The sequence below is a fragment of the Desulforhabdus sp. TSK genome, assembly GCF_022836495.1.
GTDB lineage: Bacteria > Desulfobacterota > Syntrophobacteria > Syntrophobacterales > Syntrophobacteraceae > Desulforhabdus.
Genome location: NZ_BQXM01000038.1, coordinates 1 through 48,777 on the forward strand (window position 1 = coordinate 1; position 48,777 = coordinate 48,777).

Sequence of the window (48,777 nt, forward strand, 5' to 3'; positions counted from 1 at the left end):
CCCCACCCCCGGCCATGTGGTGCCAAGGCCCCTTACTGTTCCGGAAATCCAGTCCATTATCACCCGTTTCGAGGAAGGCGCTGCGAGGGCGGTCAAAGCCGGTTTCGACATGATAGGCCTCCACTGCGCCCACATGTATCTTTGCGGCCAGTTTCTCTCGCCCTGGGCCAACAAACGCACCGATGAATACGGCGGAAGCCTTGAAAACAGGATGCGGTTTGTTCTGGAAATCGTACGACGCATCAAGGACAGGGTCGGCACCAAGGTCCCGATCGTTTGCAGGATGAACGGGCGGGAGCCGGAAGAAGGCAACACGCAGGAAGAGCTTATGCAGTTTGCGAACGCATTGCAGCAAGCGGGGGTCGATGCCCTGCACGTATCGGTGGGGTTTGCAAGCGTGTTGTGGGACAAAGACTTTATTCCCGCCGAGGCCTTCACGGGAATGCCGGAAGGTTGCATCGTGGATCTGGCAGCGACGATAAAGAAGGCGGTAACCATCCCTGTCATCACAGTAAACAAGATCAGGCACGTCGAGTTTGCCGAAAATGTGCTTCAGGAAGGCAAAGCGGACATGATCGCCCTTGGGCGAACGCTTCTCGCAGACCCCGACTGGCCGCTCAAGGCCCGGCGGAACTGCCCCGAGGATATCCGTCCCTGCATCTCGTGTTGCCGAGGGTGTGTCGGCAATATCGAAAGAGGCCGTCCGATAGAGTGTCTTGTCAATCCACAACTTGGGCGGGACGAGGAGTTTTCCGTACCGCCCGCTCATCCCGCATGCCAAAAGAAGGTTCTCGTTATAGGCGCCGGCCCGGCCGGGCTCGAAGCAGCCCGCAGCGCCGCAGCGAGTGGGCACTCCGTGAGCGTTTGGGAATGGGACGAGACCGTCGGCGGCAAGCTCCGGCTGGCCGCAAAGCCTCCCGGGAAAGCCGAGCTCAGCGAACTGACGGAGTATCTGGAACGGGCGGCCAGAAAGGAAGGCGTTGAAATCGTCCTTGGCAGGAAAGCCGATTTGGATGCGATCAAGCAGTTCAATCCCGATGTGGTGATCCTGGCGACAGGAAGCCGTCCGGCCCTGCCTTCTCAACTAACATGCAGCGAGGATGCCCGATTCATCCAGGCGGCGGAAGTGGTTGGCGGCTGCAATTCCATCGGTCAAACGGTGGCCATTGTCGGCGGCGGAATGGTCGGACTTGAAACCGCAAAAATCCTTGCTGAAAGCGGGCATTCCGTGACGGTCCTCGAGATGCTCGAAGAGATCGGGGCGGATATACCGGCCATAACACGCGTCCCCCTGTTGCTCGGTCTGAGAGAGAAAGGGGTGCGGCTATTGGGCGGCACTACGGTAAAGGAACTCTGCCGGCAACAGGTCAGGTGGACGGGAGCTGAGGGCTCTAGCGGATTTTTGACTGTGGACACTATTGTTTTGGCCACGGGGGAGCGACCGGATGAGACGTTCAAAAGAGAACTCGACAGAGTTTTTTCCCGTGTATATTCCGTGGGCGACTGCAAGAAACCGGGCGACCTGCTTTCCGCCTTTTCGGATGCCTATTCGGTGGGACTCTGCATTTGACCGGGGAGGCGGTTGTCTATGAAAGCCGATCCTGACTATCAATGGGTTGAGGACAAGATTCGGCTCAACGAGGTTTCTTTCTCGGAACACATTGTGCGGGAGTTGCTCGGGCGCAGGGTGAGCCTGCCCGGAATCATTTCCGTGCTGACATCGGGGGCGGTAATCGAAGTTCACACCAATCCGCGCAGAAAGCCCTTCCACGTTGCCGTGGGCCATGAGTGCGGGAAACCGCTGCACGTTGTATTCTCGGGCTCCGGGGAATCCCGCCTTGCCGTTTTGATCGCCTACGAACCCACTTTGCCCCAGTGGATGGATCCGCGGACACGGTCGAAAGAAAGGGATGGTCAAATGCAACGTAACGAGGGCAGGTGTTTTTTTTGTGGAGGGGTAGTAGAGCCGATTGTTGTGGGAAATTTCGATTACCGGCTCGACGGCCAGCTGCACGTGCTTAAAGACGTCCCGGCAGGCTTGTGCCTGCAATGCGGTGAAAAGTATATAAGCGTCGAGACGGCCCGCAAGATCGACGAACTGATCGCGACGCAGCAGCCGGATGAACAGGAGACGGTTTCGGTACTGAGATTTCCTTTGAGTTGACTGAAGCCGGTCCGCCGGAACACTCTCATGTCATGCTCGCGAAAAGGGGGTGCATGAAGGGGCTCGATCTTTGTGAAGGATACTACCGCGCTTGCGGCGAGACAATGATAAGAGCCGCCTTTCCGGAACTCGACAATAGAATTGCCGTTGGGTTGGTTGGTGAGGGCTCCGATTGTTTCGGTTTCGACGACGAAGTCTCCCGCGATCATGACTGGGGCCCCGGCTTCTGCCTGTGGCTGGAGTCGGATGACTATCGCACCTTCGGCCCCGCGCTCCAGTCCGAATATGAAAAGTTGCCGGAATCTTTCGAAGGCTATCGGAGAATACCCTCACGTTGGGGAAAGTCCAGGGTGGGAGTGTTTGAAATAGGTGATTTTTATCGACGCTTTATAGGGACCACCGCTGCTCCCGACGATCCGGTCAAGTGGTTTTATCTGCCCGAACCGAATCTCGCCGCCTGTACAAACGGCAAGGTATTTGACGATCCGTTGGGAAGGTTTTCAGCCGTCAGGGAGGAGATATTGTCGTTTTTCCCCGAGGACGTGCGGCTCGCGAAAATCGCGTCCCGTTGCGTCGCCGCCGCTCAGGCCGGTCAGTACAACTACCCGAGAACGGCCCATCGTAATGAGCCTTTCGCGACCCAATATGCTGTCATAAAATTCGCCTCCGAGATCATCTCGCTGGTATTCCTTCTCAATCGCCGCTTTTGTCCATTCTATAAGTGGAGCCACCGAGCTGTGCGCTCGCTCCCGATCCTCGGCGATTCCGTATTCTGTCGAATTACCGAACTTATCACAGAAACCGATGTGAGCAGGAAAACAGGGCTCATCGAACAGATAAGCTCCGATATAATCGCAGAAATCCGACAGCAGCAGCTTAGTTCCGACGGCAGTGACTTTCTTCTCGACCATGTGGGAGAGATTAAAAAGAAAATCTTCGACCCCGCAATAAAGCGGCTGGTAGGGCTATAGGATTCGCATCGATGGAAAATCTACTAATTGTCGGCGGCAGCTATTTCGCAGGGCGGGTTTTCATTGAGAAGCTGCTCGAACGCAGAGAGTTCAATATCTATGTCTATAACCGCGGCAACCTGGCGCTCAATAAGAAAGATGTCACAGAAATAGCAGGAGACCGGGAACGCCCTGAACAAATCCGCACGCGCATACCCGACCTGGACTGGACAGCGGTGATCGATTTTTGCGCCTATACTCCGGAGCATATCCGCTCCATGGTAGACAACCTTCCAGGGACGCTGAATCACTATATCTTCATCAGTACGACAACGGTTTGCACGGAGACTAACAACCTGCCGATACTGGAATCGGCCGACAAGGTCTTGGCGCCCAAACCGGAATTGGGGCCTTATGCCGACTACGGCTTCAACAAGTACCGGGCCGAGTGCGAGCTGGCGGAGCTAAGCCGCTCTAACGGCTTCCATTATACCGTTTTAAGGCCTGCCGTCATCTACGGCCGCTACAATTACGCGCCTCGGGAGTCCTATTTTTTCGACCTCATCGAAGCCAACCGCATCATCACCATCCCGGACTCGGGCCTACCGCTTTATAGCTTTCTTTGGGTAGACGACCTTGCCTCCCTTATTTTGCAGAGCATCAATAATGAACGACTAATTGGGGAGGCGTTCAACGTCTGCGGACCAGAACTGATCTCCTACGAAAGGCTGCTCGAAGCCTTGAAAATTATCTGCGGCCGCCTGCCCGCAGTGCAACGGCTCTCGGCTGGCGAGATCGACCGACGCAGGCTTCCGTTACCGTTCCCCCTGGACCGTCATTTGATCTACTCCTGCGACAAAATCCGAAAGGCAACCGGCTTCGATTTTACTCCGTTTGTCGACGGTCTCCGGGCCACCTGGCACCATTACCGCCTTCGCGCAAGATCGCGATAAAGCGGCAATCCGGATGCATCAAGACTCTAAATCCCGGCAGGAACTGTCTTTGTACGGTCTGGAAGAAGCGTTCAATTTTGCCGCGGCCCTGGGGTTTGTAAGGTTTGGAGTGGATCAAGGCGATACCCAGAGAAGTAGTGATCTCCTGGAGATGCGTGGAACGGAAGGCCGGACCGTTATCCACGTAGGGCTTTCTGGGCAGTCCTCGTTTGAGCAGAGCTTGAGTCATTAGCGGTGTGTCAAAAGACACGTTGAGGGCTTCTGGTTTCCCATAGGTTACCCCAAACCCAAAAAAGGGTTAGACGAAATCGTCTAACCCTCTGAATTTCCTGGAGCCGGCGAAGGGATTTGAACCCATGGCCTGCTGATTACGAATCAGCTGCTCTACCACTGAGCTACGCCGGCCTGAATGATGGATGGGTAATAGCATGGAGGGTGAACGGTGTCAAGCTTTGGGGCGGTATGGCGCGCAATTTCAGCTGACACACCGGGGAAAGCCATCGGCCTCAAGTGCACCGATTGCTTTCCATGCCGGCTTCGACTGCCTTAGCCTGTGGAAATATCCAGCAAAATGAACCAGCGCATCAGCCCAGAGTCTCGTGCGGCTCCTCGAAATGCGCAATCAATTGCCGAAAGGCGCATTCCCCAAGAAAGCTTCGCAGCTTTTCCGCCTGTCCGCATCGACCTGTATATTCATGCCAGAATGCTTCCAGCTCCATCAAATTGCCGTCAGAGCCTCCAAAAAGAACATTCCATTCATCCCGGAAGGCGTCCAATCCTTCCAGCATCCTGCAGCCGGTGGCATCCAGCGCCAGCATGAACATGACATCGGACAGGGAGACGGGGGCTTCGTCCATATGGAGTGAAAGGTAGACCTGGATCTCTTTCCCGGGCTTCGCCAGGTGGAACTGGTAGTGCACAGCATCAGCCGCCGGGTTGAGCTCCTTCACAATCGGATTGTACCGAATCCGCTTCGCCACCATCGTGATTTCTTGCCTCGAAATGAAACGGTCCAGAGTGGCCTTCTTTTCCATAGTCCCCTCCTTCTGAATCTTCAGCAACGTGGAATGCTTTCATTTGTACCGGCTTACAGCACAGCACAACGCCCTCATTCCAGAATGGGCGATCCGGCAGAATTGACTGCATAACGACAGACTGAGATTGCTTACCAGAGGTTTTCGAAATCGTTTGATCAAACGTCCTGCGCGGATACATACAGGACGGGAAAAAGATGAGAGTCACAACATAAGTCGACCAAGAAACTGTATCCTGAAGCCATAACAAAGCCTTTTTATAGCTAACATGATTATGGAAGAGAGTAAAGCCTCTATTTATACTTTCTTTAAATGGATTCCATATGTGCAAAGTCATGCATTTCATGGAAGAATCCAGTCATGATAACTATGATTTTCCTTCCATATATATCGAATATAGCAACCATTCCGCATCTATTTTCCCAGAGGCCTATGGAAGGTTGATTTGAGATCCGATCGTCATTCCGGCGAAAGCAGAAATCCGCTCAGATTCAAAGTATTTGGACCCAGGGCTTTCACTGGGGTGACGTAGAGTCAACGGCATTGCCAACATTCGGAATGACTCCAGGCATATCTGTCACGTGAAGGATTTGTGTGACAGAGCAGTCTCTTTATGGTAACCCATCAAACACGCTCAGGGGGTTGATTCCGGAAGGGTTCCACAGGCCCAATGACGATCCGCCCCCATTTTTGCGCTTATTGCCTCCTCGGGGGCAAACCTCAGGGAATATTTTTAGACTGCAAGCGGGTAGTTTTGGTCTCATGCGGAGTCGCGGAGAAGGCGGAGATCCTCCTGGTTTTCTCCGCGTTCTCCGCGTGAAATGAAAAGCCCAGTTCTGAACCGGAGCATACCATGAACTGGACGATGGGAGTGCAATCATGGAAGTCGAAAGCAACCTGATCCCTATTCTGCGGGATGGAATCGACGTCATCAAGATGCTGTTTTTTCAAAAACTCAAGACAAACCTTGCCGGCCGGTATGCCGAAGCGGAGCCTGCGCACATCAACCGGCTGGCTGGAGCCATCATCAACGAGCTCTTCGGAACGGTACATCAGGCGGGTCCCCACGCCGAGTTTGCCGAGAAAAATCGCTCAAGCATTCAACAGGAAATGGGCGGGATTCCCGTGCACTTCCCGGAAATGCTCATTCCCCTGACGGATGCTCTCCGAGTGCAGTTCCTCTGCGACTGCCGGGAAAACGTGGACAGCACCTCCGTGCTTTCCCGTGCCAAAGAATGGGGAATCCTTTTGACGGAGCGGGAGGTGCCCCTTCCGGCCCAGTTCATGAGCCTTGTGCGAAAACTGGGAAGCTCCATGGGGGTATTGCAGGAAATGCAGGGATATCAGCGTGACGGAAATGTTCCGCCGAGGCTTTGTTGATTTGGACTCCCGGCGGAGGGCGGGTCTGACGAGCGGTTATTTCGGAAGCACCGAAAGGCCGACGCCATTCCACCCCCGTGCACTCCGGCCTGAGATCAAAAATGCCTGAAACACCCCCCCCCAGGCACTCGAATCTATTTCAATTTCTTTTCGGCGATCTGTGCCTGAGGCGTGCCGGGATATTTTTCAGTAATCCGTTCGTAGAGAATGCGGGCCGCGGTGGCATCTCCCAGCTTTTCGAAGGCAGCCCCCTGTTTGAGGAGCGCATTGGGGACCCGGTTGCCGCCGGGATAGCGGTCGACTACCTGCTGAAAAACTTCGATGGCGTCCTGGTATTTCTGCTCCGCCAGGTAGCATTCCCCGGCCGAAAAGAGCGCATTGTCGGCCAATTCGGACTTGGGGTACTTAGCTGAAAAGCTCTGATATTCTTTTCGAGCTGCCGCGTACTGCTTCTGTTGGAAAAGCTGCGTTGCTTTGTCGTATGCCGCTTTTTCCGGGTCGGGCTGCTGCGACGGTGCCACCGGCTGGGGCTGCTGCTGCGGCGGCTGGGGAGGCGCTTCCTTCGTGGGGGCTTTGGCCACGGCCGCTGCCGGCTTCGGCGGACTGGCCGCCGGCGTCGGAGATGCAGTCTGCGCGGGTGCCGGCGGCGCAGCGGGTGCGGCCGGCGGCGTCTGCGTCGCAGGCTGAGCCGCAGTTGCGGCGGGTTTTGGTGCTGCTGCCTGCGCCGCAGGAGAAACGGGTTGAACCGGCGACGCCGGAGTCGTCACGTTGGGCACACCTGGGATGGTGACGACAGGTTGAGGGGCCTGGGGTGCTGCCGTCGTTTGTGATGCGGCCTGCTCCGCCAGGGATTGGGAGAGCCGATCGATCTTTTGAACCTTGTGATCCAGTTCCTCTATCTGTCCTGTCAGGGCGCCAATCCTCACCTGGAGCTCCTGCATGCGCGCATAGAGATCGGCATTGGAAGATGAGCTCTGCCCTTCGCTCGGAACGACTTCGGTCTTCCGCTCCAGCTTATTCACCCGTTCATTCAGCATCCCCATGTTCTGTTCCAGCATGGAAGTCTGCTGAGGCGTGACACATCCTCCCACAAGGCCGGCAGAAGCAAAGAGGACCCAGAAGCCCACAGCCCTCCATCCATTTGATACCATCATTTCCATCCCTCGCTTTATCTGTATCTGCATCTTTCCACCACGTGCAATAGAGCCCATGCACGCTCATTGTTAGAGCATTTTATAAATAGAAATCAAGAGAATGTTTGATGATTTGGATCGTCCGGCGCAGGGCGGGCGCATGGTAATCCAGATATGTTGAACCACGTTGGACGAGACGGGAATCGCTGCCATGACAGGTCGTGCCATGATGGGGTGGAGTCCCCCTGGAATCCTTTCGGCTGCGGAGAGCAATCGAGGCTTCCACAGCCGAAAGGGACATTCTACCTGCAACGGAGGATCAGTAAGTCACTACGAAATGGGCACGCCGGTTCTTGGCGAAAGACGATTCATCATTCCCACCCGCCAGCGGGCGTTCTTCCCCATAGCTGACAATGTTCAGGTTTGCCGAGCTCAAGCCAGAATTGGCCAGATATTGGAGAGCGCTGTTGGCCCGGCGTTCGCCCAGAGCGAGGTTGTATTCGTTGGTGCCACGGTTGTCGCAATGGCCTTCCACCGTCACCCGAACCTTTGGATAACGCTTGAGAAAAGCGACTTTTGTGTCCAGGATTTTTTTGGCCGGCTCACTCAGGACGTAGGAATCATAATCAAAGTAGACATCCTGGTTTTCAAACCCTTCGACTTTGGCAAGAAACTCCTGCTTTTCCGCTTCAGAATTAATGCCCATCTCCCGCCACTTGGCGTCATCCAGGCCGCCCCCACCACTTCCACTGCCATATCCGCCTTCACCCGTCCCGCCCGAGCCATAACCGTCGGCTCCCGGGCCCCCGGCGCCGAAGCCGGGTTGGACGGGGACGTTCTTCTTGGAGCACGCCGCTGCTGACGCCATGAACAACAGAACCAAAAGAATACGACCCAGTTTACCCATTTCCATTTTCATCCCTCTTCTCCAACGATTGACTCTGAGAAACTGCCACATGCCTTCAGCAATACAAATGCACCGCGTTGATGCGGGCGGGATGGTCGCTGCATCATCCTCCGCCCATGCGGGGAGACCAATCCGGCAGTTCCTGCCCCCCCCCCTTTGTCACGCGCCTGATCCCGGTTCCATTGGTCTGAAGCACCCAGATGGCCGATCCGCCCTGCCGTGTGGAGCTGAAGGCGATCATGCGTCCGTCGGGAGACCATGTGGCGGATTCATTGTCGCCCTCGCCATGTGTCAACTGGCGCGCCCCTCCCCCATCGGGACGGATGATGAAAATATTGTGCCGGCCTCCAACCATGCCGTTGTAGGCGATCCAGTCCCCCTGGGGAGACCACGCAGGGGATGTGTTGTACGTCCCGCTGAAAGTGAGGCGCCGCTTTTGACCGCTGCCCACGTCCAGAATGTAGATCTGCGGCGTGCCCGTCTCGTTGGAGACGTAGGCCAGCCGTTTTCCATCGGGGGACCAGGCGGGCGACACATTGATGGCCCAGCTTTGCACCAGCTTGCGCACGATATCCCCGGACGAAGAGATCAAATAGATGTCGGGGTTTCCACCCTCCGAAAGGGTCACCGCCAGCTGCCGGCTCTGAGGGCGCCATGCCGGGGCGATATTCAACCCCTTGTGCCCAGAAATGAGATACTGCGAACCGGTGGCGACATTCATCCCGTATATCTTGGCATTGCCGTCCTTGTAGCTGACATAGGCCAAATCCTGTCCATCCCCGCTCCAGGCCGGCGAAAGATTGATGCTTTGATTATTGGTGACCTGTATGGATTCGCCGCCGTCAAAATCGACGATGAAGATCTCTTTGGACTTTCCCATATCCTGAACATAGGCAATGCGCGTGTCGAAAACTCCGTGCTCTCCCGTCAGGAGAAAAAGGATTTCATCGGCAAAACGGTGCACCATGGGACGCCAGTTGCGCGCATCCCCCTCATAGACTTTGCCCAGGATCATCTTGGATCCCGGAACATCGAACAACCTGGCCTCCAGTCGGATGGAGGAGCCCTGTATCTGGTAACTGGCCCGCACCAGAAAGTCCGCTCCCACCCGACGCCACTCGGGAAATTTGATGTCCGCCGCAGTCAGTCCCGAAGCCTGAGGGTCCTCGAAAAAACCCCTGGGGTCAAGGGGGCGAAATACCCCGGAATTGTCCAGGTCCTGGGACAGGGTTTCGCCCATTTGCCGAGCCAGTTGCGGCTGCCCCGACAAAAATTTGAAATCGGGGATGGCAATGGGGATGCGTTCAAAGCTGGGCTGCGTGATATCGATGGTGACACGCTCCTGTGCCCGGGCGGTTCCCGCCCAGACCATCAGAACGCAACATAACAGAAGCCAAGGCATCCATTGGAATGAAAGGGATTTCCTGAACGTCATATTGGCCGGCTGTCCTTTCCATGCAAAGAGGGGTTAGGATAAAAGCTCAGGAGTGAACCGCAGGGCGATTTCTTCCTGAGGCGCCGTATACACGTCGGGGAAGGGCGGCAGAGGGTCGGCCTTACGCACGGCGCGCTTCGCCGAATCGTCATAGAGTGCATTGCCCGATCCCTTCTCGACCCTCAAGTCCAGGACCTTCCCGTCTCTTCTCACCACCACGATGAGAACCGTCTCCAGATGCTGGGATTTGAGGAATTCCGGGAGGGCCCAGTTCTGGCGCACGGCGCTCCAGATCTTCGTATAATAAGCCCTTCGAGCCATATTGACCTGGGCTCCGTCGGGACTTCCGCCAGGGGCTCCCTGGCCGCTGCCGGGGGTCGTCCCCTTGCCCGTGCTGCCTGCGGCGCCGGAGCCTTTTCCTCCCACTTTCCCTGCATCCGTCCCCGCTCCGCCCGGTCTACCCGTCTCCGAGCCACCCGAAGGAGAGCCCGGGGGCCCTTGAGCCGTCGTCGCCGTCGCTTCCCTGGAAGATCCACCGCCGTCCACCCTGGACCCTCCGCCGCCCGCATCCTTTGCTTCTTTGCTCTCTTTACCTCCTTTGACATCTTTATCTTTGGAGGTGTCTTTGGCGTCTTTTGAAGCTTCCTTAGAGTCCTTGGGCTCCTTCGACTCCTTGACCGCAGTTTCGGTGGTGCTCGCCCGGGCAATCTTCGTTGGAGCCGCATCCTTGACCGGTGGAGGCTCCGTGGGAGTACTCTTGGCAGTCTGTGTAATGGGCGTCGGTTTAGGCTCCGCCTTGGGCTTGGGAATGAGGCTGTCCAGCTTCTTTTCCACGGCCGGCCGGTTCTGAGTCGGCTCCGGCACCTTTGGGGCTTCAGCGATCTCCAGCTTCTTGACGGGGGGAGAAGAAGCCCTGGGGGCCGGCTCGTCCATCTGAAGGCGCTTCACGGGCACAAAGGGCTTCGCTTTTGCCCCACTCGATGCAGAGGAGGACTTGGGGGCATCGGGAACCTTCGGGCCTTCGGCGCTCTTCCCACTCTGTCCCTTGGGGGCGGGTGCGGGCTCACCTCCAATGTCCTCGAGGGAGACGAGATTTACTGTGGAATAAGGAAGCTGTACCGTCGGCTTCGGTTTACCCCAGGGCGAAATGATCGCCGTGGCAAACACGAGAATATGGACAAGCACTGACGCGCTCAATCCCTTAAAGATCTCTTCCCTCGACAGTTTGCGTTCAGAGAACGACAGGGATTCCATACGATTGTCCTTTATGCATATTGCCTGGAACCGATCGAAATACTGCCATACCGCCGACGGCTCATTTTTTCTTCGCGGGTGCGCTGAGCGGCTCCGTCACCATTCCAATCTGATCGATTCCGGCCTGTCGGATCGTTCCCATGACTTCCACGACAAAACCATAGGGCAGCTTTTCGTCGGCTCGGAGAAAAACTCCCTTGTGCTGCTGCTGGTTTTGGTACATGGCGCTCAATTTGGGGCCCAGCACGTTCAGATCCACCTGGTTTTCGTTGATGAATATTTTCTGATCCTTATTGATGGTCACCATGAGACGCTCTTCTTCCGAAGGGATGGCCGGTGCCGCCGATTCGGGCAGCTTCACGTCGATCCCCTGTGTCATCATGGGTGCAGTGACCATGAAGATGATCAAAAGAACCAGCATGACATCCACGAAGGGGGTGACATTGATTTCAGAGACCATCTGTCCCCTCCCTCCATTTCCATTGAGCTGCATACCCATTTGGCTACTCCCGCACTGCCGGAGCGACGCTGAAATCCAGCGGCCGCTCGCGTGCTTTTCGTGTCATCCCCCGCTGCTATCAGAGAGGGACGCGTTCAACCTTCCTGAGCGGCAAAACGCTGCTGCTCGGAGGGATATTCTTCCTGTCTTCCACGCCGCATCAAATCTCTTTTGAGGATATTTAAGAAATCTGACGAAAAATGGCTCATTTCATTTTCCACCACCCGAATGCGGTTGGAGAAGTGGTTGTAAGCCACGACGGCGGGGATAGCCGCTGCCAGACCCATGGCTGTGGCCACGAGGGCCTCGGAAATACCCGGTGCCACGACGGCGAGGTTTGCCGCTCCCTTGGCGCCGATCTCCTGAAAGCTCGTCATGATGCCCCAGACCGTCCCGAACAGCCCGATAAAAGGCGCGGTGCTTCCCGTTGTGGCGAGGAGGGGGAGGAAGCGTTCGAATCGCTGGCGTTCGGACATCATCCCCCCCTGGATGGCCCGTTCCACATTTTCCAGGAGGACTTCGGGATTATCCCGCAGTTCATGCAGGTTTTTGGTTTCCAGGGACTTCCCCACGCGGGTCAATTCCGTGTAGCCGATGCGAAAGATCTGGGCCAGGTGGCTGTCTTCCAAGAACTGGCTGTCCCGCAAGAGCGTCGAATAGTTCTTCCGCTGTCGAAACAGATTGATGAAATTCACGGACTCCTTGCTCGCCCTGCGGATCAGCTGAAACTTCACCAGGATGACGAACCAGCAGGCAACGGACAGGAGCAGCAGGGCCAGGAGTATGAGCTTGACCATGGGGCCGGCATGCTGGACCATTTCAAAGATGCCGTTTCCCGTGTTTGGATGGGGAGCGGCGACGTTTTCCGCGGCCGCGTAAGCCGTTACAATCAGAGAGCTCGTCATCATTTACTTTTCTTCCTCCGTTCCGCGCGCAGGGCTTCCAATGCCGCCATGACGGCGGGAAGCGCCTTGCCCGCGGGCTCGGCAAGGTGGAGATCGGATGTGTCATGGGAAAGCTGTGTGACTTTGGGATTGACTTCAACCACCGCTGCGCCGCGTCTTTTGGCGGTTCGCGGGAGGTACGAAGCCGGGGCTACCGTGGCGGATGTTCCCACCACGAGCATCAGATCGCAGTGCTGAGCCGCCGCCATTGCCTGCTGGTACGCTTCCAAGGGAATTTCCTCACCAAAAAAGACGAACTCGGGTCGCAAAGGAGAACCACAAGAACAAAGAGGCGGAATTTTATCCAGGAAAACATTCTCACGGGCAATTCGCCTCCTGCACTCCTCACAGCGCAGTGTCCGATTGTGGCCGTGGAATTCGATGACCTGGACGCTCCCCGCCTTCTGGTGCAGACTGTCGACGTTCTGGGTCACGACCGCCTTGAGAATTCCCTGCTGTTCCAGTTGGGCCAAAGCCACATGCCCTGGATTCGGCAGAGCCCTGCTCAACAGTGTATCCATTTCCAATAACATTTTCCATACCTTTGCAGGATTGGACCGAAAGGATTCGATGTCCCCGTATTCCATGGGATCGTACTTGGCCCACAGACCGTTTTCACTTCTAAAATCGGGGATCCCGCTCTCCACGGATATACCGGCTCCCGTCAAGGCAACTGCGTAATGGCTTTGGAGGAGCATTTCCGCCATTCGTTCATAATCGTTCATAGTACACCGAAATATATTGTGTTTTTAGTGGCTTAAATTAAATCATCCTAAATCCATCCTCCACCCTTGTCAAGCCTTTCATGGGGATGGTGCCGGGAATGAAATGAAGGGATGATTTGCCTGTTCGCTTTTTCCGTCAACGGTTGATCTTCTCTAATGCAACGACCGTTCCAAATGCTTGGAGAGTGTCTTCTGCCTCCGGGGATCACTTGTAGATCTTGATCAACTGATCCACAAGGAGTGTATCACCGTTCAGCTGATTCCATTCGCGGAGGTTGTGGGTAGAAACCTCGTACTGAGCGGCAATGCCCGTCAGGGTTTCTCCCCGACCGACCTTGTGCGTGAGAACGGTCGGCTGATAGCTCGCAAGGGTCTGTTCCATCCGGGACTTGAAGGCATTGCCCCTGCCCGCCGGAACCTTGAGAACATGGGAGCCCGAGGGAATCTTTTCGGAAATGTATGCGGGATTGAGCCTTTTGAAATCCCGGTAGCTCAAATCCCCTGCGCCGGCCACCATATAAACGGGCATGGGATAAGGGAGGCTCACCTCGGCCAGGTCGAACTTCAGAGGCCGGTAACCGGACCCTCCGGGCAGGGAATAGCCATAGCGTTCGGGATGGCTCAAAACCTCCTTGATGGCGAGGATGCGAAAAATGTAGCGCTCGGTCTCCAATGGAAGCTTCAGGGCATAGTAACTGTTGCTCTTCTGCCTGTTGATTTCGCTCTGAACCCTGTTCTCTCCACAGTTGTATGCCGCAATGGCCAACGCCCAGTTGTTGAACATTCCGTAAAGATCCTTCAAATAGCTGAAGGCGCTTTCGGTGGCGCGCTCGAAATCATAGCGCTCATCGATGTCCTTGGATTTGCTCAACCCATAGCGCATCCCCGTCTCGGAAATAAACTGCCAGGGGCCGGCGGCTCCCGCCGGAGAAACCGCCTGGAGCATCAGGTCGCTCTCCGCGACGGCGACATACTTCAGATCGTCGGGCAGCTTGTTCACCGCCAACTGATTTTCTATCCATGGGAGATAGCGCTCCATGCGTTTCAACCAGAGAAAAACCTGGGAGTGACTGTGAACGACAATGGTGAATTCCCGATCGAAGCGCTCCCAGACATCGGAATCGTCAAGAGGAACAGGCTCGCCGCACAATTCCATGTTGGAGGGTGGAGCAAAGTAGGGAACGACGTAGGAGGCCGGGGGAGTCGACGGGGCATCTCCCTGCCCCCATGCGCCGTAAGACAGATAACCTGCCCACATCAAAATCATCATTATTCCGCACGCGATGATCCTGTTATTCATCAGCAAAGCTATCTCCTTTTCTCCGCACGGGGGTGTGGCTTTAGCGGTGTGAAACGGCGGGAACGATGCAGCCGTGTACCCACCCTGCCGAAGAACCTTCGTTGCAGCCCTCAACGGGTATGGTAGAGCGAAGGTCATCACCTGGTTCGGGAGGTTTTCAAGTCCCCCTTCGAAGAGGAATGCAGGGGGATGCGCTCTGACGTTCACACCCCCCTGCCCCACTCGAGGCGGGAATCGCACTGCCCCAAACGATTGAAAATTTTCGTCAACCTTATACTAGGAGCAGATTTCCAGAGCATTGAAAAAGTATGAAATTTCAAAGGCGGCGGTTTCAGGTGCGTCCGACCCGTGGACGACGTTCTGCTCGATGTCCGTGGCGAAATCGCGGCGAATGGTTCCCGGGGCTGCATCCTTGAAATTGGTCGCCCCCATGAGCTCACGATTCTTCTTGATGACCTCCTCGCCTTCCATCACCATCACCACGATAGGGCCCGAAGACATGAAATCCGTGAGGCTGTCGAAAAAGGGACGTTCCTTGTGCACGGCATAGAAGCCCTGGGCTTCAGCCTTGGTCAATCTGAGCATTTTCATGGCGGCGATGTGGATGCCGGCCGCTTCAAAGCGGCGAATGACTTCACCGATGACGTTTTTCCTGACTCCATCGGGCTTGATGATGGATAGCGTACGCTCCATGTTTCCTTCTCCTTCGGTCTTGTGGATGAATCCAGTGCATGAAACCATGCATGAAACTTAAAGGCATGCCCATCGACACGCAGGCAGTATTTCGCAAATTCCAGGCCCGGAAGGCAAGGATTAATTCAAAAATTATTGCCCGAAATGGATCGCGCCGCCGCATGATCCCTTCCAGGGCAGGAAAAAAATCCTGTTCTGGCTTCCTTCACCGGGGCAGGGGCAGGGAGCAATGCTGTTGACTTAGGCGACGTTCGTCATTCCGGCGAAAGCCGGAATCCAGGAAAATAAAAACTTTCTGGACCCCGGTTTTCACCGGGGTGACGTTAAGTCAACAACATTGGGAGCAGGGAGAGGACCGTCCTGAAACGGCTGATTATGAAGGGGAGCGCTTCGAGGGGAAAAGAGGGCAGGCTCTCCTGCCCTCTCGGGCTATTTCCGAAGAATATGACATTCACCGCACGTGACGGGGGTATTGGGCTTTCCCTCGCGCTGCATCACTTCATGGCAGCCTTTGCATTGCCCGTGAAAGGCCTCCAGCAGGGATAGCTTTCCATCCATGGGGCTTTGGACATGACAGTCGGAGCAGACGCCCCCTTCTCCTCCCTTATTGTTAAGGTATTCATCATAATCGTGATGACATTGCACACAGTCCATCTTGGCTGCATGCTGTTCATGAGTGAAGCGAACCAAGGGCCTCTGGTGGGGATCCAGTTCTTTATGATTCATGATCATGACGGCGTCCTGGGAAAAAGCAAACGGCATCATGAGGAAAAATGCCAAAGCAGCAAAACCCAATCTTGCGTAACGCATCAACCCCCCTCCGCCCATCGGTGCTCCTGCACCGGGGCTCCCTGTTTTCATTTTATGAAGCAGCCTGCGCTGAATTCAGCCCCATTGGCGGCTCCCGTTTCGATTACTCCTCGTCATCCCCTTCCACCGGTTTGAATTTGTCGGGAACGATCATGGTCTCACAAATGATCTCCTTGAAGGAAAGCACTTTGACCCCGAGATTGTACTCCTTGTTCAGATCATTGATCTGGTCATAGCAGTTGTGGCAGGGGGCGATAACGATTTTTGCTCCGGTAGCTCTGATCTGATCGGCCTTCAATCGCCCTGAAATCATGCGCCGCTTCTTGAATTCCGGACCCATGGGAATGAACCCGCCCCCACCGCCACAGCAATGATTGTGCTCCCGGTTGGGAGTCATCTCTCTGAAATCCTTGGCTAAAAATGCAGTAAGCTTCCGTCCCTCCTCCCAAAGCCCGCCATTGCGCGACACATTGCATGGATCCTGGTACGTGACGGGTTCCGTGAGCATCTTGTCGGGGTCGATTTTGATGCGGCCGTCTCGGAGGTATTCGTAAAACAGTTGCACCGAATGGACGACCGCCACCGGCGGCTTTCCACCGGCATACCCCGCAAAGTACGGCCCCTCGAAAGCGGCGGAACGGAAAGCGTGGCCGCATTCCGTGATGGCAATGTTTTGGACTCCCAGTTCCACGGCCTTTTCATACATGTTCTTCACCACCTGCCCCGCCAGGGCACGGTCGCCCGCGTACATTGCCAGGTTTGTGGCTTCCCATCCCGTGCTGGACATGGTCCAGTCTTCCTCGGCCACCGTGAAGATCTTCGCCGCCATCCCGATGTCCTGGGGATAGTACATGGGCTCCCGGGCATTGAGGCAGTACATGTACTTGGCCCCCTTTTTGTCGATGGGGATGGTGAGTCCGGTGAGTTCCTCCCCCGTTTCCTCTTCCATCCAGGAACAGGTATCGAGAAAATCATCCGTACTCATGCCCATTTGGTTGCCCGTTTCCCGGTAATTGACGGAGGTGCGCTCCAGTCCATCAGGAACAACCCCCTGGGACTGGCAGACGGTCCGGGCCGTCGAAATCATTGTGGCGATGTCGATGCCGAAGGGGCAGTACATGGAGCACCGCCGGCACGTCGTACATTCGCCCCAGATGATGTCGTAGCATTTCCGGAGGAAATCCCGGTCCACGTTCCCTTTCCGGCGGTACATCTCGGCCAGGGTGCTCTTGAACTTGTACGCGGGACTGAAGCGCGGGTCTCGGTTGTTGGTCAGGTAAAAGAAGCAGCTTTCGGCGCAGAGTCCGCACCGTGAACAGATGCTCAGCCAGGTTTTGATGCGAGCACCATCGTTGGCATTCAAAATTTCCCTGATCTTATGAGTATCGACAGGCTTTTCAAGCACATCGTTCATTTTGAGGCATTCTCCTCTCAAATTGTGGATCCACATACTTCATAGCTGCGAAGCCTCCCGTATGGGGGCTCACCACGTTCTCGCACCCCGGCGTCCTCCAAACTCGAAGCCGATGAAAGCCCTCGAGAAGAAAAACAGGATGATGTGGGCAAGCTTGCTGAAGGGAATGACGATCAGCAAGAGCTCCGCAAACAGTATGTGCAGTATCAAAAGTGTTTTATAATCGCCGACCTGGTGGTAGGCCAGAAAACCCGTCACGAAGGGGATCCCCGTCAGCAGGAGAAGTGTGTAATCCCAGGCCGTGGTCAAAATACGCACTTCCGGACGCACCATGCGCCTGGCGAGCAAGAACACGAAGCTCACCAGGAAGACGATCGTCAGGATATCTGCGGTTCCGTCACTCATGGAAGGCAGGCTGATGCCGAAAGCCTCCTGCCACATCATGTTGTGGGCGAGCAGAAAGAGCGGAACGGCGAAGAGGCAGATGTGGAACAGAAAAAACATCAGGGTGAAAACCGGCTGGTTCCGCATGGAGACACTGCCCCAGGGGATGAGCCAGTGAAAGATGGAGCGCACTCCCCAGCTCATGTCTGCATGATTGTAGATCACCTTGTCTCTGTCCTTGCTGAGGCCATAGAGAAAGGCCACCCGCAGGCACAATCCTCCCAGAAAAACGATAAAGGCCACCCACAGGGCCGGTCCTATCAAAAACGCATACAAGTCATCCATCGCACTTCACTCCCTCATTCTTTTTGCAAAACGGCAGGCTGCGCAAACACCAACCCGGGCTGTTCGCGAACAGCCCCTACCCCCTCAATCCTTGTGTAAAACGGTAGCCTGCACAACCACGAACCCGGGCTGTTCGCGAACAGCCCCTACCCCCTCAATCCTTGTTCAAAAAGGCCGTTCGCGAACCGCCCCTACGCCCTCATTCCTTGTGCAAAACGGCAGGCTACGCAACAGGTATGTTCATCCTTTCACTTCCACTGGAACATGACTTTTATTTCATATCACAAAATGAATGATCTTCAAGAAGGACTGCAAGGGAACAGCGATATTCCTTCCCTCATGCGATCCATCCAGGAGAAATCCTTGCGCTCCCCCCTCTCGTCGAAAGTGTCCAGGGGCAGGATCAGAAAGGATCCGTTGCCATCGCCCCCAGGCAGGATACCCATGGAATGCGAGTCATGCCTTTACAGTAGGGAGCGACCGTGGCATATAGCCAATCTCGGTACGTGTGAGGGATGCGCTCGTGCGGTTACTGAGCACGGGACGAAGTTGCAGGAAAAAGGCCGCCGAAAGGATCCGGGGAATGAAGCTATCAACGCGAAGTCGCTACGGGACGAGGCTCTTGCTGGAAATGGCCATCCATTATAAGGAAGGGCCCATCCAGCTTGCAGAAATCGCGCGACGGCAGGAGGTTTCCACCAAGTATCTGGAGCAGATCATCATCCCCCTCAAAAAGGCCGGCTATGTCAACAGCATGCGGGGTCCCAAGGGTGGGCACATGTTGGCCATGTCTCCCGACACCATCAGGCTGGGAGAAGTTGTAGCGCTCCTGGAGGGAGGACTGGGGGTGACGGAATGTGTGGATCATCCTGAAGGCTGCCGACGGGCGGGCTTTTGTATGACACGGTTTTTATGGAAGGAAATCAGTGAGGCCATCCGCGATCGCCTGGACAGTTTCACGCTGCTGGACCTGGTGCACATGCGCCCCGAGGACCGAGACGGCGTTTTTAACTGCATTTCGGGTCCCCGCTGAGGAGATGGAGCAAAAACCGGAAAGGCAGGCAGGGACTCACGTCTCCTGCTTGTACTGAGAATAAAAATCCAGGACTTTCTTGAGATATTCCTTCGTTTCATTGAAGGGCGGGACACAGCCGTAGCGTCTGACGGTCTCAGGGCCGGCGTTGTAGGCGGCGAGAGCCAGCGTGACGTCGTTATTGAAGCGTTTGAGGAGATATTTCAGGTAGCGCACGCCGCCTTCGATGTTCTCCCTGGGGTCATAGGGATCTTTCACTCCCATGTCTTTGGCGGTGGCGGGCATGAGCTGCATGAGCCCGATGGCTCCCCTGGAGGACAGGGCCTCGTGGTCGAAGCGCGATTCCGCCCGGATGAGCGCCTTCACCAAGCGGGGATCGAGCCCGTATTCCCTGCTGATGCTTTGAATGTGGGGGTCGTAATAGGTGGTGTCACCCGTAAGATAGATCCACCAGGATGAGATGCTGCAGGATCCCTTGCAAAGCATGAAAAAGGGGATGCAGTACAGCAGAGCACAGAGGCTGAAAATGATTCGGCGGCGCATGACTTTCATGAGCATACTCCGCATTCGGTTTAAGCACATCAGCGTCACGATTACAAGCAATTCCCTTCGACTCGCCGGAGCATCGACCGTCTCTACCACACTGTACGCATGCCTATTAATTAAACGGATGCGCCGCGAAAAATCAAGACCGCCGGGGGGCGTTTTTTTATTTGCCTCGGTTTGTCCGTGACTTCATGTTATATTGCCCCCTCAGAATGGGTGCCTCGAAATGGAGCGGCAAGCCTGCCCCGGTGCGCTTCTCTATTTTGAGAATCGGCGGAATGCTCCACACAGGAGAAGTTTTTCATGCTTAAGAATTACTGGCCCGACGATTATTTGTCGAAAGTACGCTCCCCGAAGGATGCCATTGGATTGATCCATGCCGGACAGCGGATTTTTATCGGATCCTCCTGCGGAGAGCCGCAGTGTCTTGTGAGGGAGCTGGCGTCGCAATCCGCCAATTTCACCGACCTGGAGATCGTGCGGCTTTTGAGCCTCGAAACGACCCCTTTGACCCTGATGGCCAGCGAGGGTTCCCGGGAAACCTTTCACATCCGGTCCTTTTACTCCGGTTCCACATTGCCCGAAGTCCTGGCGGTGAATCGGCGCTTCTTCACGCCCATCAATCTCTCCGCCCTCCCCTACCTGTTCCAGACTCGGCAGATTCCCATTCACGTGGCTCTCATCCAAGTCACGCCCCCCGATGATTTCGGGTGGATGAGCCTCGGCATTTCCGTGGACATCACGCTGGCGGCAGCGCTTTCCGCCGACATCATCATTGCTCAGGTCAACCCCAGAATGCCGCGGGTCCTGGGAAACAGCTTCCTTCATGTCAACGATGTCGATTTTGTGGTGGAGTGCGAAGAAGAGCTCCTCACCATCGGCGAGTTTCCGGAGCCTGAAACGGCGGAGCTCCTCGCCAACAACTCGGCCAAGCTCATCGACGACGGCGCAACGTTGCAGGTAGGGCTGGGCGCCACTCCACGGGCGACGGCACTGGCCCTTTCCCAGAAAAACGACCTGGGCATCCACACCCAGTCTCTGACCCAGAGCATCATGGAGCTCGTCTCCCGCGGGGTCATCAACAACCGGAAGAAGGGCGTCAACGTCGGGAAGGTGGTGGCCAGCAGCGCCATCGGGACGTCGAACCTCTACGAGTTCCTCCATGACAATCCCAGCATCGAGTTCCATCCCTCCGATTACGTGAACAGCCCGGCCGTCATCGCCAGCCACAACCGCATGACCTCCATCAATGTGGTCAGCGTCATGGACCTCACAGGGCAGGTGGCGGTGGACGCCGCTTCCCAGAGTCATTTCGCGGGAGTGACGGGGATGCTGGACTTTGTGCGGGGCGCTGCTCAATCGCCCGGCGGAAAGTCCATACTGCTGATCCCCTCAACCTCCCTGAGCGGCAAAACGAGCCGCATCGTGCCCATGCTGGAGAACCTCCCCGTAGTGGTGCCGCGGAGCGACGTCTATTACGTCGTGAGCGAATACGGCGCGGTGAACCTCTTCGGCAAGAGCATCCAGGAGCGGGCCATCGCCATGATCAGCCTGGCACACCCGAATTTCCGGGATGAGCTCTTTTACAACGCCAAAAAACTTGGACTCATCGGGCCGGAAAGAAGTCTCAAGGAGTCCATTCACGCCGTCTACCCCGTGAAATGGGAGGAAAACATCGAGATCGACGGGAAGCGGGTCACCATTCGTCCGGTCAAGCCGGTGGATGAACGGCGCATCCAGGAGCACTTTTACAATCTGGACATGAACGACATCATTTCACGCTTTTTCCACCGCAAGAACACCTTCGTGCGGGATGATGTGGCGTCCATGTATCAGATTGATTATTTAAAGGAAATGACCATCGTGGCCGTCACGGGCGAGTTCGGCTTCGGCAAGATCATCGCCATGGGCGGCTACGTTCTGGATCCGCACAACAACGTGGCCGAGGTCGCTTTCAGCGTGAGCAAGGATTGGCAGAAAAAGGGCCTGGCCAAGAGGATCCTGAAAAAGCTTGCCGAGGTGGCCAGGGAAAACGGCATCAAGGGCCTCGCCGCCTACACTTCCATGAACAATCAATCCATGATCCATCTGTTCAAATCGCTCTCGTGTGATGTGACGACCAGCTACGACGACGATCTGGTGTGCCTCCATTGCATGTTCGAATCGGAACAGAAAGAGAGATAGGACGGCCCCCATCCCCGAACTCAGCTCGACTCAGGAACGTGGCCGACACGATGGCCTCATCCCGGTTGTTGTGAAGAAAGGGATGGGGGGCCCCAAAGGCGCAGACGGCTCATGAAGCGTGCCGGTGGACGTCTCCGGCAAGGGGCCGGGGACAGAAAATACCCTGTTTGTGCATCTACTCACAAACACAAGGATTTCTCTTTATCCCCCGCATATTTTTTGTTGACAGCCGATAATCTCATTGGTAGTATTGCTTCTGAATTCAGAGGTTATATTTTCACACACCAGTTGTTCTCCCTTCTCTAACCCATACGCGTTATTGGTTTCATTTAGGCAGCGAATCCTGATCGCATTCCTAGTTGTTGAGTTCTGTTTTCAGCGGGTTTTTTTAAGTACCAGTATAGGAAGGGCCGTCGTGTTGACGGTATGCAACAAACACCAGCTTCAAGGAGGAATCCATGGCTAATGAGTTGTTTCCCGTTCCTGAATCTTGGAAAAAATCTGCTTACTGTGACAACGCAACCTATTTGAAAATGTACGAACAGTCGGTCAAGGACCCTGAGGGCTTTTGGGGGGAACAGGCCAAGCGGTTGGATTGGTTCAAGCCCTGGACCAAGGTGAAAGAAGGCTCTTTTGACGGTGACATTCGCATCAAGTGGTTCGTAGACGGGAAGATCAACCTCAGTTACAACTGCCTGGACCGTCACCTGGCAAAGCGTGGCGACCAGGTCGCTATTATCTATGAGGGCGACGATCCGGGAGTGAGCAAGAGCTTCACGTACCGCCAGTTGTACGAAGAAGTGTGCCGCTGCGCGAACGTCCTCAAGTCTCTGGGACTCAAGAAGGGCGACCGCGTCACCATCTACCTTCCCATGATCCCGGAACTGGCCATCACCATGCTGGCCTGTACCCGCATCGGGGTCATTCATTCCATCGTCTTTGCAGGATTTTCACCCGACTCCCTGGCGGGCCGTATTCAGGACTGCGGCGGCAAAGTCGTCATCACGGCGGATGAAGGCCTCCGCGGCGGCAAGACCGTTCCTCTCAAGCTGAATACCGACGAAGCCATCACCAAATGTGAAGGCGTCGAGAAAGTCCTCGTCGTCAAGCACACCGGAGGTAAGGTCCCCATCACGCCGGGACGCGATGTCGACTATCACGAAGTCATGAGCAAAGCCTCTACGGAATGCCCCCCCGAAGAAATGGATGCGGAAGATCCTCTCTTCATCCTTTACACTTCGGGATCGACGGGCAAGCCCAAGGGCGTTCTGCACACCACGGGCGGTTATCTCGTCTATATATCCCTCACGCATCAGTATGTCTTCGACTATCACGAAGGGGACATCTACTGGTGTACGGCGGACATCGGCTGGATCACCGGCCACAGCTACATCGTCTATGGCCCTCTGGCCAACGGCGCCACCAGCCTCATGTTCGAAGGCATCCCCAACTATCCCGACTGGTCTCGTTTCTGGAGTGTTGTGGACAAACACAAGGTCAACATTTTCTATACGGCTCCCACCGCCATCCGCGCGCTCATGCGCCAGGGCGATGCACCTGTGAAGAAAACCTCGCGCAAGAGCCTGAAGCTGCTCGGAACGGTGGGCGAGCCCATCAACCCCGAAGCATGGCTCTGGTACTACAATACCGTCGGCGAACAACGATGCCCCATCGTGGACACCTGGTGGCAGACGGAAACCGGAGGCATCCTCATCACACCGCTGCCCGGAGCCACGGATATGAAGCCCGGTTCGGCGACGCGGCCCTTCTTCGGGGTGCAACCGGCCATTGTGGATCCTGACGGGAAATTCCTCGAAGGTGCCGCCAGCGGCTATCTCGTCATAAAAGAACCCTGGCCCGGCATGCTGAGGACCGTTTACGGGGATCACGAACGCTTCAAACAAACCTACTTTTCCAATTACAAGGGACTTTATTTCACCGGTGACGGAGCCCGCCGCGATGAGGACGGCTACTACTGGATCACGGGCCGGGTCGACGACGTCATCAACGTTTCCGGACACCGCATGGGCACCGCCGAAATCGAAAGCGCCTTGGTAGCTCATTCCGCCGTGGCGGAGGCAGCAGTCGTCGGCTTCCCCCATGACATCAAGGGCCAGGGGATCTATGCCTACGTTACGCTCAATGCCGACCAGCAACCGACGGAAGAGCTTCGCGCCGAACTGGTAAAATGGGTTCGAAAGGAAATCGGCCCCATCGCTTCACCCGATTTCATCCAATGGGCACCGGGACTTCCCAAGACCCGTTCGGGCAAGATCATGCGGCGTATTCTTCGTAAGGTCGCCGCCAATGAAGTCAGCGAACTGGGCGATACCTCTACACTCGCCGAACCCGCGGTGGTCGACGATCTGGTAAAGAACCGCCAGGCCGCGCAATCATAATTTCATTCCAACTTAATCCTTAATAGAAAAAGGGGGGCGCAAGTCCCCCTTTGTTGTTGTGACATGTCTTTTTGATTCCCTTGAAGATCCCTTTTTTCGGAGGCCGAAAATAAATGGCGGTACACGACCTGGCAGGAAAGCCTGCTCCCCGATCCATGCTCGCGAACATTCCCCGTTTGATCACTGAATACTATACCCTTCAACCCGATCCATCGAACCCTGTCCACAAGGTGGAGTTCGGCACTTCCGGACATCGCGGCTCTTCGACCAGGAAAAGCTTCAACGAGAGCCACATCCTCGCGACGACCCAGGCCATATGCGACCACCGCAAAGCCGGTGGCGTCAAGGGCCCTCTCTTCCTGGGCATGGACACCCACGCCCTCTCGGAGCCCAGTTTCGTCACCGCACTGGAAGTCCTGGCGGGCAACGGCGTGGAGGTCATGATCCAGGAGGGCTCCGGGTATACCCCGACCCCCGTCATTTCCCATGCCATCCTCGTCCACAATCGTCGGAACCCCTCGGCTCCCGCGGACGGCATCGTCATCACCCCTTCGCACAACCCGCCTGAGGATGGGGGCTTCAAGTACAATCCACCCCACGGCGGACCTGCCGACACGAACATCACCCAATGGGTTCAGGACAGGGCCAATGAGCTCCTGAGAGAGGGAAACAAGGACGTTGTGCGGATCGGGATTGAAAAAGCCCTCTCCCTCAGCACCACCCATCGCTATGACTATATCCGTCCCTACGTGGAGGACCTGCGCAGTGTCATCGACATGGATGCCATCCGATCCGCCGGCATCCGCATCGGGGTCGACCCCATGGGAGGCTCGTCCGTGGCTTTCTGGGAGCCCATCGCCGAAACTTACGGTCTGAATCTTCAGCTGGTCAATCCCGTCGTCGATCCCACCTTCGGCTTCATGACTCTCGACAAGGACGGGAAAATCCGCATGGATTGCTCTTCTCCCTATGCCATGGCGAGCCTCATCCACCTCAAGGACAACTACGACGTCGCCTTCGGCAACGATCCCGATTCCGACCGTCATGGAATCGTGACCCGCAGCGTGGGCCTCATGAACCCCAACCACTACCTGTCCGTGGCCATCTGGTTCCTCTTTCAAAACCGTCCCCAATGGGGCGCAGATACGGCCGTCGGAAAAACGCTCGTGAGCAGCAGCATGATCGACCGCATTGCCGGTCACCTGAACCGCAGGCTCCTGGAAGTCCCGGTGGGGTTCAAGTGGTTTGTGGAGGGGCTCATCACGGGGGACTACGGCTTCGCCGGCGAAGAGAGTGCGGGGGCGTCTTTTCTGCGCAGGGACGGGACCGTCTGGACGACGGACAAGGACGGCATTATCCTGGATCTCCTGGCAGCAGAAATCACGGCCAAGACTGGACATGATCCGGGAGAACATTACAAGGACCTGGTGGAAAAATTCGGAGACCCCGTTTACGAAAGAATCGACGCTCCCGCCACGTCACAGCAGAAGACGATCCTCAAGGCACTCTCGCCGGAGCAAATCGCCGCATCAACTCTGGCGGGCGAGACCATCCTGGGCAAGCTCACCGCCGCACCCGGCAACGGCGCAGCCATCGGAGGCCTGAAGGTCGTTACGGAAAACGGCTGGTTCGCTGCACGCCCTTCAGGAACGGAGGATGTCTACAAGATCTACACGGAAAGTTTCAAAGGGAGGACGCATCTCCTGCAAATCCAGGAGGAGGCTCAGTCTATCGTCAGCAGCGCCTTTCGAAGCGGGGGGGCTTAGGACTACAACGAGAGCTCCTGCGTAAGGGTGGGCTTTGCCCACCACCCAATGCTTTCGGCGCAGAATGGTGGGCAAAGCCCACCCTACGCGGGAGAGCAATGTTTCGTTGTCGTATCAGGACAACTCAATACCTTACAGTGCCCATCACTTGAGTCGCCATTCCGGCGGGCGGTTAGCCGGAATCCACAGAAAAAAACTGGATGCCGGCCTAAAACTGCCGGCATGACAAAGAACGAAAGTATTGAAGCTGTAAAACAGTGCGATCCCCCCTCAAGGAGGGAATCGAAGCAGGTTTGACTCCCGAGTAGATGAATTTTGGACGGCCTCTGAGACAGGGCGTGGGATGGTCACCGAAAGGATAGGGGAAAAGGGTCGGACGATGACGAAATGGTCTTGCAGGTATTCCTCAATTCAGGAATCCATCTGCGCAGGTGCAGCGCTTCCAACGTAATGCCGGATTGCTCCATGGACCGGGCCTGATTTTCGATGAATTCCGAAAAGTTTTTGACGTCACAGGCTGCCCCGTTTGCCTCGGTCTTCCAATCGGTATCCCATGTATACTCTGACATTGCATAGCCTCCTCAAGGATTCGATCCGATCCGGATCCTGCTACCCAAATATGTTCATCCCGGCATTCTTTTCACAACTTACATTTTTTGAGAGATTGAGGGCTTGGGACTCCATCTTCGGTGACGCCCTCAGGGGGTCCGCAATGTCTTTGACTCCATGTCACCCCGTTGAAAACGGGTGCCCGGAGCCTCTTCCTGTTCCTGGGTTCCGGCTTTTGCCGGAATGACGAAAGGTTGTTAAGTCAACTGCACTGCGGAAGTCAGGCGGATCAGAATGCCCCGCCATCGATGTTAGTGAAACTATAGCGCATAGATTATTTTTTATCCACACTAAATATTACAGAAATGAAGCAACAGGACGATTGGAAGGATTTTCATGGAAGGAAATAGGCCACGGTGTTATTTATATTCTCGACCCGATGCGTTTCAAGTGAGGCCCCAAGCAGGGTGCAGATCACGCACCCCATGAACAATGGAACGGGCAGGGCGGATCTGTTGTATGGCCTGCCTGACGCCCAGAAGGAAGGAACCCGCGCATGCTCCATCCGCTTTCATCCGGTTTTTCCAGAATCTTCCTCCCCACGATGGCCCTGACAATGCTGCTGTTCACCCTCTCCTGCTCCACCTGGGGAAAACCCAAAAACAACATGAATGACCTGCTCCTGGCGGAACAGGATTTCATCAAGGCGATGAAATGGGGAGACTACAAGCATGCCTCGGGTTGGATCGCCCCCGAGGCCAAAGAGGATTTCTGGAGGAATGTGGATGGATTCCAGAACCATCTCCACATCATGGATTATGACATTCGAGACGTGATTTTCGAGGGCGGGGACGGTTTCAGCACCGTGCTCCTGAAATGCCGCTACTATTTTACTTCGGATCCCCAATTGAAGACAAAAACCCTCCGCCAGAAATGGACCTACGGGGAGGAACCTTCGGGATGGCAATTGCAGCAGCACGCTCTGGGTGAGCTTCTCGTTCAGTGACCGGGGTGTGAGTGAACCCTGCCCCCGCTGTCCCCATATCGATGCAGCCCAATCCCTGTTGACCCGGAGTACATTACCATGGAAGCAGCCGTCAAGAAAGCAGCCCTGGAAATCCTCGGTCGCATCGCCCCTGAAGCGGACCTCCGCAGCCTCGATCCCGGCAGGAGCTTCAGGGACCAGATCGATTTCGATTCAGTGGATTTTCTGAACTTCGTGTTTGGACTCCAGGAGAAATTTCAGCTGACCATCCCCGAGCGGGACTATCCCAGGCTGGCCACTCTCAACGGATGCCTGGAATATCTCACGGCTCAGCTTGGAGAGTGAAGATCCAAGGTCACGTGAATCACGGTGGGGTCGTCGGGTATCCGTTGGTGCCTGAAGCCGAAGGCCTTGCAAAGCTTCAACATGGGGGTGTTCTCCGACAGCACTTCGCCGTAAACGTTTTGAATTCCCCGCCGCCGTGCATAGTCGATGATCCTCCGCAGAAGCATGGGTCCCAGCCCCAGCCCCGTCTTGTCTTTGCGCAGGAGTATGGCGAATTCCGCGTTGTCCAGGTCGGGATCAGCGATGATGCGGACACCGCCATAGAGCTCTTCACCGCCTTCGGCGTGCTCATCGACAACGGCCAGGGCCATTTCCCGGTCGTAGTCGATCTGAGTCAGGCGCGCGGCCAGGCTGTGGGGAAGATGATGCATAGGGTGCAGGAATCTCAGGCGAATTTCTTCGGGTGAAAGGCGGGAAAAAATCCCATAAAATCCCGGCTCGTCTTCGGGGCGGATGGGACGGATGAGCAGCTCCTGCCCGTCGGGCAGCACCAGGCGCTCCTCCAGCTCCTTCGGATAGGGGCAGATGGCCAGACGGTCGGTGGCGGAACCACCGGTCTGCCGGACCCTGATGCGGGCGTCCAGGGCGAGCGCCCCCTCCCGGTCCGCCAGGAGCGGATTGATATCGAGCTCGACGACTTCTCCCAGATCGCAAACCAGCTGCGACAGCTTGACGCACGTGAAGGCGACGGCCTCCAGGTCCGCCGCCGGAAGATCTTCATTCCCCTGGAGCAGGCGGAAGATGCGCGTACGCTGCATGACTTCACGGGCCAGGTGCATGTTCAGGGGAGGGAGTGCCAGGGCCTTGTCTCCCAGCGCTTCGGCGGCGATTCCCCCCTGCCCGAAAAGAATGACTGGCCCGAAAAGCTTATCCTCCATCATTCCCAGGATGAGCTCGTGCGAATGGAATCTCCGGATCATCGGCTCCACGGCAAATCCCACGATGTGGGCATCGGGACACGCCCGGCGCACACGCTCCAGCATGGCCCCCGCCGCCTGCAGGACGAGGGACGGATTCGCCAGGTCGAGGGCCACGCCGCCCACCCGGTTTTTGTGCAGGATATCGGGAGAGAGTATCTTCAGAACCGCAGGCCCGCCGAGCGCTTCAGCAAGGGCGGCGGCTTCATCGGGGTTTTTCGCCACGTGCGTGGGAACCACGGGAATGCCGTAAGCGGAGAGCACCTCCTTGGCCTCTGTTTCCATGAGCCACTGGCGTCCTTCCTCCAGGACCTTCCGGATGATTTCCCGAGCCCGTTCCGTTTGCGGTGAGAACGCCTCGGGAACGTTCGGCGGGGTCTCCATGAGGAGCTCCTGACTCCGGCGGTAACGCAGCAACTGCATGTAGGCGCGTACGGCGTCGGCGGGATCGTCGTAGGTGGGGATCTTGTTTTCCTCGAGCATCCGCCGCCCTTCCACCGGGGAGGCGCCCCCGAGCCAGCACGTGAACAGGGCGGGAGCATTCCCCCGGGCGGCCCGTTTGTTGTACCGGTCGATCACCGCTGCGGCCACTTCCGATCCTTCCACGATGCCGTTGGGGCAATGAAGCACCAGGACGGCATCCACTCCCTCATCCTCCAGGAGTGCCTCCAGCACGACGCCGTACCGCTCGCCCGTGGAGTCCCCAATCATGTCCACGGGGTTGCTGCGGGACCAGATGGGGGGCAGCACCGTATGGAGACGCTGCAGGGTTTCGGGGGAAAGCTCCGCAAGGCGGCCGCCTTCCTCCATGAGGGAATCCGTGGCCATCACCCCCACCCCGCCCCCGTTGGTCATGATGGCCAGGCGGTCTCCGCGCACCGATGGGGTGCCGGCGAGGGTTTCCACGGCATCGAAGAGCTCCTGGAGGGTGTACACGCGCAGCATTCCCGCACGGCGGAAGGCGGCGTCGTAGACGGCGTCGTTCCCCACCATGGCCCCCGTGTGCGAGGCGGCGGCTCTCGCACCTTCCTCGTGGCGCCCGGCCTTGAGGACGATCACCGGCTTCATGCGTGCCGCCGCGCGGGCCGCCGACATGAATTTGCGGGAATGAACGACGGATTCCATGTACAGGAGGATGGCGCGCACCGAAGGTTCATTGGCCAGGTAGTCCAGCATGTCCCCGAAATCCACGTCGGCCATGTCTCCGAGAGCGACAAAATGAGAAAACCCGATCTTACGTTCAGCCGCCCAATCCAGTACGACCGTCTGCACGGCCCCCGACTGGGCCACAAAAGCGATGCTCCCGGGCAGAGCGCGCACACGGGAGAAGTTCACGTGAAGACCATGGCGGGGAACCGTCACCCCCATGCAGTTGGGTCCCAGGATCCGCAGCAGGTAAGGCTTCGCCGCTTCCAGGATGGGGGTGTACCCGCCCTCGCCGCCCTGTTCGCCTGCCGGACCGAATCCCGAAGTAATGACGATCGCCGCTTTCGTCCCCCGCTTTCCCAGCTCCCCAATCAATTCCGGTACCGATGCCGGAGGGGTGGCGATGATCGCCAGTTCCGGGGCTTTCGGAAGACTCTCCAGGTTGGGATAGGTCGGAATGCCGTCGATGGTTTCCCGGTTCGGGTTGACTGCAAACAGTTCCCCCCGGAAGCCTCCATTCCAGAGATTTTCCGTCAGCACCCGCCCGATGGAGGCCTTCCTGGAAGTGGCTCCGATGAGGGCAACGGATGCGGGCTTGAAAAAATATTCAAGGTTGCGGACTGTCATGTCCTCCTCTCCATGAGCTCATAGACCTGGGATTGTTTTATGCAGGTATACAATAAACGGGCGGAGCCGTGCAAAACAATCTCGACTTCATCCGGCCGGATGTGGGATATTGGGCGGGCAGTGAAGCTCGAATGATTCTGGGGAACGGCGGGAGAGATGGCAAAGCTCATTTATGTGATGATAGGAGGAAGCCTGGGCGCCCTGAGCCGCTACGGAGCGACGCTTCTGGCTGTGAGGCTCTTCGGCCCCCAGTTTCCATGGGGCACGCTGTTCGTGAACCTCGTGGGCTGCTTTTTCATCGGCCTCTCCTTTGCCCTGGCCGAACGTGCCTCTTTCATGACACCTTCTGTCCGCCTCTTCTTCGTCACGGGCTACCTCGGGGCTTTGACGACCTTTTCCACCTATGCCATCGAGAGCGTGAACGCCTTCACCTCCGAAGCCTATTTCACCGCACTGGCCAATGTGCTCTCCAACAACCTCGGCGGCGCCGGCATGGTCTTTCTGGGCCTGTGGCTGGGCCGAATCCTCTGATCCCCCTCCCCCCATTCAATGCTGTTGACTCAACGTCACCCCGGTGAAAACCGGGGTCCAGAAAGTCTTTATTTTTTGGATTCCGGCTTTCGCCGGAATGACGAACGTTGGTTAAGTCAACAACATTGCCCCCCTTCAGGCACAAGTCTTGCATATCTCAAAAAACGGTGGGACGCTGAAAACGCTGACAGGCGCTGATGCACGCTGACTGGAACCCCGAGAAAAATAGACATGACCCGAAGACAAGCCATGAAGCTCCTTCTGCTGGGAACAGCCGCTGTTGCCGGCGCCCCGGTCTTACCGCGCAGAACGGAAGCCGCTGTGGACCTGAGATATCTCTGCAGCGGAAAACTCGATTTCTTCAATGCTCACACCAACGAATACCTGAGCATCCGGTACCTCAACCGCGAAGGCCGCTTCGATGGAAAAGCCCTGGTCCGCCTGGACCACCTCTTCCGATGCTCCTACGACGACGCACCGCACCCCATCGCCCCGGACCTCTTCCTGCTCCTGGATGCCGTCCGCACCAAACTGGGCTCTCGTGACCGACCGTATATCCTGCTCTCCGGCTATCGCTCCCCCAGCTACAATGAAATGCTCCGGCTGGAAGGGGGCGGAGTTGCCCGAAACAGCTATCATCTCAGGGGGATGGCCGCCGATGTCCGCATGGAGGGGGTGGACCTTGTCGACATCGAGAGAACGGCCCTGCTGCTGAGTATGGGGGGGGTGGGGTGTTATCCCGAGTTCGTACACATCGATGTGGGCCCCGCACGCCAGTGGTAGATTCCATGCCGATGAGTTTTTGACACTCCCGGGAGGAGCCCCGCTACAGGGGGCTCTGAGGACTCTTTTCTCCCCGATTCACCGCACCCAGGAAGCTTTCGGCGATGCGCCGGGCGATGGAGGGCGCGTTGCCGCCCGCCCGATTGTTGACCATGACATTCACGTCCACATCCTGGGCCATGCCCGCCTGCATGAGCTGAACGGTCTCCTCCACCATGGAGGGCTGCAGCATCCCCTCCACCATCCGGTCGAAAGGATGCGCCCGGGCATAGGCATCTTCGTAGCGCATTCCCCGGGGCGTCATGAGCCGCAGGACACTCTGCCCACCGGCATTGGTGAAGCGGCTCCCGCCCTTCTCGAACTGCTTCCTCAGCGGAGGGAGCCATGTCCAGTGAGACAGCACCTGCCCCACTCCATGCTTTTCCAGCACATCCAGGACGACCGGGGCGAGGTAAGATTCCGTCCTCAGCTCCACATGGTAACGGCTGTCCCGGGGGATCCCGCCAAAGAAGGAGTCCAGGGACCGGGCCAGCTCCGCCGGCGGAATCCGCTCTTCCCTGCGCTGATACTCCTGTTCGAAAATGAACCCCCGCAGATATGGGCCGAGAATCTCCCGGGCCGGTTCATAAAACCGCCGCGCGAAAGCATCGCGATCGAGATACTGCTCGTTGGGAACATACTTCCCCTGCACCAGCAGCTTCTGCGCGAAAATGGCCTGGGGCACCTTCAGGAAGAGGCCGTCACCCTCCTTCAGATGCTCCCTGTAGCGATGCAGCACGTGGAAATTTTGAGAGGCCTCACCGGCCCGTTCCAGGAGAAAGCGGTAGAACGTGAAGTCGATCTCCAGCACGCGGAAATGAGTGAAATATTCTTCCACGCTCTCCACCGGCAGGACGTCTTCGCGGAAAGACTTCCCCTTGATCTGCTTCGTGCGGCTGGTGATCCTGTCCCGGTAGCGTTCTTCGGAATAAATCTGTCCGATCCACCCGGCATAGCGATCGCTCGCCGTTCCGATAAAAATCCGCGGATGCAGCTCCCGAAAATGGTAATGCTCCAGGTCGGGAATGTTTGTGTTGGACAGTGGCATGGCCTTCCTGTCAGCGTGAGTCGGCGCCTGTCAGCGTTTTCAGCGTCCACCCTCTTTCGCATCTGAAAACAACGGGCGCGGCTTTCCATCCTTGAGGTTCACCATGCCTTCGTCGCAGATTCGCAGGTAGGGAATGGCCGCCCCCGTGAGAGCGACGAGACTCAGCAGCGGATCGGGAAAAGACACACCCCGCGCCTGCGCCGCTTCGTTGATTCCCTTTACCCCGTCGGCGAGATCGCCCAGGGGCGCCTGTGAGAGCAGCCCGAACAGGGGCAGGGGCAGCTCCCGGACAATCTTGCCGGCATCGCAGAAGACGGCCCCTCCCTGAAGCTCCGCGATGCGGTTGACGGCCACCGCCATATCCGACTCGTCGGCGCCCACGACAATGATGTCCGACGTATCCCAGGCAGCGCTGGAGGCCAGAGCGCCCGTCTTCAGGCCGAATCCTCGAATGAATGCGGTGAACAGCTCCCCGGGAGTCCCAGCCCTGTCCACTGCGGCTATTTTCAGAAGGTCCTGGTCCCTGGAAATGGCGATTTCCCCATCCTGGACGGGTACGACGGCCGTTTTTTCCGCCGTCACCAGGTCCGTCACCATCTGAATGACGCAGACATCCACCGTCGACTCCGTGGAAGGCGCCTGGACCCTGAAATCCGACGCCGTCAAGGGCCTCGGCAGACGAACCGTTTCCCTGCTCCCGGCCTGGTAAAGGTGCCGCCTGGGGGATACCGTCATGCGGCCGTTTTCGGCAACGACCTTACCGCAGCTGATCACCAAATCCGGTGAAAAATGGGACAGGTCCGGCAGGAGGACCATATCGGCATATTTGCCCGGCGCGATGCCGCCCACCAGGTGGTCGATGCCGAAATGCTCCGCCACGTTGAGGGTCGCCATCTGGACGGCACGGATGGGGTCGAAGCCATACTCCACGGCCCGCCGCACCACGCAATCCATGTATCCATGCTCCATCAATTCGCCCGGGGTAACGCCGTCGGTGCAGATGATCAAGCGCCGGAGGTCCACGGCCTCGTCCTTGACTTCCGCAATGGCCTTGAGGTCCTTTCGAATGCTGCCTTCCCTCGCCATGACGTAGATGCCCAGCCGCAGACGCTCCAGGGCCTCCTGAGCGGTGATGGGCTCATGGCAGGATGAAACGCCGCAGGCCCCGTAGGCGCAAAGCTTGTGGCCCCGAGCGCCCGCCGTATGCCCCTCGAGCACTTTGCCCTTTTCAAGGGCAAGCTCCAGTGCGGGTAGATAGACCTCCGGGGTCTGCACGACGGACTGCCAGTAGGATTCACCGAGGCCCAGCACGTCGTCCCGTTCCAGCAGGGCCTGCAGGTCTTCGGCGGAAATCCCCCGGGCTTTTCGAGAGATGGAAACCATGGCCGGGGCCGTGGAGAATATCTTGATGGGCTGGTCCTGGAACGATGCCAGGAAATCCAGTGTACCGGCCAGTCCCCCCACGGGATAGACCTCCAAAATCTCGCTGATGATGGTGGTGGCGCCGCCGGGAACCGCGTATTTGAGGAACTCTTCGATGCCGAACAGCCATGCCAGGTGGGTGTGCCCGTCGATGTAGCCGGGCGCCAGGAAGCGTCCCGCTGCATCGATGACGCGCGTGGACGGCCCCACAAGGAAACCGGAGGCTTCACCGACGGTGGCGATCCACTCGCCCTTGACGGCCACCGCGCATGGGTCCAGTATTTCTGCGGTGTAGACATTGATGACTTTTGCGTTGACAATGACGAGGTCGGCTTCGACCTTCCCCAGTGCAACATCCATGAGCCGGCACGCATTGCGTTTCTTTGCCGCCGCCAGGGGACCAAAACCATTCATCATGAGGGCTCCTTCATGCTGTCTTTTTGTATTGTACTATGGGTGAAATCGATGCCATTGCCCCTCCAGGAGACGCATTTCACGTGTCGAATGCCTTTCAATTGCCTTTTACCTTAGGCCATTTGCGTCACGGTGTTCAAGGATGTTTTTGCCGGGGCTCGGGGGCGAATGGCGCTCGATGACCCTTTTCCATGACTTCTGCCCCGCTTTTCTATTGCCGCTATCGTGGTATGATGGGTGTCAACATGGCCTCATGCCGTCATGCCGTTCTGAACATGAAATGGTGCACTTCCGGCTCATCAGCCGCGCGAAGATCGAGCAACGGGTTGAACAGCGTATGGAACCAACGCAGGGTAAACGCATCCTTGCAGTGGATGCTTTTCGCGGATTCACAATCGCCGCAATGATATTGGTGGACAGCCCGGGCTCATACCGGGACGTCTATCCACAGCTCAAACATGCCGCTTGGAACGGCTGGACATTCGCCGATACGATATTTCCCTTCTTTCTGTTCATCATGGGCGTTTCCATGGTCTTTTCCTTTGCCGGCCGCAAAGAGGCTGCACCCGGCGCAAAGGGACTGGATGTCCAGGTCGTGGACCGGACGGTCGTACTTTTCCTCCTCGGGCTTTTCATGAACGCCTACCCTCTTTTTCACCTCTCCACGCTCCGCGTCATGGGTATCCTGCAAAGGACAGCCCTGTGCTATTTTTTCGCGGCCCTGATCATGATCCGCAATGGCCCCAGGGGCCAATGCCTCTGGCTTGCCGGCCTGCTCGCCGCCTATTCGCTCATGATGCGCTTTATCCCGGTGCCCGGTGTCGGGGCATTCGTCCTGGAGCCCGGCAAAAATTTAGCCGGTTACCTGGACTCAATTCTGCTCCACGGCCATATGTACGGAGCCTGGGAACCGGAGGGTGTGCTCAGCACCCTCCCTGCCATCGTGACAACTCTCTTTGGTGCACTTGCCGGTAACTGCCTCCGCCTGCCACTCGCCGGGTCAACCAAGACACTCGCCATGGCGGCCTCGGGCATGGGGCTGGCCATCCTTGGGGTCATGCTCGATCGCTGGATGCCCATCAATAAAACCATTTGGACCAGTTCCTTCAGCATCCTCATGGCAGGTCTTGCATTCCTGGCTTTATCCGTGTTTTACTGGCTGACTGAGGTCAGACGATACACGACATGGGCGAAGGTTTTCATGCTTTTCGGGATGAATTCCATTGCCATTTATGTTCTGGCTCAAATCGTGGATCCCCTGGTGAGGGTGGTCCTGCACCGCACCGGGGAGGTTGCCGTAGCGTGGGGAAGTCGCCTGCCGACGGCATGGACCTCGGGGTTGGAAAGTCCCCAGAATGAGTCCCTGCTGTTCGGGCTTTCCTATGTCCTTGTCATGTACCTGGTCGCATGGTCGCTGTGGAAGAGAAAAATCTTCATCAAGATATGACGGAGAGATAGTCGGGACGTACATCTGTTTCATTCCGGAGTCCATTAAAAGGGAGGTAATTCCGAATGCGGAGAAAAGTGTGGCTCATGTTTGCCCTTCTCGCCCTATTTGCTTCTCATGCGGCTCGCGCGGCGGAGCTGCGGTCGTTGGAACCGCCCATTTCTCAGCAGACACGCCTCCTGGTTTTTTCGCCCCACCCGGACGATGAATGCCTCGGAGCCGGCGGGCTCATCCAACGAGTGCTCAGTGAGGGGGGAAAGGTGAAGGTGGCTTTCATGACCAGTGGGGACGGCTATCCCGAAGGGGTGGAAATGGAAGAGCACATTTCCCACCCAAAGTCGGAGGACTACCTCGAATATGGAAAAGAGCGTGAGGAGGAGGCCATCAAGGCACTGACTCTCCTCGGCATGCAAAAGCAGGATATCGTTTTCCTGGGATTCCCTGATGGCGGACTCAACTACCTGCTTTGGAAGTACCGCTCCGACCCGCAGGCATATACGTCCCCCTTCACCCTGAAGCGGCAGCCGATGCCGAAAGATATGATTGTGCCGGATACCCAGTACAATGGCCGGGATTTGACGAAAGAAATCGAACAGCTGCTGCTGGATTTTCGCCCCACCCTGGTGGCTTCGACCTCTTCTGAAGACCTGCATCCCGACCATTCCTCGACCTACTATTTTGTCAACGGGGCATTGAAGGCCCTGAAAAAGAAAGGTCCTTCCAGTGAACCGAAGATGATCACCTTTTTGATTCACTTCGGCCAATGGCCGGTGGGCCAGGGCTCCGGTACCGGTTCACGCATGAACCCTCCCGAAGAGTTCACCAATCCCCATGCGCAATGGATATCTTTCAAGCTTCAGCCGGGGGAAACAAGGAAAAAACGGGAGGCCATTCTCCAGTACCACACGCAAATGCTCGTTTTGGGACGATTTCTCTTGAGCTTTGGACGGAGCAACGAGCTGTTCATCCTGGAATAGCCAGGGAATGCCCCGAATGGTGTTGATTTAACGCCCGTTCCATTTTCACGGTAATGTCACCCCGGTGAAAACCGGGGTCCAGAAAGTCTTTATTTTCCTGGATTCCGGCTTTCGCCGGAATGACAAAAGTTGGTTAAGTCAACACCATTGGGGAATGTCGCTGCGTTGCCTCTTGCGGAGCTTCTCGATGATGATGTCAACACCCCACGAAGGAAGACAGGAGATCTGCATGAAATACGTGATTGGCATGGATGACGGGAGGAATGAACCGATCAAGGACCTCGACAACGCCAGGCGGGTGGTGCTTGTCGACAAGGATACGGTGGGTGCGGAAGACATCACCTTCGCGTTTTGCCGGTTCGAGGCCATGACGTCCTCTCACAAGAAGCACGTCCACAAGGATGCGGAGGAGGTCATATACATCCTGTCGGGGAGAGGGATCAGCGGCGTGGGCGACACTGAAGTGGAGATGAAGCAGGGAGACACCATGTTTGTGCCGAGGGGAGCCGTCCACTGGTTCTACAATCCCTTCCCCGAGGCCGTCGAGATGCTCTTCGCTTACACGAGGCCCTCCCTCCAGTCTGCCGGATACCGGATCGTCGAGTGAGATCGGTGGATCGATCGGCGAAAGGCCGCGCTGGATGGCCAAATGCTGTCGTCCCATGAGGCGAAAGGCAACAAATGGGCAAAATGGATGGTTCGAAACTCGGCGGCCCTGTGGTAGGATGGAATCTTCAAGATTCCATCGGCAAGAGAAACGGAGACATCGGAGTGCAGCGGGCGGAATACTCCGGACAGGCTCGTGGCGGCCCGGTGCAGTCGGAGCTCAAGTCCACTCTCCGAAACGCGTTGGACAAGCTCAATGGGCAGAGGAGATCAGTCGTGAAAACTATGGGCCTGATGAGAGCCACCTCCATCATTCTAGCGGTTTTTGCAGCGTCGATTTTATCCCCGGGAAAGGCGCAATCGTGGAACCCAGCCACCCACGCCTATATGGAAGAGTCCCTCTGCAGGAAGATCCGGCAGTTGGATGACGGCGAACTTCACAACAGGATCTACGGAGCGAATGCTCTGGACCTCTTCAACAATAATTTCACGGCAACCTCCCTCAAATTCGCCGCATATCTGCATGACCCGACCCAGGACAATTTCCTCAAGGTTTGGAAGGCGGCCGGCAGCAAAGGAGAAAAGGCCTTTGCCCACGGTTTCGTCAGCCATAACAACAGCTGGGGAATGGACTCCACAGGGCACCTCTCGGGAATCACACTGGGCCGGGGCGAGGGGTATGTCATCGCAAAAGCGAACGTACTCGCATCCCTGCTCAAGCCGTTGCTTGAAGAGCAATTGGGTCCTCTGTCCGACGCCGTCGTGCTGGACCTTTGTCATCACTTCATCGAGGTGGGCGTGGACTTTTTGGTCCGCAGAATGGACCCGTGCATCGGAGAAAAGCTCATGGCGGCTGCCACCTACCGCACGGATGAAGTCCCACAGCTCCTGGCAACGGCTTTTAAGGCCGATTTTTCCGCTCTTGCGGGGATCCCCGAGGAAGATGCCGCCCCGCTGATCGTGGATGCCGAAGGCGATTTCCGACCCTCATTGTGGTTATACGGGGCTGCGCTCGACCTGGATGCGGAAGACGATGCTCTGGACCTGGTTTCCGAGGGAGTGGCCAAGGTGGGCGCGGAATATCTCGGGCTGCCCGAGGGCTGGGATAGAGCCCTGGCCCCCACCGTCAAGCAGGGGATCCTGGTCGCCATAATGCTCTGCTCGCCCGATATCAAGAAAGAGCTGAGCGCAACTACGGAACGGGTGAACCTCAACCTGAGCGCTCATGGCATTTTCTGGTGATTCCCCCAGGGTATGGTTGATGGGAACAAACCATATATCGCAATGGTGTTGACTTAACGTCACCCCGGTGAAAACCGGTGTCCAGAAAGTCTTTATTTTCCTGGATTCCAGCTTTCGCCGGAATGACGAAAGTTGGTGAAGTCAACAGCATTGCCATATATCGTGCCCCTGTGTTTTGGCTATCAAGATGATGTCCTTTTCTTTCATGGTTCCATAAAAGGCAAGAAGATTGACCTGCTGCATACGAATCCAAACGTATGCTTTCGTCAGAACAGCAATTAGGGGAAGCCGGGAATTGCTGCCGCACCAATCCCTAGTTTCCCATGAGACTATATATTTTTAAAAAAGAAAAATATTATCAAAATATATTTCTCTAAAAGGATAATTGCTGTGACTGCTCATCATGATATATAAATAGAAAGATTGAAAATTAATTTCATTTGAATCAATATCGTAAAGTAATGATCCATTTTCCAGTATATTAAACCGTAGTTTCTCAAGAATGAGCTTAATTTCCTGCAATCCTATATGGCGACCAATTCGTTCCTCCGGCCACTTTTCTGTATAGAGATACTTAACAGTCCCTCTTTCCTTAATTGAAATCACAGCTCTGGCGTTATATCCTGGTGGAACCCCGATATATTCCAGTTTTAACCAGTCATCTTCCTTTTCGGGATTAGTGTTTGTAACTGTGGGACAAAGGTAAACGGCAGCTGTCAGATAACATCCATTACTCTGGTTGTTCCAGTCAAGATCCAAGGATATCTCGCTTAAGGCATGTAAGCTGAATTTCTTAACGCTCCTGACGCCGATATACTTAACTGTATCATCCCGTGTTCCGATTGTGTTCATGCCCAGTCTCAGCCGGCACTCATCCGACTTTATGGGATCGACTGCGATCACATCGATGATATTCTGTTGAATGTCTCCTTCCTGGATAATCCTCCACCGTTCAGGGTCCAGGAACCCAGCGTTAAAATTGTCTTGGAATTCAATCAACTTAGTTGTCGCGGAGACGATTGTTTTACTCGGATGGGGGGGTATATCCCATGTAACAAACCCATCGCATGTTAAAATCCCACAAAAGAGAGTAGTAAAGATGAACATTCTAATCGGTTTGCCCATACGGTGTCCCCCTATAAAGCGACACAAGAATTGACCGCTGGCGCTAAAGAATCCTCCGATCAGCACTAAAATTCTGTTCCGGGAGACCGGCACCCGCGTGCTAAAACCTGCCGAGGCTCACAAAATGGAATATCCTTTGTCGCGGCAATAAGAACCGGTGTGCAAAAATGTCCACTACGCACTGCCGTTGCCCTGGCGATAGTCTCCCGCGGGGAGCTCATAGCCATGCGGGCAGTAGTCGTTCGAGTAAATTCTCGTCTTGACCTTTACGCTATGCTTCAGCATTTGCTCCACGCCGCCTCCAGTATCGGTAGCCGGTTTGCGACGTGCCTGCGACCTGCCGAAGCATAGCTTTAGCCAGTCTGAAAATTTTTCAGGTATTTCTCTCGCTTTGAATATCCCCCATTGCTGTCGTCTTACCTGTTCTGTGGTACGAGAACAGCTGCACTGCCATTCGCGCTATTGCCGGACGCATCCGTCGCACTGTAGGTGATCATGTAGACCCGACCATCACCGTTTCCATCTCGTTCCGCTCTCAGTTGGAACCGATAATCCTCCGAGTTGAAAATTGCGCCCTGAATATCGTTTTTGGTCTCTCCGTCCCCGACACCATTTGCATCATCGGGTTCATTACTGGTGATACTCACAAGGCGAACCGTTGGATGAGCATCACAGATATCACTCACCGTGACCATCGCGGTGATATCCGCCATCTTGTGGTTCGGGGGCCACAGGGTATCGGGAGTAACCCTGACGCTGATCGTGGGCGGAGTGGTATCAACAACCGTCACCGTTGTCGAACCGCTGGCGCTGTTCCCGGAAGCATCCGTGGCGGTGAACGTGACGGTGGTGGTGCCCAGGGGGAAGACCGCCGGCGCATTATTGGTGATGACCGGATGAGCGTCGCAGATGTCCGTTGCCGTCGCCGGGGGCAGCGTGACGGGAGTGCCGGCAGCACTCGTCTGCTCCACCGTTACCGCGGCAGGAACGGTAAGGACCGGCGGGGTGGTATCAACAACCGTCACCGTTGTCGAACCGCTGGCGCTGTTCCCGGAAGCATCCGTGGCGGAGAATGTGACGGTGGTGTTGCCCAGGGGAAAGACCGCCGGCGCATTATTGGTGATGACCGGATGAGCGTCGCAGATGTCCGTTGCCGTCGCCGGGGGCAGCGTGACGGGAGTGCCGGCAGCGCTCGTCTGCTCCACTGTTACCGCGGCAGGAACGGCAAGGACCGGCGGGGTGGTATCCCGAACGGTGATGGAAACCGTGTCTGACCTCTCGTCGATATCAAGGGGGGAACCGTATCCATCGTCCACAGTCAATGTAGCGATAGTTGTGCCCAGGGGGAATGACGCAGTTGGGTTCACCCCAGTCGCCGCCCCACCAGTCCAGCTCCAGGTATAGGTCAGGGGCGCGCCGTTCGGTCCGACCGATCCGGATCCATCGAGGGTGACCGAGGTTCCTGCCAGGTTGGTCTGCTCTACATTCTGATCCAAGCCTGCGTTCGCGGTTGGCAAGCTCCCTCTGATCAAAGTCGCACCTGCTGTTGGTACGAGTTTGAGGTTATTGTCTCCGTCCAGCCGCATGCATTGCGACCCGTCGCCGCACATGGGGTAGTCAGCCAGAGCATGGTCGAAGGCATCTTTGACGGTTTCCCCATTCTTCAGGCGGTTGAAGAGGTTGTCTTGCCAGGCGACGGAGTTTGACCAGCAATCAGTGCAGCTATAGCTCTCACCTATTGCCCCCGTCCAGTCCATGTGACAGTATCCAACTGCCGCGGTATTACTTGAGGATCCCTTCCTGAATTCATAGGAGAATGTTCCCGGGCCATTGTCGCACAGGCCTCCGCAGCTCCCGATGAAGGCGAAGGGCATCTTCGTGTAACCGCTGATCCAGGTTCCCACCTGCGTCCCAGTGATATTTTCGGAATCAGGGCAGATGTTGTGGAAACTCGTGGATCCACCATGGTCCAGTTCGTAGAAAAGGGCAGTACTGCTGCTCTGGACATGGCCCCGTATCTGTGCCTCAGTAGCCACGTCGATGCCCTCTGTGTCGTATCCCATGGCATTGAACCCATTTTTTGCACTCGTCATCCACTCGTGCCAGATAGGATCGCATGAAGGGAAAGTGGCCCCCCAGTCGGGCCCATTGATGGAGAGCGCAGTGAAAGGTGGAGGAGTACCGTATCCCAGGAACCCTCCTGTGACCGCATCGAAGATGCTGATCACCAATTTATTGCTCCCATCGGGATAGAGACCATCAGAACTGTAGACCACCCAACTCGGGTGAGTCGGGTCACTCTTGACAGGGAAGACGGGGGAGTCCTGCTTCAGGATATAAAGCTGCGCACCCAGAAAACTCCCAATGACTTGGGGCATGGAGGTGATTTGCTCCCTGGTGAACATTGGAGAAACGATCGCGTCGTCCACTACCTCCAGGCGCGAGGACTGCACTTCAACATACTCCTTGGTAAGTGGATTGAACTGGACAACAGTCGTAGCACCTTCAACGATGGCCTCACCCACCATACGCTGATTCCAGTAGATTTCCTTGTCCCCGATAGTGATATGTTGGTTGAGATTAATCCGTCTCTCACTCAGATAATTATTGAGGACATCGCCTATTTTCTCATACTGTATGGCAGCCGTTCTTATGATAGCTGCCTCCGCACCCCATGCAGAAAATACTAAGAGGAGCAGCACCATACCGATCTTCGCAAATCTCATTCCACGTTTCATAATTACCTCCCATACGTTGTGTGGAGTAGAATCATTTTGGAATGGGCAAAAATCAAAGCCATCTCTTCACAGTAGATGCCGTGGCCACAAAATCATACTACGTTCAGTTGCACCCCCTGTTGACTCAACACGGGGGATTTTCTTATGTTCCAGGTGGTGTGGTTCGAATGGATGGTTGAGACGGTTTGCTGCCAGGCGAAAGGCCGGCCGGTGGCGGGGGAAGGCCATATCCGAGGACTGCTCCCGTCACCGCATCGACAATTGTTACAGTAATCTTTCGGTCTTTGCTGCTTCTCACTACCCAGCACGGATGCTTCGGGGGGGGATTTATTGGGAATACTTTCGATTCTGGCGAGATGATGTATAACGTGGCCGACGCATTCTGACCATCTACTATAGATTCAGCTTGCTCTTTTGAAATAGCGACAGTTATCTGCTCCGGTAAATCATCTCTCCAATGGACTTCCCTTTTAAGAAATCCTTTCGTGCTCTTATCAAACTGTAACAAAATAAAATCGCCTTCGACCAAAGCATCACCTATAGTCCTCTGATGCCAATAGACAATCCTGTCTCCAATCTCAAGTTTTTCGAACTCCATATTGCCTGTCTCATACCGGCCGAGCAGTACATCGTCTCTTGGAGTTACGAGGGTACCCATGGATTAGGGCGTCCAAAAAAGATCTGAATCGCCCAGATTCTTTACCCGGTTTTTGGTCTCCCGGATTTTCCGGGAAAATGGCCGCCAGAGCTTGACTTGGGAGGCTTTCGCCGGGTCCAAAAACCGGGCAACGGCCGAAAGCCGATTTGGACGCCCTACCCATGGATAGGAAGCCCGCAATAACAATCAATTCAGGGAGGATCGAGATGCTTTTCATGTTGTCACCACTCGGCCTGATAAGAAGTCACTTCTTGATGATATTCGATCAAAGATTGAGAAAGCCTTTCAAGGACTTTCGCCTGGCTGTAATAGATTTTTTTCTTCCATTTATCATGGTTTCTGACGGGATTACTGCCATCCTCGGCCATTACAGCTCCTGTTCAGGCTGGGAGTCATGGCACTTGATTCTAACAGCAGCAGGACAGCTGTCGAGACGAGAGCCAATGCCAGGATTCTTTTGCTTCGTAGGGTGATTCCTCCTTTGAAAGAGACCGTTGTTGGACAGATGAGAAATCCGGCACTATACGACCATAGAGGAAGAGTGCCGCCAAGCCGACCTGGTTGGTCTTTCCGGGTGTCACCTCCTTTCAGAAAGGTATCGCGGCTGCCGATAGCCATAGCACCCACCCTTCCAGGTCAATGCTGTTGACTTAACCAGCTTTCGTCATTCCGGCGAAGGCCGCAATCCAGGTAAATAAAGACTTTCTGGACCCAGGTTTTCACCGGGGTGACGTTAAGTCAACAACATTGTCCTTCCAGGTAGACCCTGCAGGGGAAGGCTACGTACCAATACGCACTGCCACTGGCCTCACTCGGGCTCCATCGTTCAAAGAGAACCTTGAGTAAGTTCTGTGTTACCCACAAATGATTGGTCGCTGAGGGACAAAGCGGTTCAAAACAAAAAAAGCCGAACCACCTCATGCGACCTTGACGCGGTCGCGATCGGCAGCCCGGCTGTCTTCGTTGAAGACCCGCAGCTTTCCGCCTCCAGATCACTCTGGATTTGGCTTTAGAGAAAAAACAAAAAATTCTTCCGAGCTACCCTGTCAAATAGCCATGGAGCTCTTAAGGAAGTGCTGGAGAAGATATTTGAGATTCACACGCTCCTCCACAGTGAGAGAGACTGTCAGACGAGGCATCAGAATCCAATGGCCTCTGTTTTGAATATTTTAAGCCTTTGTATCATAATGTTAATACAAATACAAGAAAAAAAGGCTCATCGCAAATTGACGTGAAAAGTCGTTGGCGATGTCACTTTTGACGGGACATCCCTTTCAATTTAGCATAGATAAGCAGTGGATACCCTAACCGAGAGGTTTTCCCATGAAACTGCTCATCGGCGGCAATCCACAAGCGGTACGAAACAAACTCCCCCACGCCAAAGTGGTGGTCGATCGATTCCATGTCATGAAACAACTGAACACCCGACTGGCCCAGCTTCGTACTGCGCACCAGAAGCGGCTCCCACCCGAAATGCGATCAGTGGTCAAAGGCAGCCGGTGGATCCTTGTGCGGAATCGATGCGAGTTGTCACCTTTGGAGGAAGCCCACCTGAGCAAGATACTCGAATCCTGCCCCGACCTTCGAACATTGTACTTGCTCAAAGAGGAGTTCCGGCACTTCTTTGAAAAAGTCCACGACAGGCAGAAAGCTGCTCGATTTCTATCTGCCTGGATTCTCAGAGCGAGGTTAACCGGGAACAAATACCTGGCCAAATTCGTGACCACCCTTCGCAACTGGTGGGAGGAAATCCTCAACTACTTCATTGACCGAATTACCAATGGGTTCGTCGAGGGGCTCAATGGCGTCTTGAGGACCATGAGGCCCTCCCTCCAGTCTGCCGGATACCGGATCGTCGAATGAGATCGGCGGATCGATGGGCAGAAGCCCCTCCTGCAAGGAGTCCGTGGCCCAGGTGAACACGAACTTGAACGCTCACGGCATTTCCTGGTGATTTTCCGAGGCCGGGAGAGTCGAATACTGTTTCCCTGAAAAGTCCCTCAGGAGGGGGCGCATTTTATTCTCCCCTGTGAGCGAAAACCCATGGGAGGTTGACTGAACCAACCTTCATCATTCCGGCAAGAGCCGAAGTCCAGGAAAATGAAGACTTCCTGGACCCCGGTTTTCAACGGGGCGACGTTGGCTCAACAGCATCGCCCCCACACCCAATGTCATTTCAATCCTTCAATGACTTTTAAAACATCCTCAAACCGTGACACGACGTAATCGGGGATGACATTTTCATAAGATTTGCTCCCCTGGTTGGAATCGACGAAAATGGACCGGATGCCCAGCCGGGCTGCCCCATGGATGTCGCGATACATGTCGTTGCCCACGTATAGCACGTCGGCAGGCCCGAGGCGCAGGCGGTCGAGGGCCATCTGCATGAGCCGCGTATCCGGCTTCCTGTAGCCGTAGCTCCCCGAGAGGATGACAGGATCGAAGTAGCCATCCAGTGTCACGGCCTTCATTTCGGGCAGGGCATAACAGGGCTGAGCGTCGGAAACGAGGGCCATGGGGCAGGTGGTGCGGAGCTGGTCCAGCACCCCCGTGACACCGGGGTAGAGCCGGAGGCGCTTGCGCGACACAGCACGGTGGATGTGGGCGAGGACCGTGGACAGGCTTCCGCGGGCGGCCGGCTCCCGTATTCCTTCCTGCTCGAGGAGGCTGCTCCAGATGGCCTCCACGTCGATTTCCGGGTATTCCTCGGCACTCGCCTCCTTCTGCCCCTTCATGATGTCGTAGTAGCGGTCCCGCACTTCCCACCGGTGGAGGTAGACTCCCTGGTAGGTCAGATAATGGGCGACAGCACGGTAAATTTCTTCCAGAGACTCGTCGGTCTCGATATCCAGCAGCGTTCCATAGAGATCGAACAGGATGCCCTTGATGGCCATGGCCCTCTACCTCAGTGTTTTCCTGGCTTCGTCCAGGAGCTGCCGCCGGTACTTTGCATCGATCCAGGTGTTGCGGGCGATGCGCAGCAGGGTTACCCCCATGTGAAAGGGAAGGCGGCGGGTAATGCTCGCAAAGGCGCTGTGGCGGTCTGGAAAATGACCGGCATACTCCCAGACGAAATGGCCGATGAAGGGCTCCGCCGCCGAAGGGTTGCCCGCGTGCCGCATGAAGAAATGCTTGAGCTCCCCGGCCACACGCCCCACGTCCAGCACCCGGTCGGCCGTCTTCATCCGCTCCAGGTCGATGGCGATGACCCAGGGGCCGTCGCCGAAGAGAATATTGGCGGGCGTCACGTCGCCATGGACGAGCACCCGGCTGTCCTGCCACATGCATTCCTTTTCACGCCAGCGTTCCTTGAGGCGGTGGAGCTCCCGCGCTTCGTGACAGTCCATATGCCTCCAGTTTTCCAGCCGGCCGACAATCCGATCGAAGTAATCGCAGTCCCTCGCGAAATCCACCCGCTCACCGGAAGCGGTCCTGTTGTGCAGCGTCGCGAGAAAACAGGCGAGCGCGCCGAGCTTTTCAAAGAGGGGCTCTCTCGCTCCCTCCCGAATCGCCTCGAGGATGAAATCGATGAGCGGCCTGCCGTGGCAGTACTCCTCCACCAGCACGCAGCCGAGGTCGGCATTGCGGCCGAGGGGGCGGGCGATGTAATGGGGATAGCCGGTGAACCCGAGGCCCCGCAGGTGATGCAGGTTGTTGAATTCGCGCTCCATGCAGTGAAAAGCGGATTCCGGCGAGCGATCCGACGTGCCTCCGAAAAACTTTCCCACCAGGCGCACCCCGGTGTGCCGGTCTTCGTAAAGGTAGACGTGGTTGGAGCCGACAAGGCGATACACCCGAAAGTCGGGGGAAGTTCCGCCGACGCCGAGCTGCGGGAGGATCTCGCGGGAGAGATAACCGTAGAGCGGATCGTTTCGGGACAGGCGGCCAAGATATTTCATGAAGGCTCAACGGTTGAGTTGTCGTTTTTGATATAAAACCCCCGCCTTCGATCGTTTCTCTGCACTCTTGGCTTCTCCGCAGTGAAAAATGTCGTTTATGGCTACTCCGGCAACGCGAACAGATCTCTTGCCTTGAGCTCCAACTCGATGGTATCGATCCGGAAAGTTTCTCCTTCTTCGTAGAGCTCAGGCTTTTTATAGATCCCGGCGTCCAAAGTGTATTTCTCCACATACTGTCGATCCGGGTGAACTATGAAATACTCTCTGACACCGAACCGCTCGAACTGGTCTCGTTTTTTCTTGCGGTCTTTCGTTTCCGTGCTCGGCGAGATCACTTCGAAGAGAACATCCGGAGCGCCGAAAATCCCGGCCTCTTTGATCTTCGACCGGTCGCAGACAATGAGGACATCCGGCTGTACAACGTCCTTATCCGAGAGGATTACGTCCGTTGGAGCCATGAACACCCGGCAAGGGTGCCCTTTGCTTTCCATGTCCCTCTCGAGGAGAAACACTATCCTTAACGCTACTGCCTGATGGACGGTAGTAGGGGCTGGCGTCATATCGTAGATTTCTCCATCCAGGATTTCGCAGCGCAGGTGATCCGGAAAGCCTTTGTAGTCCTCGTACGTATATGAAGCCTTTTCGTGTGCGAGGTTTATTGCCATGCCCTGTTTCCTCCTGAGAGGGTTAGGTGAACTGATCGTTGCAGCCTTCACCCCCACCCCCGCTGCACATCTCTCAAGCGTTGGAGGCCATATCCTCCTCCATCCAGGCAGGAACATGGCTTCCATAGAGAAGATCCGGGTCGATATCCGCTCCATTTTCCCAGGCAACGGTGCCGAGCTCTTCATCTACGCGCACGGTTCGGAAGTAATTTGGGGCGGTGCAAACTTTCTCTTGGAGGTCTCTCGGAAATATAAGTCCTTATTTTAGATTGAGAAAAGTATAGAGTCAGGCATTTCTCAATCATTTTTTCTATAGGCAGATAAAACTCTCGGAAATTCATGGATCATTGACGGATAATCTG

Annotated in this window: 43 protein-coding genes, 1 tRNA gene, 1 pseudogene and 1 riboswitch; of the genes and pseudogenes, 18 read left to right on the plus strand and 27 right to left on the minus strand. The window is 56.1% G+C overall.

Going from position 1 to position 48,777, the window contains the following annotated elements; all coding sequences use genetic code 11:
- The 4 genes from MWC30_RS18030 to MWC30_RS18045 all read left to right on the plus strand — a co-directional run.
- Positions 1-1,570 (plus strand): FAD-dependent oxidoreductase (locus tag MWC30_RS18030; RefSeq protein WP_244085598.1); only part of this gene is annotated, 1,570 nt, incomplete at its 5' end.
- An 18-nt stretch (positions 1,571-1,588) separates the two neighbouring features.
- Entirely contained in the window at positions 1,589-2,164 is a 576-nt protein-coding gene (locus MWC30_RS18035; RefSeq protein ID WP_244085599.1) for a YgiT-type zinc finger protein, read from the plus strand.
- A 53-nt stretch (positions 2,165-2,217) separates the two neighbouring features.
- Positions 2,218-3,135, plus strand: coding sequence for a DUF4037 domain-containing protein (locus tag MWC30_RS18040; RefSeq protein ID WP_244085600.1), 918 nt, complete (start codon positions 2,218-2,220; stop codon positions 3,133-3,135).
- A gap of 11 nt (positions 3,136-3,146) precedes the next feature.
- Positions 3,147-4,067, plus strand: coding sequence for an NAD-dependent epimerase/dehydratase family protein (locus MWC30_RS18045; protein WP_244085601.1), 921 nt, complete (start codon positions 3,147-3,149; stop codon positions 4,065-4,067).
- Between the two features lie 25 nt (positions 4,068-4,092).
- Here the strand turns inward: MWC30_RS18045 and MWC30_RS18050 are convergent.
- The 3 genes and pseudogenes from MWC30_RS18050 to MWC30_RS18060 form a co-directional block, all read right to left on the minus strand.
- Positions 4,093-4,293, minus strand: a pseudogene (locus MWC30_RS18050) (IS481 family transposase); the annotation flags it as partial.
- 104 nt (positions 4,294-4,397) lie between these two features.
- Positions 4,398-4,472: transfer RNA gene (locus tag MWC30_RS18055), tRNA-Thr, on the minus strand.
- A 179-nt stretch (positions 4,473-4,651) separates the two neighbouring features.
- Positions 4,652-5,101: a hypothetical protein gene (locus MWC30_RS18060; RefSeq protein WP_244085602.1), complete on the minus strand. Its 450-nt coding sequence runs from the start codon at positions 5,099-5,101 to the stop codon at positions 4,652-4,654.
- Positions 5,102-5,980: 879 nt separating this feature from the next.
- On the opposite strand from MWC30_RS18060, the gene MWC30_RS18065 reads away from it, so the two are divergent.
- The gene (locus MWC30_RS18065; protein WP_244085603.1) at positions 5,981-6,481 is read left to right on the plus strand and encodes a hypothetical protein; all 501 of its coding nucleotides are present in this window, start codon (positions 5,981-5,983) and stop codon (positions 6,479-6,481) included.
- 134 nt (positions 6,482-6,615) lie between these two features.
- On the opposite strand, the gene ybgF is transcribed toward MWC30_RS18065, so the two are convergent.
- From ybgF to tmcC, 12 genes are all read right to left on the minus strand, one after another.
- Positions 6,616-7,635, minus strand: a complete 1,020-nt coding sequence (gene ybgF / locus MWC30_RS18070; protein ID WP_244085604.1) for a tol-pal system protein YbgF — start codon at positions 7,633-7,635, stop codon at positions 6,616-6,618.
- Positions 7,636-7,933: 298 nt separating this feature from the next.
- Positions 7,934-8,527 (minus strand): peptidoglycan-associated lipoprotein Pal, encoded by a 594-nt coding sequence (gene pal / locus MWC30_RS18075; protein WP_244085605.1) that lies wholly within the window; start codon positions 8,525-8,527, stop codon positions 7,934-7,936.
- Positions 8,528-8,624: 97 nt separating this feature from the next.
- Positions 8,625-9,956: a Tol-Pal system beta propeller repeat protein TolB gene (gene tolB / locus MWC30_RS18080; RefSeq protein WP_244085606.1), complete on the minus strand. Its 1,332-nt coding sequence runs from the start codon at positions 9,954-9,956 to the stop codon at positions 8,625-8,627.
- Between the two features lie 33 nt (positions 9,957-9,989).
- Positions 9,990-11,210, minus strand: a complete 1,221-nt coding sequence (locus tag MWC30_RS22600) for an energy transducer TonB (RefSeq protein ID WP_263009268.1) — start codon at positions 11,208-11,210, stop codon at positions 9,990-9,992.
- A gap of 61 nt (positions 11,211-11,271) precedes the next feature.
- Entirely contained in the window at positions 11,272-11,670 is a 399-nt protein-coding gene (gene tolR / locus MWC30_RS18090; protein ID WP_244085607.1) for a protein TolR, read from the minus strand.
- Between the two features lie 134 nt (positions 11,671-11,804).
- The gene (gene tolQ / locus MWC30_RS18095) at positions 11,805-12,617 is read right to left on the minus strand and encodes a protein TolQ (protein WP_244085608.1); all 813 of its coding nucleotides are present in this window, start codon (positions 12,615-12,617) and stop codon (positions 11,805-11,807) included.
- Entirely contained in the window at positions 12,614-13,378 is a 765-nt protein-coding gene (locus MWC30_RS18100) for an NAD-dependent deacylase (protein ID WP_244085609.1), read from the minus strand. The genes tolQ and MWC30_RS18100 overlap by 4 nt, the downstream gene beginning before the upstream one ends.
- Before the next feature lie 205 nt (positions 13,379-13,583).
- The gene (locus tag MWC30_RS18105) at positions 13,584-14,678 is read right to left on the minus strand and encodes a lytic transglycosylase domain-containing protein (RefSeq protein ID WP_244085610.1); all 1,095 of its coding nucleotides are present in this window, start codon (positions 14,676-14,678) and stop codon (positions 13,584-13,586) included.
- A 276-nt stretch (positions 14,679-14,954) separates the two neighbouring features.
- Entirely contained in the window at positions 14,955-15,371 is a 417-nt protein-coding gene (gene ndk, locus MWC30_RS18110) for a nucleoside-diphosphate kinase (RefSeq protein ID WP_244085611.1), read from the minus strand.
- A 429-nt stretch (positions 15,372-15,800) separates the two neighbouring features.
- A complete protein-coding gene (locus MWC30_RS18115) occupies positions 15,801-16,181 on the minus strand; it encodes a cytochrome c3 family protein (protein WP_244085612.1) in 381 nt (126 codons plus the stop codon).
- 103 nt (positions 16,182-16,284) lie between these two features.
- Positions 16,285-17,595, minus strand: a complete 1,311-nt coding sequence (locus tag MWC30_RS18120) for a (Fe-S)-binding protein (RefSeq protein ID WP_244085613.1) — start codon at positions 17,593-17,595, stop codon at positions 16,285-16,287.
- Between the two features lie 69 nt (positions 17,596-17,664).
- Positions 17,665-18,324 (minus strand): TmcC family electron transfer complex membrane anchor subunit, encoded by a 660-nt coding sequence (tmcC, locus tag MWC30_RS18125; RefSeq protein WP_244085614.1) that lies wholly within the window; start codon positions 18,322-18,324, stop codon positions 17,665-17,667.
- A 583-nt stretch (positions 18,325-18,907) separates the two neighbouring features.
- On the opposite strand from tmcC, the gene MWC30_RS18130 reads away from it, so the two are divergent.
- Positions 18,908-19,357 (plus strand): Rrf2 family transcriptional regulator, encoded by a 450-nt coding sequence (locus MWC30_RS18130; protein WP_244085615.1) that lies wholly within the window; start codon positions 18,908-18,910, stop codon positions 19,355-19,357.
- Between the two features lie 36 nt (positions 19,358-19,393).
- Here MWC30_RS18130 and MWC30_RS18135 read toward each other — a convergent pair whose 3' ends face one another.
- Complete coding sequence (locus MWC30_RS18135; protein WP_244085616.1) at positions 19,394-19,909, minus strand: lytic transglycosylase domain-containing protein; 516 nt, start codon at positions 19,907-19,909, stop codon at positions 19,394-19,396.
- Positions 19,910-20,206: 297 nt separating this feature from the next.
- Here MWC30_RS18135 and MWC30_RS18140 point away from each other — a divergent pair, with 297 nt between their 5' ends.
- The 3 genes from MWC30_RS18140 (at position 20,207) to pgm (ending at position 26,252) form a co-directional block, all read left to right on the plus strand.
- Positions 20,207-22,087, plus strand: coding sequence for a bifunctional acetyl-CoA hydrolase/transferase family protein/GNAT family N-acetyltransferase (locus MWC30_RS18140; RefSeq protein WP_244085617.1), 1,881 nt, complete (start codon positions 20,207-20,209; stop codon positions 22,085-22,087).
- A 458-nt stretch (positions 22,088-22,545) separates the two neighbouring features.
- On the plus strand, positions 22,546-24,486 hold the full coding sequence (gene acs / locus MWC30_RS18145) for an acetate--CoA ligase (protein WP_244085618.1): 1,941 nt from the start codon (positions 22,546-22,548) through the stop codon (positions 24,484-24,486).
- Positions 24,487-24,599: 113 nt separating this feature from the next.
- Positions 24,600-26,252: a phosphoglucomutase (alpha-D-glucose-1,6-bisphosphate-dependent) gene (gene pgm / locus MWC30_RS18150; protein WP_244085619.1), complete on the plus strand. Its 1,653-nt coding sequence runs from the start codon at positions 24,600-24,602 to the stop codon at positions 26,250-26,252.
- A 347-nt stretch (positions 26,253-26,599) separates the two neighbouring features.
- Here pgm and MWC30_RS18155 read toward each other — a convergent pair whose 3' ends face one another.
- Positions 26,600-26,821 carry a hypothetical protein gene (locus MWC30_RS18155; RefSeq protein WP_244085620.1) on the minus strand — a complete coding sequence of 74 codons (222 nt, stop codon included), beginning with the start codon at positions 26,819-26,821 and terminating at the stop codon, positions 26,600-26,602.
- Between the two features lie 536 nt (positions 26,822-27,357).
- Here MWC30_RS18155 and MWC30_RS18160 point away from each other — a divergent pair.
- Both MWC30_RS18160 and MWC30_RS18165 read left to right on the plus strand, forming a co-directional pair.
- Entirely contained in the window at positions 27,358-27,807 is a 450-nt protein-coding gene (locus tag MWC30_RS18160; protein ID WP_244085621.1) for a hypothetical protein, read from the plus strand.
- A gap of 78 nt (positions 27,808-27,885) precedes the next feature.
- Positions 27,886-28,131, plus strand: coding sequence for an acyl carrier protein (locus tag MWC30_RS18165; RefSeq protein WP_244085622.1), 246 nt, complete (start codon positions 27,886-27,888; stop codon positions 28,129-28,131).
- Here MWC30_RS18165 and MWC30_RS18170 read toward each other — a convergent pair.
- Positions 28,116-30,821: a bifunctional acetate--CoA ligase family protein/GNAT family N-acetyltransferase gene (locus tag MWC30_RS18170; protein WP_244085623.1), complete on the minus strand. Its 2,706-nt coding sequence runs from the start codon at positions 30,819-30,821 to the stop codon at positions 28,116-28,118. The genes MWC30_RS18165 and MWC30_RS18170 overlap by 16 nt on opposite strands.
- Before the next feature lie 156 nt (positions 30,822-30,977).
- Here MWC30_RS18170 and crcB point away from each other — a divergent pair, with 156 nt between their 5' ends.
- Both crcB and MWC30_RS18180 read left to right on the plus strand, forming a co-directional pair.
- Entirely contained in the window at positions 30,978-31,352 is a 375-nt protein-coding gene (crcB, locus tag MWC30_RS18175; RefSeq protein WP_244085624.1) for a fluoride efflux transporter CrcB, read from the plus strand.
- A 231-nt stretch (positions 31,353-31,583) separates the two neighbouring features.
- On the plus strand, positions 31,584-32,135 hold the full coding sequence (locus tag MWC30_RS18180; RefSeq protein ID WP_244085625.1) for a DUF882 domain-containing protein: 552 nt from the start codon (positions 31,584-31,586) through the stop codon (positions 32,133-32,135).
- Positions 32,136-32,178: 43 nt separating this feature from the next.
- On the opposite strand, the gene MWC30_RS18185 is transcribed toward MWC30_RS18180, so the two are convergent.
- Together MWC30_RS18185 and MWC30_RS18190 are read right to left on the minus strand one after the other, a co-directional pair.
- On the minus strand, positions 32,179-33,222 hold the full coding sequence (locus tag MWC30_RS18185; RefSeq protein ID WP_244085626.1) for a DUF72 domain-containing protein: 1,044 nt from the start codon (positions 33,220-33,222) through the stop codon (positions 32,179-32,181).
- Positions 33,223-33,261: 39 nt separating this feature from the next.
- Positions 33,262-35,061, minus strand: coding sequence for an adenine deaminase C-terminal domain-containing protein (locus tag MWC30_RS18190; RefSeq protein WP_244085627.1), 1,800 nt, complete (start codon positions 35,059-35,061; stop codon positions 33,262-33,264).
- Positions 35,062-35,395: 334 nt separating this feature from the next.
- On the opposite strand from MWC30_RS18190, the gene MWC30_RS18195 reads away from it, so the two are divergent.
- The 4 genes from MWC30_RS18195 to MWC30_RS18210 all read left to right on the plus strand — a co-directional run bounded on the left by MWC30_RS18195 (position 35,396) and on the right by MWC30_RS18210 (position 39,330).
- The gene (locus MWC30_RS18195) at positions 35,396-36,505 is read left to right on the plus strand and encodes an acyltransferase family protein (RefSeq protein WP_244085628.1); all 1,110 of its coding nucleotides are present in this window, start codon (positions 35,396-35,398) and stop codon (positions 36,503-36,505) included.
- A gap of 65 nt (positions 36,506-36,570) precedes the next feature.
- Positions 36,571-37,482 (plus strand): PIG-L deacetylase family protein, encoded by a 912-nt coding sequence (locus MWC30_RS18200; protein WP_244085629.1) that lies wholly within the window; start codon positions 36,571-36,573, stop codon positions 37,480-37,482.
- A 229-nt stretch (positions 37,483-37,711) separates the two neighbouring features.
- Positions 37,712-38,089, plus strand: a complete 378-nt coding sequence (locus MWC30_RS18205; protein WP_244085630.1) for a cupin domain-containing protein — start codon at positions 37,712-37,714, stop codon at positions 38,087-38,089.
- An 83-nt stretch (positions 38,090-38,172) separates the two neighbouring features.
- Positions 38,173-39,330: a hypothetical protein gene (locus MWC30_RS18210; RefSeq protein WP_244085631.1), complete on the plus strand. Its 1,158-nt coding sequence runs from the start codon at positions 38,173-38,175 to the stop codon at positions 39,328-39,330.
- 339 nt (positions 39,331-39,669) lie between these two features.
- Here MWC30_RS18210 and MWC30_RS18215 read toward each other — a convergent pair whose 3' ends face one another.
- The 4 genes from MWC30_RS18215 to MWC30_RS18230 form a co-directional block, all read right to left on the minus strand.
- A complete protein-coding gene (locus MWC30_RS18215) occupies positions 39,670-40,455 on the minus strand; it encodes a hypothetical protein (RefSeq protein WP_244085632.1) in 786 nt (261 codons plus the stop codon).
- A 416-nt stretch (positions 40,456-40,871) separates the two neighbouring features.
- A complete protein-coding gene (locus MWC30_RS18220; protein WP_244085633.1) occupies positions 40,872-43,193 on the minus strand; it encodes an HYR domain-containing protein in 2,322 nt (773 codons plus the stop codon).
- 142 nt (positions 43,194-43,335) lie between these two features.
- Positions 43,336-43,851 (minus strand): PepSY domain-containing protein, encoded by a 516-nt coding sequence (locus MWC30_RS18225; protein ID WP_244085634.1) that lies wholly within the window; start codon positions 43,849-43,851, stop codon positions 43,336-43,338.
- A gap of 221 nt (positions 43,852-44,072) precedes the next feature.
- On the minus strand, positions 44,073-44,219 hold the full coding sequence (locus MWC30_RS18230) for a hypothetical protein (protein ID WP_244085635.1): 147 nt from the start codon (positions 44,217-44,219) through the stop codon (positions 44,073-44,075).
- Between the two features lie 573 nt (positions 44,220-44,792).
- Positions 44,793-44,869, minus strand: a riboswitch (cyclic di-GMP riboswitch).
- A gap of 305 nt (positions 44,870-45,174) precedes the next feature.
- Between MWC30_RS18230 and MWC30_RS18235 the strand changes: the two genes are divergently transcribed.
- A complete protein-coding gene (locus MWC30_RS18235; protein ID WP_244085636.1) occupies positions 45,175-45,714 on the plus strand; it encodes a transposase in 540 nt (179 codons plus the stop codon).
- A 308-nt stretch (positions 45,715-46,022) separates the two neighbouring features.
- On the opposite strand, the gene MWC30_RS18240 is transcribed toward MWC30_RS18235, so the two are convergent.
- From MWC30_RS18240 to MWC30_RS18250, 3 genes are all read right to left on the minus strand, one after another.
- Complete coding sequence (locus MWC30_RS18240) at positions 46,023-46,745, minus strand: HAD family hydrolase (protein WP_244085637.1); 723 nt, start codon at positions 46,743-46,745, stop codon at positions 46,023-46,025.
- A gap of 6 nt (positions 46,746-46,751) precedes the next feature.
- Positions 46,752-47,750, minus strand: coding sequence for a phosphotransferase family protein (locus tag MWC30_RS18245; protein WP_244085638.1), 999 nt, complete (start codon positions 47,748-47,750; stop codon positions 46,752-46,754).
- 101 nt (positions 47,751-47,851) lie between these two features.
- A complete protein-coding gene (locus MWC30_RS18250) occupies positions 47,852-48,541 on the minus strand; it encodes a Uma2 family endonuclease (RefSeq protein ID WP_244085639.1) in 690 nt (229 codons plus the stop codon).
- Between the last annotated feature and the right edge of the window lie 236 nt (positions 48,542-48,777).

What these genes read in the sequence shown, in the direction of transcription:
- MWC30_RS18180 (WP_244085625.1), top strand. Translation starts at nt 31,584, where the DNA reads ATGACCCGAAGACAAGCCATGAAGCTCCTTCTGCTGGGAACAGCCGCT.
- MWC30_RS18215 (WP_244085632.1), bottom strand. Translation starts at nt 40,455, where the DNA reads ATGGGCAAACCGATTAGAATGTTCATCTTTACTACTCTCTTTTGTGGG.
- MWC30_RS18250 (WP_244085639.1), bottom strand. Translation starts at nt 48,541, where the DNA reads ATGGAAGCCATGTTCCTGCCTGGATGGAGGAGGATATGGCCTCCAACG.
- MWC30_RS18115 (WP_244085612.1), bottom strand. Translation starts at nt 16,181, where the DNA reads ATGCGTTACGCAAGATTGGGTTTTGCTGCTTTGGCATTTTTCCTCATG.
- tolQ (WP_244085608.1), bottom strand. Translation starts at nt 12,617, where the DNA reads ATGATGACGAGCTCTCTGATTGTAACGGCTTACGCGGCCGCGGAAAAC.
- ndk (WP_244085611.1), bottom strand. Translation starts at nt 15,371, where the DNA reads ATGGAGCGTACGCTATCCATCATCAAGCCCGATGGAGTCAGGAAAAAC.
- MWC30_RS18060 (WP_244085602.1), bottom strand. Translation starts at nt 5,101, where the DNA reads ATGGAAAAGAAGGCCACTCTGGACCGTTTCATTTCGAGGCAAGAAATC.
- MWC30_RS18195 (WP_244085628.1), top strand. Translation starts at nt 35,396, where the DNA reads ATGGAACCAACGCAGGGTAAACGCATCCTTGCAGTGGATGCTTTTCGC.
- pgm (WP_244085619.1), top strand. Translation starts at nt 24,600, where the DNA reads ATGGCGGTACACGACCTGGCAGGAAAGCCTGCTCCCCGATCCATGCTC.
- tmcC (WP_244085614.1), bottom strand. Translation starts at nt 18,324, where the DNA reads ATGGATGACTTGTATGCGTTTTTGATAGGACCGGCCCTGTGGGTGGCC.
- MWC30_RS18045 (WP_244085601.1), top strand. Translation starts at nt 3,147, where the DNA reads ATGGAAAATCTACTAATTGTCGGCGGCAGCTATTTCGCAGGGCGGGTT.
- tolB (WP_244085606.1), bottom strand. Translation starts at nt 9,956, where the DNA reads ATGACGTTCAGGAAATCCCTTTCATTCCAATGGATGCCTTGGCTTCTG.
- MWC30_RS18155 (WP_244085620.1), bottom strand. Translation starts at nt 26,821, where the DNA reads ATGTCAGAGTATACATGGGATACCGATTGGAAGACCGAGGCAAACGGG.
- MWC30_RS18160 (WP_244085621.1), top strand. Translation starts at nt 27,358, where the DNA reads ATGCTCCATCCGCTTTCATCCGGTTTTTCCAGAATCTTCCTCCCCACG.
- MWC30_RS18245 (WP_244085638.1), bottom strand. Translation starts at nt 47,750, where the DNA reads ATGAAATATCTTGGCCGCCTGTCCCGAAACGATCCGCTCTACGGTTAT.
- MWC30_RS18140 (WP_244085617.1), top strand. Translation starts at nt 20,207, where the DNA reads ATGCTTAAGAATTACTGGCCCGACGATTATTTGTCGAAAGTACGCTCC.
- MWC30_RS18185 (WP_244085626.1), bottom strand. Translation starts at nt 33,222, where the DNA reads ATGCCACTGTCCAACACAAACATTCCCGACCTGGAGCATTACCATTTT.
- MWC30_RS18235 (WP_244085636.1), top strand. Translation starts at nt 45,175, where the DNA reads ATGAAACTGCTCATCGGCGGCAATCCACAAGCGGTACGAAACAAACTC.
- MWC30_RS22600 (WP_263009268.1), bottom strand. Translation starts at nt 11,210, where the DNA reads ATGGAATCCCTGTCGTTCTCTGAACGCAAACTGTCGAGGGAAGAGATC.
- MWC30_RS18130 (WP_244085615.1), top strand. Translation starts at nt 18,908, where the DNA reads ATGAAGCTATCAACGCGAAGTCGCTACGGGACGAGGCTCTTGCTGGAA.
- crcB (WP_244085624.1), top strand. Translation starts at nt 30,978, where the DNA reads ATGGCAAAGCTCATTTATGTGATGATAGGAGGAAGCCTGGGCGCCCTG.
- MWC30_RS18105 (WP_244085610.1), bottom strand. Translation starts at nt 14,678, where the DNA reads ATGAATAACAGGATCATCGCGTGCGGAATAATGATGATTTTGATGTGG.
- MWC30_RS18225 (WP_244085634.1), bottom strand. Translation starts at nt 43,851, where the DNA reads ATGGGTACCCTCGTAACTCCAAGAGACGATGTACTGCTCGGCCGGTAT.
- pal (WP_244085605.1), bottom strand. Translation starts at nt 8,527, where the DNA reads ATGGAAATGGGTAAACTGGGTCGTATTCTTTTGGTTCTGTTGTTCATG.
- ybgF (WP_244085604.1), bottom strand. Translation starts at nt 7,635, where the DNA reads ATGATGGTATCAAATGGATGGAGGGCTGTGGGCTTCTGGGTCCTCTTT.
- MWC30_RS18040 (WP_244085600.1), top strand. Translation starts at nt 2,218, where the DNA reads ATGAAGGGGCTCGATCTTTGTGAAGGATACTACCGCGCTTGCGGCGAG.
- MWC30_RS18170 (WP_244085623.1), bottom strand. Translation starts at nt 30,821, where the DNA reads ATGACAGTCCGCAACCTTGAATATTTTTTCAAGCCCGCATCCGTTGCC.
- MWC30_RS18065 (WP_244085603.1), top strand. Translation starts at nt 5,981, where the DNA reads ATGGAAGTCGAAAGCAACCTGATCCCTATTCTGCGGGATGGAATCGAC.
- MWC30_RS18165 (WP_244085622.1), top strand. Translation starts at nt 27,886, where the DNA reads ATGGAAGCAGCCGTCAAGAAAGCAGCCCTGGAAATCCTCGGTCGCATC.
- MWC30_RS18240 (WP_244085637.1), bottom strand. Translation starts at nt 46,745, where the DNA reads ATGGCCATCAAGGGCATCCTGTTCGATCTCTATGGAACGCTGCTGGAT.
- MWC30_RS18205 (WP_244085630.1), top strand. Translation starts at nt 37,712, where the DNA reads ATGAAATACGTGATTGGCATGGATGACGGGAGGAATGAACCGATCAAG.
- MWC30_RS18100 (WP_244085609.1), bottom strand. Translation starts at nt 13,378, where the DNA reads ATGAACGATTATGAACGAATGGCGGAAATGCTCCTCCAAAGCCATTAC.
- MWC30_RS18230 (WP_244085635.1), bottom strand. Translation starts at nt 44,219, where the DNA reads ATGGCCGAGGATGGCAGTAATCCCGTCAGAAACCATGATAAATGGAAG.
- MWC30_RS18135 (WP_244085616.1), bottom strand. Translation starts at nt 19,909, where the DNA reads ATGAAAGTCATGCGCCGCCGAATCATTTTCAGCCTCTGTGCTCTGCTG.
- MWC30_RS18035 (WP_244085599.1), top strand. Translation starts at nt 1,589, where the DNA reads ATGAAAGCCGATCCTGACTATCAATGGGTTGAGGACAAGATTCGGCTC.
- acs (WP_244085618.1), top strand. Translation starts at nt 22,546, where the DNA reads ATGGCTAATGAGTTGTTTCCCGTTCCTGAATCTTGGAAAAAATCTGCT.
- MWC30_RS18120 (WP_244085613.1), bottom strand. Translation starts at nt 17,595, where the DNA reads ATGAACGATGTGCTTGAAAAGCCTGTCGATACTCATAAGATCAGGGAA.
- tolR (WP_244085607.1), bottom strand. Translation starts at nt 11,670, where the DNA reads ATGGTCTCTGAAATCAATGTCACCCCCTTCGTGGATGTCATGCTGGTT.
- MWC30_RS18220 (WP_244085633.1), bottom strand. Translation starts at nt 43,193, where the DNA reads ATGAAACGTGGAATGAGATTTGCGAAGATCGGTATGGTGCTGCTCCTC.
- MWC30_RS18190 (WP_244085627.1), bottom strand. Translation starts at nt 35,061, where the DNA reads ATGATGAATGGTTTTGGTCCCCTGGCGGCGGCAAAGAAACGCAATGCG.
- MWC30_RS18210 (WP_244085631.1), top strand. Translation starts at nt 38,173, where the DNA reads ATGGATGGTTCGAAACTCGGCGGCCCTGTGGTAGGATGGAATCTTCAA.
- MWC30_RS18200 (WP_244085629.1), top strand. Translation starts at nt 36,571, where the DNA reads ATGCGGAGAAAAGTGTGGCTCATGTTTGCCCTTCTCGCCCTATTTGCT.